Genomic DNA, 57671 nt, shown 5'->3' with positions numbered 1-57671 from the left:
TAACCTGAAACCTTTTTCTTTGTGTAGCAGGAAAACCAATTGCTTTTATATCTTCTGTAAAAAAAGGTGTAACATCTATAACAGTTGCTGTAGAATCTTTACTAAATCCCTTTATTGGAAATGCATACAATATTGGCTCAAAATTTGAATTTACAACGGCTTCATGTACCGGTAAAATTGTGTCAGCAACAACATTATGAGAGACAACACGTAATAGTATTTTTTTACCTTGCTTCTGCCATCTCAATACCTGTGTATTTGTTTTACCTCCTCCAAAACCTATTCCACTTGCAGTTTTGGCAATTCTTGTTACCATAAGCATCTCTCTATTCAACAAAGAATCTGGAATTTCAAATAAATACTCTTCTTCTTTTTTATGAATTTTAAACAAACCTTCATCTGTTTTATATTCTTTTGTAACCACCTTATTATATGGCTGTATAGCTCCTTTTTTAGGTTTTACTACCGAAACTACTTTTGCCTTTTCTTTTTTCTTTTTTTTCCAAAATTGCGCATTTGTTTTGGTAGAAAAACCAAAAACAAAAGCTACTAGAATTAATCTAGTTAAAACTTTTACTATCATAATAAATTATTTGTTTATGTTTTCAAATAGTTATTTAGAAAAATAGGACTCAAACTACTCATTCAAGCCCTATTTAAATTCAAATAAAAATGAAAAATTATTCGTACCCTGGATTTTGATTTTCTAAATTAATCTCTCCATTCCCTATAATTTCTTCTTCAGGAATTGGTAAAATATATTGATTACTAGAAGTTACAGAAGGCTTTAATGTCATAATTTTACCAAACCGAATAGCAGCAGCCCAAACCGAACCGTTTTCATAGGCTAATTCTTTTGCATACTCTTCAAAAATATCTTCCTTTAGTTCTGCCATAGTTGTTGCAGGAGAATTTCCTGTTCCTGCTCTATTTCTAATGATATCTAAAGGTTTTTTACTATTTAATAAAGTTTCTCCACTATTAGCCAAACCTTCTGCTTTTATCAAATACATTTCTGCTAAACGCAAATAATAAGTAGGTCTATATGTACTTGCTTGATTTACTTTTTTAATTACAGAGCCACTATATGTAAAACTTTCTCTTGGGTCTCCTGATATTAACGTTTTAAACCAACCGCTTGAAGCAGCTCTACCAGAATAGTAACGTTTTCTGTTATTCTGATCTACATCAGAATTAGCATCTCTATAGGTCATTAAAATCATTTCAGTTGAATTCAAACCATCTGTAAAAGTAGATTCAAATGTTGTTTCTAAAGTTCTTGTACCTTCATCTATTACTTGACCTGCTAAGATAGCCGCTTCAGAAAATTTACCATTATAAAGTAAAACTCTTGCTTTTAAAGCTTTGGCTGCGGTTTTTGAAGCTCTATAAGAAACAGAAAAATCAGGTGCATCTGTTATAGCATCTTCTAAATCTAAATATATTTGATTGTATGATTCTGCCACAGTACTTCTTGCTTTAGATCTTGTAACAAAGTTAGAGGGCTCTGTTCTAATTACAATTCCATAATTACTACTTTCATCCCAATATTGACCAAAATAACGAAGAATATCAAAAGTTGCCATTGCTCTTAAAAATTTAGCTTCTCCAATGATTTCTACTCTTTTAGATTCAGATATTTCTTCTTCAGATAAATTTTCTGCTTGATCAATAACATTGTTTGATAAGTTTACCACTTCATAAACAATGTTCCAATAATTTCTGATAACTGTATTTTGAAAATCAACACTGTTGTCTCTAATATCATTATTTGCTGCACCAAAACCACTTTGTTTCATTGTACCTACTAATGCACTTGGCATCGTTTCAAATTCGTGATAATAATATGATGTTGTTCTAGAAATAATAGTACTATAAACACCATTTAAAAGAGCTTCTAGATCTGCCTGATTTTTAACGACATTCTCTGGCACTAAATTATTTGGCGGATTATTATCTAAAACATCTGTTAGTTCACATGATGTTGTAACAAACATTATTGCAATTAGTATATAATATATTTTTTTCATGTTGTATGTTTTTTATTAAAATCCTATCCTTACTCCAGTTGTAAAAACTTTAGCTAATGGATAACGGTTATTATCTCTCCCTGAACTAATATCATTATTATATAAGTTTGAAGCTTCTGGATCTGCCCCTGGATAATTGGTAAATGTTAGTAAATTTTGTGCAGAAAACTGTATAGACAAACTTTTAATATATTTTAACCTCTTTAATAAACTTTCTGAAAAAGAATATGATATGTTTATATTTTTTAACCGAATATAAGAAGCATCATATACATAGTGACTAGACAATCTATCATTATCATTAGGGTCTCCATAAACAATTCTTGGAATTGAAGTATTGGTATTTGTAGGCGACCAAGCATTTAAGACAGAAGTCACCTTATTTTCTCCTATATAGGTACTTGAAAAATTAGTATCTCTTGCCAAGTTAAATGCTTGTAAGTCATTTCCAACAGAATATGTAAAGAAAGTTGAAAGCGTAAAGTTTTTGTATTTAAAATTAGAAGAAATAGATCCAAAAAAGTCTGCTTGGGCATTACCTATCACTTCTTGATCTAAATTAGTTATAACACCATCTGGAACTCCATTTGGCCCGGTTAAATCTTTGAATTTCAAATCTCCCAAAGATGTTCTAGATTTTTGATATACCCCTGTAGGAGAAGCCGCATTTAAGGCGTCTATATCTGCTTGGTTTTGAAAAATACCCTCTGATCTATATCCATAAATTAATCCTATTGGACTTCCTTCTCTTAAAATTCCACCTCCTGGAAAACCAGTTAAAAATCCTTCTTCATTTTTAAAATCATCGGCAATCCTTACCAATCTATTTTTATTAGTAGAAACAATTACACTCATGTCCCAACCAAAGTTATCATTTTCAATTATACTACCATTTAACTTTAATTCTAAACCAGAATTTCTGGTATCTCCAATATTTGCAATTGTTCTATTCTCTCCAGAACTTCCAGGAGAATAAGTTGTAAACAAAGCATCAATCGTTTTTTTAGTATAATACCCTAGTTCTCCAGTAAATTTTCCTTTAAAAAGAGAAAAATCCAATCCTAAATCAAATTGATTACTTGTTTCCCATTTTAATTTATCGTTTCCTAGTTGCGTTAAAATAACAGACGATTCTCCTCCATAAAAAGAAGTTTCAAACAATGTTCTCCAAGCATAAGGTCCAAAATCTTGTTGACCAGTCTTTCCTATACTTGCACGTAATTTAAGTTCATCTATAAAATCTACATCTTCTAAAAAAGGTTCTTTAGAAACTCTCCACGCCAAAGCCGCAGAAGGGAAAAAAGCATATCTATTATCTATAGCAAATTTAGAAGAACCATCTACCCTTCCAGTAAGTGTTACATAATATTTGCTTGCAAAATCATAATCTAATCTTCCTATATAAGATTCTAATCCATAATTTGTACTATAAGACAAACCACCAGTAGATACAGTAGCACTACTTACATTAGCTAATACGTCATTAGAGAAGCCAGTCCCAAAAGCCTTTGTGAAATTACTATTCTGTTTTTCAAAAGAAACAACAGCTAAACCTGTAAAATGGTGTACATCATTAAAATTCTTTGTGTATGTTAATTCATTTTGAAAAAGAGTACTATAAATCTGACTTCTACTATCTTGCGCATAACCATCTCCATCGCCACCCGTTCTTCTCCAGCCACCTGTGAAAGTAAATTTAGGATAAAAACTGTATTGATGACCTGCATTATAATTTACAGAAAGAGACGTTTTAAATTTTAAATCTTTAATTATTTCTAATTCAGAAAAAAATGAACCTAAAACAAATAAGGTTGAGTTACTGTTTTTTGCTTTAGAAAGCGCCATAGGATTTTCTGAATTATATTGTGGCGAAAACGTATAATTATCATTTTCATCTAAAACAGGTAAATCTGGTCTAAAATTATAAGTTCTTTGCGTTAATCCACCGTCTACAGATTGTTGATCTGCATAAGAAATCGAAACTCTAGATCCAAATTTCCAAACATCACTAATATCTGTATCTAAATTTAAATTAAAAGAATAACGATCAAAGCCCGAGCCTTTATAAACTCCATCTTGTTTATTAACCCCAAGCGAAGTATTGTATTTTGTTTTTGCTGTACCACCTGAAACGTTAAGATTAAAGTTTGTAGATATTGGACTACTTGGTCCAACTTCATCTTCCCAGTTTGTATCTGCATTACCAAAATAAGAGCCATCCAATACACTTGCTGTATATGCATTATTTGTAGTTCCTTCTAAAACAGCTGTTGTCCATACATCTTTAAATTGAGCCGCATTTAACACATTTAATGTTTGTGCATTTTGAAAACTATTAGTCATACTAAAGTTAAACTCAGGTTTTTTATTATAAGCCCCTCCTTTTGTTGTAATTATAATAACTCCATTTGCTGCTCTAGACCCATAAATAGCTGCAGCAGAAGCATCTTTTAAAATACTTATCGACTCTATGTCTGCAGTATTTATATTTCCAATAGGTGTGCTTATACCTTGCTGATCTAGTGATCTCCCTAAATTTAACCCTTCAGTACCACCTACAGGAATATTGCTTGTTGCTACAACAGGAATTCCGTCAATTACATATAATGGTTGATTTGATCCTAATAAAGAAGTTGTTCCTCTAATTCTAATTCTAGCAGCTGCTCCAGGTTGTCCATTTGAACTTGTTACATTTACACCAGCCACTTGACCCTGTAAAGCATTATCTAAATTAATTGTTGGTGACTGAGAAGATATTTTTTTCATGTCTACACTTCCTACAGATCCAGTTAATTCTTCTTTTTTAACTTTTCCGTAGCCAATAACAACAATTTCATCTAAATCAGTTTCTTCTACTTTTAATTGAACATCTATTTTTGTTCTATTATTAATAACTATTTCTTGTTTCTTAAAACCAATGTAAGTGATTACTAAAGTTGTTGCTGCATCAGTTAACTCAATGTTATATTTTCCATCAAAATCTGTACTCGTAGCAATTCTAGTTCCTTTTATAAGAACAGTTGCTCCATATAAAGGCGTGCCTCCTTCATCTGTAATAGTACCACTAATTATTTTCTTTTGTTTAACAAACTTGTTTAGAATATTAACTAAAGACTTTTGTTTAAAGTCTTCTCTAAGTATTATTTGCTTATTAAATACTTCAAACTTAATATTTGAGGTATTAAAAATAGCTTCTAATATTTTTCTTACACTTATTTTGTCTGCCTTAACATCTATTTTTTTATTTAGGTTAATTGCAGAATTTTTGTAAAAAAAATTAATATCTGTTTTTCGCTCAATTTCGTTTAAAACTTCTTCTATTGTTGTAGACTTTAAATCTAAAGATATTTTTTTACCTTGAGAGTAAGTGTCATTTGCATTCATTTGAAACAAGGCAAAAAAGAGTAGTATTCCCGTAAGTTTCATTTTTAAATCAAATTTAAAAGAGATTGTGTCTAAGACACAATTCGTGCTAATTTTTTTCATATTTTTGTTATGATTAAAAAGTTGGTTTCTAATTTTTTAGTTATTCATTTTCGAGAAATGTTGCAGCATTTCTCGATTTTTTTTGTTTTCTGTCAAATCATCTATTTTTAGTTTTTAGGATTAATAATAATTTGTTTGTTATTTTTTATATAATTAAAGTCTAATACTTTATTTATTGTATTTAAAACATCTTCGATAGATTCTACCTCAAATCTTCCAGTAAAACGCTCATCACTAAAACTTTCCTTATTGTATACAAACTCTACCCCATAATGTCTTTCTAATTTTTTTAGAATTACACTAAATTTTTCATTTCTAAATAAAAGAACATTATCTATCCAAGCAATATGACTGTCAATTTCTACAAAGTCAACCTTAATTTTATGAACTTGTTTAGAATATGAAGCCATTTGATTTGGTTTTAACCTACTCTCTTTGTTGTTGTTTTGTTTATTATAAACACCAACACTCCCTTCAACCAAAACAACATTTACCTTTTCTTCATTTTCATAAGAAGAAATATTAAACTCTGTTCCGTATACTTTTGTACTCAACTCTTTTGTGTTTACAATAAAAGAATCTTCTGTATTTTTTGCTACCTTAAAGTATCCTTCTCCGCTTAAGAAAACCTCTCTTTTTTGTCCTTTGATAAATTCTACTGGGTATTTTAAAGATGAACCTGAATTTAAAAACACATGAGAACCATCAGAAAGAATAACTTGAAACTTTTTACCATAAGGAACAATTAACTCATTATAAACTAGCTTTGTAGTTTTTTTATTTTTATCCTTTACAAAATAAATTAATTGATTTTCTTTTAGAGTTGCTATTTTAGTTGTTTTATTTCTTAAAGTATCTTGCTTGCTTTTAGTCTTAATTTTTTTAATAGAACCATCTGATAATCTAATTTTAACAAACTTTTCTTCTTTTTCTTGTTGCATTGTGTAGTTATACACATAAAAACTGGTGGTTATAATACCTATAAATATTGCTGCATATTTTAGTAGTGTATATAAAGAATTCTTTTTTAAAGGTTTTAAAGTATGTATTCTTTTCTCTTCATTAAGTTTGTCATTCAATTTACACCAAATGAATTCTTCTTTTAACATCATAGAGTCATCTTGATTTTCAGACTCCCAAGCTTTTAAAAATTCTACATCTAGTTCTTTTATTTGTTTTTTATTTAAAAAATCATTTAAAATGGAAATTTCTTCTTGAGAACAATTGCCCTTCAAAAACTTCTCTATTAATCGATTTATTTCCATAAGTTATTTTTAAATTATCTTTCTTATATACTTATACACTTGCCAAAACAAGAAGTACTAGTTTTAATTGTTAAAATTTAAAAAATTTAACATATTTGATAGCAATAAAATAGTAAATGAATATTTTTTATAAATTTAACTACGTAAACAAAAGAATATTATAAACATTCTTTTTTTAGAAAACTCATAGCTGAATTCAAATGAGATGAAACGGTATTTTTAGAAATACCTAGTGAAGTTGCAATTTCATCATAAGTTAATCCTTCGTAACGATACATTTTAAAAATAATTTGCTGCTTTTTAGGAAGTTTACTTACTGTATTATTAATTTTTGTCAATCTTTTTTTTGAAAAATCCTCTACTTGTATAGCATCATTTTCTCTTTCTACTTTAAATTTTAGCAATAATTTTTGTCGATTAACTTTTTCTCTTAAAGAATTCAAAACCAACCCCTTTGTAATTACAAATAATTGATGTTCTATAGATAGTTCTGTAGAAATATTAGCTCTATTTCTCCAAAGTTTGAGAAATACTTCTTGTACGATGTCTTCTACTTCAGCATCATTTCCTGCATACTTTCTAGCTACAGAAAATACTTTTTTAAAATGCAATCGATATGCTTTTTCTAAAGCATATTTATTACCGTTCATAATTTCTATTTGCAGAGACATATTTTAATTAATCTACCACTAAATTATAAAAATTTATTAATTATAATCTAAGTTTTGAATGCTTATTTAAATTTTAAGCTGAAATTAAGCTATTTAAGACGAATAACATTTTTTATAAACAAAAAAAATCTTGAACAAATTGCTCAAGATTTTTTTATTTGTAAAATACTTTAAAAGAGTTATTTATCAATAGATCCTAAAACACGTTTCATAAAAGCGTTTAAGGCTTCTTTTTTTGGAGCTCCTTCTTTTATCATTTTATCTACTTCTATTGCCCCATACATATTAGAAATTAACTCGCCAATTACATCTAACTCTTCATCTTTTAAAGATGGAACTTCTGTTAAGGCTTCTAATGTCTCTATTGTTTCTAACACGTAATCTTGATCGTTTTCTTCGATAAAATTAGTGAGGTGTTTTATTACAGGTAATTTCATAACTAAACAACTTCTTTAACTAGTTCTTGTAAAACTTCAAACTTGTTTGTTTGTGTTTGATTTATAAATTTCCCATCTACAAAAGTGGCAAAAGTTGGCAAATTACTTACATCTGCTAATTTTCTACTTTCTGGAAATTTCTCTGCATCAGCAATTACAAAAACCATTTCTTCATTTTCTGAAGATAATTTTTTAAATTTTGGTTTCATAATTCTACAATTACCACACCAAGTTGCAGCATACTGTACTACTACTTTTTTATTATCAGAAATTATTTCTGCTAAATTATCTTGACTTAATTCTTGTACCATAATATTATTTTTTTTTTATAAATAAGGGAGCTCGTGTATCAATCCCCCAATTTTTACACGAACCCTTTATCCTTAAATTATATTAATGAGAAGCTAAATAAGCTGCTGTTCCTTTTGCATCTGGAGACATTGCATCTTTCCCTTCTTCCCAGTTTGCTGGACAAACTTCTCCATGAGATTGTACATGTGCATAAGCATCAATTAAACGTAAAAATTCATTTACATTTCTACCCACCGGCATGTGGTTAATTCCTTCATGAAAAACAGTTCCTTCTTCATCAATTAAATAAGTAGCTCTATAAGTTACATTATCACCTTCAACTTGTACCGTTTGTGTAGCTTCATCAAAAGTTTCATTAGTGATATCTAAAATCCCTAAAATTGATGATAAATTTCTGTTTGAATCTGCTAAAATTGGATATGTTACACCTTCTATCCCTCCATTATCTTTAGAAGTACTTAACCATGCAAAATGAACTTCGGGAGTATCACAAGAAGCACCCATAACAATGGTATTTCTTTTTTCAAATTCTCCTAAAGCTGCTTGAAAAGCATGCAATTCTGTAGGACAAACAAATGTAAAATCTTTCGGATACCAGAATAACAAAACTTTCTTTTTATTGTTAACTGCCTCTTCTAATACATTTACTTTAAATGTATCACCCATTTCATTCATTGCGTCTACATTTAAATCTGGAAATTTTTTACCAACTGCTGTTGCCATTTTTTATAAATTTTTATATAATTAATATTTATTTTTTTCTTCTTACAAAGATAAGAATACATGCCTCTTTTTTTAAATAAAACTCATGATAAGTTTTTATATTAAAATCAATTTTACTTATAGTTAACACAATTATAAATAACCTTAAACTATCTTAAAATAAAATCTTTATAATATTCGTAAATTGTACAAACAACTCAATACAATAGATTAAAACTATATAAAAATAAAAATTATAGATAAAAATTATTTAAAAACATATTGTAGTTTTGAAAAAAATTAAAGCAAATAAATCATGGAAAACTTCAAACACACTTCAGGAGACGTCTCAAAATGTCCTTTTCATGGAGGAAACACAACTAATGAAACAAATAACGAATGGTGGCCAAATTCTTTAAATTTAGATATCTTACACCAACACGATACAAAAGTAAACCCACTGGGAGAAGATTTTAACTATCATGAAGCGCTTAAAAGCTTAAATATTGAGGCTTTAAAAGAAGATGTTACAAAATTAATGACGGATAGTCAAGATTGGTGGCCAGCAGATTGGGGGCACTATGGAGGATTAATGATTCGTATGGCATGGCACTCTGCAGGTTCTTACAGAACAAGTGATGGACGTGGTGGTGCAGGAACCGGAAATCAACGTTTTGCTCCTTTAAATTCTTGGCCAGACAATGCTAGTTTAGACAAGGCAAGACGTTTACTTTGGCCTATTAAGAAAAAATATGGAGATAAATTAAGTTGGGCAGATTTAATCATTTTAGCGGGTACCATTGCTTATGAGTCTATGGGTTTAAAAACCTATGGTTTTGCCTTTGGTAGAACGGATATTTGGCAACCAGAAAAAGATACCTATTGGGGTAATGAAAAAGAATGGTTGGCTCCAAGTGATGAACGTTATAATGATGTAGAAGACGCTAGCACAATGGAAAACCCATTAGCAGCTGTACAAATGGGATTAATTTATGTAAATCCAGAAGGAGTTAATGGGAAGTCTGACCCCGCAAAAACGGCTTTACATATTAGAGAAACGTTTGCTCGTATGGCAATGGATGATGAAGAAACGGCAGCATTAACTGCAGGTGGTCATACAGTTGGAAAAGCACACGGAAATGGTGATGCAAGTATTTTAGGCCCAGAACCAGAAGCTGCTCCTATTGAAAACCAAGGTTTTGGCTGGTCTAATCCAACCGGAACGGGTGTTGGTAGAGATACGGTAACAAGTGGTATAGAAGGCGCATGGACAACAGAACCTACCAAATGGGATAATGGCTATTTCGACCTTTTATTTGGTTATGAATGGGAATTGACAAAAAGTCCGGCAGGAGCAACACAATGGGCTCCAATCAATATCAAAGAAGAAGACAAACCTGTAGATGTAGAAGATCCTTCTATTCGTTTGAATCCTATGATGACGGATGCCGATATGGCCATGAAAGTAGATCCTATTTATCGTAAAATATGTGAAAAATTCAGTAAAGACCACCAATATTTTTCTGAAACTTTTGCACGTGCTTGGTTTAAATTAACACACCGTGATATGGGACCAAAGGCTAGATATTTCGGTCCAGATGTACCTACTGAAGATTTAGTTTGGCAAGATCCAATTCCTGCAGGAAAGACAGATTATGACGTAAACCTTGTAAAAGAAAAAATTTCGAATACCCATTTAACGATTGCAGAATTAGTATCTACCGCTTGGGATAGTGCAAGAACTTATAGAGGTTCTGATATGCGTGGAGGAGCAAATGGTGCTCGTATTCGTTTAGCTCCACAAAAAGATTGGGTTGGTAATGAGCCCGAGAGATTAAACAAAGTGTTAGCTGTTTTAACTCCTATTGCAACTGAATTTGGAATTAGTATTGCAGACACCATTGTTTTAGCGGGTAATGTTGGATTAGAAAAAGCAATTAAAAATGCTGGTTTTAATACAAGGGTTCCTTTTACTACTGGACGTGGTGATGCAACCGATGAAATGACAGATGCAGCTTCTTTTGATCCTTTAGAGCCAGTTTCAGACGGATATAGAAACTGGTTAAAACAAGAATATATTGTTAGTCCAGAAGAAATGATGTTAGACAAAACTCAACTGTTAGGTTTAACGGCTCCAGAAATGACCATTTTAGTTGGAGGAATGAGAGTTTTAGGTACTAACTACGGAGGAACAAAACATGGAGTTTTTACAGATAATGAAGGTGCTTTAACCAATGATTTCTTTGTAAACTTAACAGATATGGGAAATACTTGGAATTCAGTTGGTGAAGGTTTGTATGAAATTCGTGATCGTAAAACAGATGCTTTTAAATGGTCTGCAACAAGTGTAGACTTGGTATTTGGTTCTAATTCAATTTTACGTTCTTATGCAGAAGTATATGCACAAGATGACAACAAAGAAAAATTTGTACACGCATTTGTAAAAGCTTGGACAAAAGTGATGAATGCTGATCGATTTGATATCAAATAAATAATTTTAAAAAAAGGGTAAACTTTTATTATGAAAGCTTATCCTTTTACAATACCCTACTTATGAATATTTTAAATACTTTTTTTGAAGCAATTCAATCTGTAAATATCAATGTAATAGAAACACTTTTAAAAAGGTTTCCAAAATTGGCAAACGCACAAGATAAAAGAGGTTTCACTCCCTTAGTTTTTGCTACTTATTTTGATAAAATAGAAATTGCAGAAACCTTAATTAATCACAATGCAAATGTAAATCATAGAGATGCTAAAGGAAACACCGCTTTATTAGGTGTCGCTTTTAAAGACAATGTTGATATTGCAAAACTTCTTTTAAAGAATAACGCAAATATCAATGCACAAAATAATCTTGGTTATACTCCTTTAATCTTTGCAACAATATACAATCAACCTAAAATGGTAGGGTTTTTATTAAACCAAAATGCCGATGTATCACTAAAAGATAGAGAAAACAAATCTGCATTAGATTATGCTAAAGAAAAAAGTTTGAAAGAAATTATAAATTTATTAGAAGTCAAAGAAGCTATTTACTTGCAAACAATTTAATATCATTTGCAGAGACTTCTTTTTCTCCCAAAATAATTAAACGTTCTACAACATTTCGTAATTCACGAATGTTTCCTGTCCAATTATATTCTTGCAACAATTTAATTGCTTCAGGTGAAAATACTTTTTTAGGAGTTCCTTGTTCTACTGATATTTTACTCGTAAAAAAATCTACCAATAAAGGAATATCTTCTCTTCTATCATTTAAAGATGGAACTTGAATTAAAATGACTGCTAATCTGTGATATAAATCCTCTCTAAAACGTCCTTCTGATATTTCTTGTTTTAAATCTTTATTTGTTGCCGCTACAACTCTAACATTTACTTTAATATCTTTATCGGAACCCACTCTAGAAATTCTACTTTCTTGTAAAGCTCTTAAAACTTTAGCTTGCGCAGACAAACTCATATCTCCTATTTCATCCAAGAAAATAGTCCCTCCATTTGCTGCTTCAAACTTACCTGCCCTGTCTTTATTAGCACCCGTAAAAGAACCTTTTACATGCCCAAAAAGCTCACTTTCTATTAATTCTGAAGGAATTGCTGCACAGTTCACTTCAATCATTGGAGCTTTTACTCTTTCAGATTTTTCATGTAACCAATGTGCAACCAATTCTTTTCCCGTTCCATTAGCTCCAGTAATTAAAACTCGGGCATCTGTAGCTGCTACTTTTTCTATAATATCTTTAATATGAGAAATTGCTGTACTTTCTCCAACCATTTGGTAATTCTTACTAACCTTTTTCTTTAAGCGCTTGTTTTCTACGATTAACGTTTTTTTATCTAAAGCATTTCTAACGGTATTTAAAAGACGGTTTAAATCTGGTGGTTTAGAAATATAATCGAAAGCACCTAAACGCATTGTATTTACAGCTGTATCTAAATCTCCATGACCAGAAATCATCACAATTGGTATTTCTGGTTTAATTTTTTTTGCCTTTTCCAATACCTCAACACCATCCATTTTAGGCATTTTAATATCACATAACACCAAGTCGTAATCGTTGTTTTTTATCATTTCTATTCCTAACAAGCCATCTTCTGCTTCTTCTACATTATAGCTATTGTTTTCTTCAGAAATAATTTTTGTTAAAACTCTTCTAATAGCAGCTTCGTCTTCAATAATTAATATTTTTGGCATCCTTTTATATTATTTTATAAGGTGAACATCTCTTTGAGGGAAAGGGATTGTAATATTATTCTCTCTAAATTTTTTATCAATTGCAAAACGTAGATCGCTCTTAATAGCTAAATGCTCGAAACTATTATTAATTATAAAAAGTAGTTTAAACATTAAAGCACTATCTCCAAAATCTGTAAACCTTACTATTGGCTCTTGTTTCTTTAAAATCTTTGGATGTGATTTTGCAATGTCAATTAAAATTTCTTTTACCAATTCTACATCAGAACCATAGGCCACACCAACTTCTACTCCTTCTGTTGTCTGAGCCCCGTTTTGTGTCCAGTTAAACAAACTATTGGTTAAAAATTTATGATTTGGTATTATGAGTACTTTATCATCTATAGTTACTGCTCTTGTCGTTCTTAATCTAATCTCTTCTACTTTTCCTACTTTTCCTTCTATTTCAATAATATCATTTACATTTAAAGACTTATCAATTAAGATGAATATACCAGACATTATATCTTGAAATAAGGTTTGTAACCCCAAACCAATACCTACTAATAATGCAGCAGATCCAGCTAATAAAACACTAACATTTATTCCTGATGATTCTAGAGCAATTACCAATACAATTACATATACAAAGTATTGAATAAAAGAATAAACGGCTTTAAATTTATCTTTATCTTTTTCGTCTAATTTTCTATTGACAACCTTCTTTACAATTTTTAAAAATAATCCTGTAAGAAGAAAAACAAAAGCAACAAACAAAATTGTTTTTACATTAATATGTATGCCTGAGGTTAAATTAAAAGAAAAATTTAAAAAACTATTAAGTTTGTCCATTTCATTATTTTGTTTTATCCTTTATATTTTAACCATTTGTACAAGTCTTTATAGGTTGTTTTTTTTCCGTACATTAAAATACCCACTCTATAAATCTTAGCTGCTAACCAGACCATAAACACAAATGTTACTAATAATAACAACATAGAAATTGCTAACTCATACCAAGAAACCCCAAAAGGAACTCTCATTAACATAACTATAGAGCTTGTAAACGGAATGTACGAAAACAATACAGCAATTGATCCATGAGGATCATTAATAACTGTTGCAAAACCAACATAAACACCTAAAATTAACGGCAACATAATTGGTAGCATAAATTGCTGAGTATCTGTTTCATTGTCTACTGCTGCACCTACCGCTGCAAACAAAGAACTGTATAACATATATCCACCTAAAAAATAAAAAATAAACAAGACAAACATTTTTAAAATTGGCAATCTTAATATTTCTTGAATAATGATTTGCATTTTATCTCCACCTACGGCTTGATTGACAACGTCCATTTGTGCATCAGGAACTTTAGCTGTTTGCATTTCAACAACATCCACTCCAAAAACAGAGGATGCCACCGTTATAATGACAAAAAGCAAAACACCCCAAATAAAGAATTGCAGTAAACCTGCAGAAGCATTTCCTATAATTTTACCTAACATTAACTGAAAGGGTTTTACAGAAGAAACGATAACTTCTATAATTCTACTCGTTTTTTCTTCAATAACACTCCTCATTACAGAGGTACCATAAATCATTACAAACATCATTAACAAATAACCCGCAATAGCACCTACTCCAATTTTTAATCCGTTTATTAATTTAGAGGATTCTTCTCCTGAAAAATTAAACATTTTTATCTCAGATTGAATTTTTGAGGCTTTAATTTTCTCTAAATCTATTCCAAAATTATTTAATTTTTCATTACGAAGTTTTACTTCTATTTTGTTTTCTAAACTCCCCATAACAGACATTCCTGGAGAATCTTTAGAATAAAACTCTATTGAGTTTGCAAGTAATTCTAAGCTATCTTTTTTAGGAATGTATAAAACTCCGTAATAATTTCCATCCTCAACCTTTTTCTTAGTTTCCTCTATACCTAAAGCCGTATAATCTTGGTAATGAATTGTTTTTGTATCTTTAAAATCTTCTTTTGAAAACAAACCCGAGTTATCTACATATACGATTTCTTTTACTTTTTCGTCGTTCTTTTTCATTAAAAAGAAAACCAAAGCTCCCATACCTACCATTAATAAAGGGCTTAAAAAAGTCATCATTATAAATGATTTATTTCTAACTTTTGCAATAAACTCTCTATGTATAATTAATTTTAACTTACTCATTTTCTTACTTATTTTTGTTTATTGCTTGTATAAAAATGTCATTTGCACTTGGTACTAATTCAACAAAATGTTGCAATTCTCCTTTACTTGTTAAAAAAGATAATAAATCGTTTGCAGAATTCCCCTCAGTTAACTTAACGTTCATTGTTAAGCCATCAGTCAGTAATTTAAAATCTGCAGGAAGTACCTCAAAACTTTCTCTTAATTTGGCTTCTACTTCTTTAGGATGTTCCGCATTTAAACCAACTTGAAATATATTGGTTCTAAATTGTCTTTTAATATCATCTAATTTACCATCTAAAATTTTGTTAGATTTATCAATTAAAGCTATTTCATCACACATTTCTTCTACAGATTCCATTCTGTGCGTAGAAAAAATTATGGTTGCACCTTCATCTCGTAATTGTAAAATTTCTCGGGCTATTAATTGTGCATTTATAGGATCAAATCCAGAAAAAGGTTCATCAAAAATCAATAATTTAGGATTGTGCATTACCGTAACAATAAACTGTACTTTTTGCGCCATTCCTTTAGAAAGCTCTTCAATTTTCTTCCCCCACCAAGCAGAAATATCAAACTTCTCAAACCAATATTTTAAGCGTTTTTTTGCTTCACTTTTAGACAATCCTTTTAACTGTGCTAAATATAAAGCTTGTTCACCTACTTTCATAGACTTATACAAACCTCGTTCTTCTGGCAAATAACCAATTACTGCGGTATGCTTTGGTGATAATACTTCTCCATCCAAAAAGATAGTCCCACTATCGGGCATCGTAATTTGGTTTATAATTCTAATTAAAGAGGTTTTTCCTGCTCCATTTGGACCTAATAAGCCATAAACACTTCCTTTAGGAATATGAATGGAAACATCATTTAAAGCAGTAAAGTCTCCATAATTCTTTACAACATTATTAATTTCTAATAAATTCTTCATTGGTGGTTGTTAATTTTATTCTGAAAGTTTTCAATAACTACAAACTTACATATTTTCTAAGTATTTGTATTATTTCTTCTCTTTTTGTTACATAAAATATTATGTTAAATTTATTATGCGTGCATAACTTTTTTGAAACTTACTATGCGTGCATAATAAATTTTATTATCTTTGGCATAATGAATAGATATAAATCAATAGATCATGAACTCAGAGCAACGTGGCAAGCTGTAGCAAAAGTGTACAATGAGCAAGCAGCAAAACACGATAGCACAATGGCAACTGCTTTTGTTTTATTAAATATTGATAAACAAAACGGAACACCATCTACAGCTTTAGGTCCTTTAATGGGAATGGAACCTACAAGTCTTTCTAGAATTTTAAAAACAATGGAAGATAAAGGCGCTATTTGCAGAGAGAAAAACCCAGATGACGGTAGAAGTGTCATCATCAAATTAACTGATTATGGCAAAGAAATGCGTAAAATTTCTAGAGGTCATGTAATTCAGTTTAATGATACAATTAGAGAAAATGTTTCTGAAAAAGACTTAGAAGGTTTTTTTAAAGTAACCTCAACAATTAACAAATTGATTGCCGACAAAGATATTTATGAAAATATCAACAAGAAAGCAATATAAATCAAATTAGACTAATGACTAGAAGAATTAAAAAAGTAGCAATTATCGGTTCCGGGATTATGGGAAGTGGAATTGCATGTCATTTTGCTAATATTGGCGTAGAAGTTCTTTTATTGGATATCGTTCCAAGAGAATTAAACGACAAAGAAAAAGCAAAAGGATTAACGTTAGAAGACAAAGTTGTTCGTAACCGTTTAGTAAACGATGCTTTAACAGCTTCATTAAAATCGAAACCTTCTCCTATTTATAGTAAGAAGTTTGCAGAAAGAATTACAACTGGAAATATAGATGATGATTTACACCTTATCAAAGATGTAGATTGGGTGATGGAAGTGGTTGTAGAAAGATTAGATATTAAGAAAAGTGTTTTTGAAAAAGTAGAAAAATACAGAACTCCAGGAACATTAATAACATCTAATACTTCTGGTATACCTATCAAATTCATGAACGAAGGAAGAAGTGAAGATTTCCAAAAGCACTTTGCAGTTACTCACTTTTTTAATCCTCCTAGATATTTAAAACTTTTTGAAGTTGTTCCAGGTCCAAACTGTAAACAAGAAGTTACTGATTTCTTAATGATGTATGGTGATAAATTTTTAGGTAAAACCTCTGTTTTAGCAAAAGACACACCAGCCTTTATTGGAAACAGAATAGGAATTTTTGGCATTATGAGTTTGTTTCACGTTGTAAAAGACATGGGATTAACTATCGAAGAAGTAGACAAATTAACAGGTCCTGTTATTGGTCGACCAAAATCAGCAACCTTTAGAACTATTGATGTTGTTGGTTTAGACACTTTAGTGCACACAGCAAATGGTGTTAAAGACAATTGTCCTGAAGATGAAATGAGAGATCAGTTTGTAATTCCAGATTTTGTGAACCATATGATGGAAAACAAAATGTTAGGAAGCAAAACCAAACAAGGTTTTTACAAAATGACCAAAGATGCTAATGGTAAAAGAAACATCTTATCATTAGACTTAAATACACTTGAATATAGAGAAAAGAAATCTGCAAAATTTGCAACTTTAGAATTAACAAAAACGATTGATAATGTTACAGATCGATTTAAAGTTTTAGTTGCAGGTAAAGACAAAGCTGGAGAATTTTACAGAAAATCATTTGCAGCAATGTTTGCCTATGTTCAAAATAGAATCCCAGAAATTTCTGATGAATTATATAGAATAGACGATGGATTAAGAGCTGGGTTTGGATGGGAACATGGACCTTTTCAAATTTGGGATGCCGTTGGTGTTGCCAAAGGTGTAGAAATCATGAAAGCAGAAGGTTATGAAATTGCTTCTTGGGTAACAGAAATGTTAGCAAAAGGAGAAACTTCTTTCTATTCTGTAAAAGAAGGAGCAACATATTATTATGATATTCCTGCAAGCAAACAACTTAAAAAACCAGGGCAAGATTCGTTTATCATATTAGATAACATTAGAAAATCTAACGAAGTTTGGAAAAATTCTGGCGCTGTAATTGAAGATTTAGGAAACGGAATTTTAAATTTAGAATTCCAATCTAAAATGAATACCATTGGTGGTGATGTTTTAGCAGCAATAAATAAAGCAATTGATTTGGCTGAAAAAAATTACCAAGGATTAATTGTTGGTAACCAAGCAGCAAATTTCTCTGTAGGAGCAAATATCGGAATGATATTTATGATGGCAGCAGAACAAGAATATGATGAATTAAACATGGCTATCAAGTATTTTCAAGATACAATGATGCGCATGCGTTACTCTTCTATCCCAACAATTTCTGCTCCTCATGGAATGGCTTTAGGTGGTGGATGTGAAATTTCTTTACATGCAGACAAGGTTGTTGCAGCAGCAGAAACATATATGGGATTAGTAGAATTTGGAGTAGGTGTTATTCCAGGTGGTGGTGGATCAAAAGAAATGGCATTACGTGCATCTGATACTTTCCGAAAAGGAGATGTTCAACTAAACGTTTTACAAGAGTATTTCTTAACAATTGGTATGGCAAAAGTAGCAACTTCTGCCTATGAAGCATTTGACCTAGGATTATTACAACATGGTAAAGACGTTGTTGTAGTCAACAAAGATCGTCAAATTGCAGAAGCAAAAAAACATGCTGTATTAATGGCAGAAGCAGGTTACACACAACCAGTCACTCGTAAAGATGTATTGGTACTTGGTAAGCAAGCTTTAGGTGCTTTTATGGTAGCTACAGATTCTATGCAAGCAAGTAATTTTATTTCTGCTCACGATCAAAAAATAGCAAATAAATTGGCCTATGTAATGGCTGGTGGAGATTTATCAGAACCAACTAAGGTTTCTGAACAGTATTTATTAGACTTAGAACGTGAAGCATTCTTAAGTTTATGTACAGAGCGCAAAACATTAGAGCGTATTCAACACATGTTAAAAACTGGTAAACCATTAAGAAACTAAGAAAAATGAAAACAGCATATATAGTAAAAGGATATAGAACAGCCATTGGAAAATCCAAAAAAGGGGTGTTCAGATTTAAAAGAGCTGACGAATTAGCTGCTGAAACTATCGAGTATATGATGGAGAAGTTACCTGAATTCGATAAAAAACGTATTGATGATGTAATTGTTGGTAACGCAATGCCAGAAGGTTCACAAGGATTAAATATGGCACGTTTAATTTCTTTAATGGGTTTAAAAATTGAAGAAGTTCCTGGGGTTACCGTAAACCGTTTTTGTTCTTCAGGTCTAGAAACTATTAGCATGGCAGTTGCTAAAATTCAGTCTGGAATGGCAGATTGTATTATTGCTGGTGGAGCAGAAAGTATGAGTTCTGTACCAATGACAGGTTTTAAACCAGAATTAAACTACGATACTGTTGCTGCAGGTCATGCAGATTATTACTGGGGAATGGGTAACACTGCAGAAGAAGTTGCCAAAAAATATAACATTTCTCGTAAAGATCAAGATGAATTTGCATTAAACTCACATTTAAAAGCATTAAAAGCACAAGCTGAAGACCGTTTTCAAGATCAAATTGTTCCTATTGAAGTAGAAGAGACTTATGTTGATGCTAAAGGAAAAAAAGCAACGAGAAAATACACTGTAACCAAAGATGAAGGACCACGTAAAGGTTCTAACATTGCAGGTTTAGAACGTTTACGTCCAGTATTTGCTACCAACGGAAGCGTTACAGCTGGTAACTCATCACAAACAAGTGATGGTGCTGCCTTTGTAATGGTAATGAGTGAAGAGATGGTAAAAGAATTAAATCTAAAACCAATTGCACGTATGGTAAGTTATGCTGCTGCTGGTGTTCCTCCTAGAATTATGGGAATTGGACCCGTTGCTGCTATACCAAAAGCATTAAAACAAGCAGGATTAAAACAAGAAGACATTAGCTTAATTGAATTGAACGAAGCTTTTGCCTCTCAATCTTTAGCGGTAATTCGTGAATTAGGATTAGACGCAGACATTATTAATGTAAATGGAGGTGCAATTGCACTTGGACACCCATTAGGTTGTACTGGAGCAAAACTATCTGTTCAATTATTTGATGAAATGCGCAAGCGTAATATGCAAGGAAAATACGGAATGGTAACCATGTGCGTTGGTACAGGTCAGGGTGCTGCTGGTATTTTCGAATTTCTAAATTAACAAAAAAAAAGATTAAAAAATTTATACAATGGAAGCAACAGAAAAAGAGATCTTAAGAGGAGGCCAGTTTTTAGTAAAAGAAACTGCATGTGAAGACGTATTTACTCCTGAAGATTTTTCAGAAGAACAAGTAATGATGAAAGAAGCCGTTAAAGAATTTAACGAGCGTGAAATCATAGCCAATAGAGATCGATTTGAAGCCAAAGATTACAAACTGACAGAAGAAGTAATGAAAAAAGCCGGAGAACTTGGATTCTTAGGTGTTGCTGTTCCAGAAGAATATGGAGGAATGGGAATGGGCTTTGTTTCTACAATGATTACCTGCGAATATATCTCTAGTGGAAATGGATCTTTGAGTACTGCTTTTGGAGCACATACAGGAATTGGTACAATGCCAATTACTTTATACGGAACAGAAGAACAAAAACAAAAATATGTCCCTAAATTAGCTACCGGAGAATGGATGGGGGCTTACTGTTTAACTGAACCAGGAGCAGGATCTGATGCAAATTCAGGTAAAACCATGGCAGAAATTTCTGCTGATGGAAAATCATATAAAATTAACGGACAAAAAATGTGGATTTCAAATGCAGGTTTCTGTAATTTGATGATTGTTTTTGCTCGTATTGAAAATGATAAAAATATTACTGGATTTATCGTTGAATATGATGCTGCAAATCCTAACGGAATTACGTTAGGTGAAGAAGAGCACAAATTAGGTATTCGTGCAAGTTCTACTCGTCAAGTCTTTTTTAACGATACAGTTGTTCCTGCAGAAAACATGTTATCTGTAAGAGGAGGAGGATTTAAAATAGCTGTAAACGCCTTAAATGTTGGACGTATTAAATTAGCTGCTGCTTGTTTAGACTCTCAAAGAAGAGTTTTAGAAACAGCATTACAATACGCTACAGAACGTAAACAATTTAAAACTCCTATTGCAGATTTTGGTGCTATCAAATCAAAATTAGCAGAAATGGCAACCAATACGTATGCAGGAGAATCTGCAAGTTATAGAGCTGCTAAAAATATTGAAGACAGAATTGCCATGAGATTAGCCGCTGGAAATTCTCATCAAGAAGCAGAATTAAAAGGTGTAGAAGAATATGCAATTGAATGCTCTATCCTAAAAGTTGCTGTTTCAGAAGATGTACAAGCATGTGCAGATGAAGGAATTCAAATTTTTGGAGGGATGGGATTTTCGGAAGAAACTCCTATGGAAGCAGCTTGGAGAGATGCTAGAATTGCTCGTATTTATGAAGGTACCAACGAAATCAATAGAATGTTATCTGTAGGTATGTTAGTAAAAAAAGCAATGAAGGGTCATGTAGATTTACTTGGACCAGCAACTGCTGTTGCAGATGAATTGATGGGAATTCCTTCTTTTGATACTCCAGATTATTCAGAATTATTTGCTGAAGAAAAAGAAATGATTGCTAAAATGAAGAAAATTTTCTTAATGGTAGCAGGGTCTGCAATTCAAAAATACGGAACAGATTTAGAATCTCACCAACAAATATTAATGTCAGCTGCAAATATTTTAAACGAAGTTTATATAGCAGAGTCTACATTATTACGTACAGAGAAAAACGTAAAACGTTTTGGTGAAGAAAAACAAGAAGGACAAATAGCAATGGCAAAACTATACTTATACAATGCTGTTGAAATTATCACCAAAAATGGTAAAGAAGGAATTGTTTCTTTTGCTGAAGGAGATGAACAACGTATGTTGTTAATGGGATTAAAGCGTTTTTCTAAATACGCAAATTATCCTAACGTTGTTGCTTTACGTAATACTATTGCAGAAAAATTAAAAGCAGAAAATAAATACTGCTTCTAAAAATCACTAAAATACTTTTTAAAACTATTCAGGTTTTAAGAATTAGTTGTTTGTTTAAAAGAGATCGTCTATTTTGATGGTCTCTTTTTTTTATTTTAACATTAGAGTCTGATTTATATTATATGAATTCACCTTTAAAATGAGTATTTTTGTTATTCTACTTTTTAAACATAAAAAAGTAAGATGCTTAGTACTAATTGTAACGCTAATAATTATGAAAAATCTTCAAACCCTTTTAACAGAAATTACACAGTTAACAACAAACATAGAAACAAATTATCCAGAACTGTATAGATCTTTAGATGAAAACCCATTAACAATTCCTTCTGTAAATCACCCGCATATGGATGTAAAAATAATGCAAGACTATCTTGGGAGTTTAAAGCAATTATTACTACACCATATAGAAACACATAAAGCAAATCAGTAAAACCTAAAAATCAATATAATGGGAGAAATAGCTACATCTAACTATCAAATCACATTGTTTTATCATTCAAAATCTGTAAGAGCAAAACAAACTTTGGCCTATGCTAAAGCAGAAGGTTTGGCAATTCTAGAAATTGATTTATTAAAAACAAAAATAACAGGAACCCAAATTATTGAACTGGCAGACAGGTTAAAAATAAGTGTTAAAGACTTAGTTAATCAAGAGCATCCTTCCTACACTTCTAATTTTGAACATCATGATTTCTCTACGAATGATTGGATAAAAATGATTCAACACAATCCTGAAATTATGAAACAACCTATTGCCTTAAGAGGTGATATTACCATTTTGATAGAAACTCCTACTGACATTATTAAAATATAGTTCCTAATGAAAAACAAAATCTTTATTTTTCTTTTTGTATTTATTGTACTTATTGGATGTAAATCACAAATAAATCAAGTCAAAATAGAAAATAACAATAGCATTCCTATTAAAGAACACACAATACAATCAATTTTATGGCAACAGAATGCTGCAGAATATAAAGCTCTAACTTATCAAGCATACAATTTGGCAAAACTTCAACTAGAGAATATTCTTACCAAAAATGAGTTTAACAAACCATATGCAATTGTTACAGATATTGATGAGACTTTACTAGACAATAGTCCTTATAGTGGCAAACAGGTAGAATTAGATGAAAATTATTCTACTTTAAGATGGACAGAATGGGTGCAAAAGAAAAAAGCAAATGCCATTCCTGGAGCAGTCGCTTTTTTTAATTACGCAAAAAGTAAAGGAGTAGAAGTCTTCTATGTTTCTAATAGATCTTCAAACCAAACAAAAGAAACCATCGAAAATTTAAAATCAGAAGGTTTTCCATTTGCAGATGAAACTCATGTAATATTAAAAACAAACAGTAGTGAAAAAGAAACCAGAAGAAATCACATTAGAAAAACACATCAGATTGTGCTATTTCTAGGTGATAACTTATCTGATTTTTCTTCAATATTTGAAAACCGCAATACAAAACAAAGAAATAAAAGTGTTGATAGTTTAAAAACATTTTTTGGTAGAAAATTCATTGTTTTACCCAACCCTATTTATGGAGACTGGGAAACAAAAGGAATTTTAGAAGGGAAATATAACTGGTCTAATTTTCAAAAAGACTCTATTCGTCGTAAAAAAATAATTTCTTACTAAAAACTATTGCCCAACAAAAAAAGATTAATCATCAACAGAAGAATATCTATTTAATAAACTTCTTTGAATTGCTTTTTTTGCATCACTTAAAATACTTTCAACTTCTGCAATCGTTTTCTGTTGCACCTCTGCAATTTCTTCTATTTTTAATTTTTGATTTGTATATAAATAGAAAACGATGCGCATGTTAGAAGGTAAATTATGTAAGACCAAATCTATGTGTTCTTTAATTTTTTCTTCGCTTATTTCTTTATCTAATTTTTCTAACAAATCTCTTTCATTATCTTCTACAAATACATGATTTAAACTATAATCATTATGATTATAAGACAGATCATCTAATTCTTCTATCAATAACAAGTCTCCCCCTCCATCAGTACTATATTTCTCTTGCATTGCATCCCATTCTGGCTTAGAATAATCATCTATATTCTTAAAAAACAAATCATCAAATTCTTCTTCAACAATAATATCGTCTAACAATTCATTTGTCTTTTTAAACAACCATAAATAGAAATCATTTTCATTTTTTACTTCTTCAATATTATCATATATCGTTATAAAAAGTTGATCAATAAAATCATCTGCTTTATATTTCTTTTTAGAAAAACATCCTTTTTTAATTGCTGTTTTTAATCTTTGATTTACATATTTTCTTATTTCTGGTAAGATTTTTAAAACTAAGTCATTAAATGAAGTTTGATTTTCATCTTTTTTAAATTCAATCAATCCAGAGAATGATTCGGTTACCAATAATCGAAATTCGCTTTTGCTTTGAAAATGAGAACTACTTTTTTTCATAATAAATACGTTTGATTTTACTGTAAAGTTGCAAAACAAGAAGAGGTCATAAAATGATAAATATCAGTTATCAAATAATAATTTCAATTTTTAAATTTTAGGTTTTTATTCAGAATCAATTATTGCGATTATTTAAAACAATTTACTTCATTATATTTCAGATAATTAGATTACTTTTGCACGCAATTTGAAAACAAGGTAAATGAAGCGTATTAAAGAATATAAAAAACTTTTTAAAGTAGAAGGAGCTATTAATTTAAAAGAGTTAAAAACTACTTACAGAGGTTTGGTAAAAGAATGGCATCCAGATAAGTTTACAGAACAAGAAAAGAAGGATGAAGCAGAAATCGTAAGCACACAAATTATTGATGGATATCATTTTTTAGTAAGTATTGCTCCAGAAACTAAAGAAGCTAATTTAGATGCCTATAAAACAACTATTACAGAATTTCAGGTTGCAGATTGGCACCATAAAAGTATGTTGTTAGAAGTTACTTTTACAGACGGAAATAAATACGAATACTTTGGTGTTAGTAAAATTCTTTTCGGGAAATTTGTAAACGCAAAATCTATGAATAATTTTGGTAAAAGAAATATTTTTAATTCTTTTATCTATAGAAAGTCTATGAAGGCTTCTGTTTTAGCTTAAAAATTAAAACAATAAGTATAAAAAAAAGAGATTGCAATATGCAATCTCTTTTTTTATATACTAATTTAGCCACTATTCTAAAGCCCCTAAATAACGTTCTGCATCTAAAGCAGCCATACAACCAGAACCTGCTGCTGTAACAGCTTGTCTATATTCTTTATCTTGTATATCTCCTGCTGCAAAAACTCCTGGTAAATTGGTTTTACTTGATTTTCCTTTTGTAATTAAATACCCTACTTCATCCATATCTAAAACACCTTTAAATAAATCTGAATTTGGTTTGTGTCCAATAGCGATAAAAACTCCAGTAACCGCAATTTCATGTTTTGCTTGTGTTTGATTATTTATAACCCTAACTCCTTCCACTACATTATCTCCTAAAACCTCATCTAACTCAGAATTAAACAAAACCTCAATGTTTTTAGTTTTATTTACTCTATGTTGCATTGCCTTTGATGCTCTCATGGTATCTTTTCTTACCAACATCGTAACTTTATTACAAATATTAGCCAAATATGTTGCTTCTTCAGCAGCCGTATCTCCTGCTCCTACTACAATTACATCCTGACCTTTATAGAAAAAACCATCACAAGTTGCACAAGCAGAAACACCTCCACCAATTAAACGTTGCTCACTTTCTAAACCTAAATATTTAGCAGTTGCGCCTGTAGATATAATAATTGTTTCTGCCTCAATCACTTTAGATTCATCAACAGTAACTTTATGAATTCCACCTACTTCAGTACTCAAATCCACTTTAGTAACCAAACCAAAACGAACATCGGTCCCAAAACGTTCTGCTTGTTGTTGCAAATCATTCATCATGGCAGTACCATCTGTACCGTTTGGATATCCAGGGTAATTATCAACTTCAGTTGTTGTAGTTAATTGTCCTCCCATTTGCATTCCAGTATACATTACTGGTTTCATATCTGCTCTAGCGGCATAAATTGCTGCTGTATAGCCTGCTGGTCCCGAACCTATAATTAGGCATTTTATTCTTTCTATAGTCTCTGACATTTTATAAATATTTTTACAATTACAAATGTAATTTTTTTTAAGTTTTAAAAAATTTATTGTGAATATCTTTTGACAATTTGACAATAAAAAAAAACAATCTTATATCTGAAAAAAAATACAAAAAAGTAGCAATATTTTAATAAAAGTTATATATTTGCAATCCGAAATTTTCGGGGTGTAGCGTAGCCCGGTCATCGCGCCTCGTTTGGGACGAGGAGGTCGCAGGTTCGAATCCTGCCACCCCGACAAAATTAATAATCAATTAACATCAAAACCTTGGTAATCGTAAGATTATCGAGGTTTTATGATTTTTAAGCAATCATAAGATTTGATATTATTTGATTAAAAAAGTGACCTATTCGGTTACCATTTTATAATAGGTATATAGGTAACCGAATTATTGATTTGACTTTCGTCAGTAAACAAATGTTTAACTAAAGACGAAAGATATGAAAACTTCGACAACGTTTAGTATTCTGTTTTGGCTCAAACTATCAAAAGCTAAAAATGGAAAAGCACCTCTTTATGCACGTATAACGGTAAATGGGAAAAGAGCAGAAATTAGCCTCAAACGAAAAATTAAAATTGAATTTTGGAGCTCTGCCAAAAACAAAGTAAAAGGAACCAACCAAGAGGCTCGAATTATTAACGCATATTTGGACCAGGTATCTTCAGAGCTTCACCAATCCAAAAACGAATTAAAATCCGAAGGTAAGATTACTTCAGCTCAAACCGTTAAGGCTCGTTACCTAAAAGAAGATGAACAAAATTATTCTTTAAATGATATCATAAAATATCATAATGAAGATATGGTAGGGAAACTCAAATGGGGTACTCAAAAAAATTACTTCACAACACAAGGGTACATTGCAGATTTCATTTTTGTAAAATATAAAGTTACAGATATGTATTTAAAGCAATTGGATTATAATTTCATTTTAAAGTTTGAAAAATACTTAAGAAATTTCACACCCACAGATCACCAAAAACCAATGGGTAACAATACTGTAATGAAGCATATTGAACGCTTTAGAAAAATGATTACACTATCTTATAAACTGGAATGGATTGAAAGAGATCCGTTTATAAACTTCAAATCTAAATTTGTAAAAGTAGAAAGAGGCTATTTAACTGAAATGGAATTGAACGAAATTGAAGAAAAAGATTATTCAATTGAAAGACTACAATTAGTAAAGGATCTATTTGTTTTCGCCTGTTACACCGGCTTGAGTTATATTGATGTAATAAACTTAACAGCAAGTGATATTAATTATGGTATAGATGGCGAGTTGTGGTTAATTATGAAAAGAGAGAAAACAAACAATGCCTTACGAATTCCTATACTACCTAAAGCACTTACTTTAATTAATAAGTATAAAGAAAATCCAAAATCATTAGCAAATGCTACTGTATTTCCAAAAATGTCAAACCAAAAATTAAATGCTTATTTAAAAGAAATAGCAGATTTATGCAGAATAGAAAAGAATCTAACATTTCATCTGGCACGACATACATTTGCTACAACAGTAACTTTAAGTAATGGCGTACCTATTGAAACAGTATCTAAACTTTTAGGTCATTCTCGCATTTCAACAACACAAATTTATGCTAAAGTGATTGAACGTAAGGTAAGTGATGATATGAAAACATTAAGAGCAAAATTTGAGAAAGGTGTAAAAACAACCAAAAACCAATCAAGTTTTATTTAAAGCAAAGTTAAAATCTATTCAAATTGAATTAAATTTTATACCTTTGTTTTCAATATGAAACAAGTATTCCATAAAATAATGTCACTTTTAATGGCTTTTGTAGTGTTATTTTCTACAATGTCATTTACTGTAGATATGCACTATTGTGGAGATACTTTAATGGATACAGCTATATTCCATAAAGCAGAAACCTGTGGAATGGAAATGGAAAACCCATTAACTGATGGGTGTTCTATAACAAAAAAGAATTGTTGTAGTGATGAACAATTAGCTGTTGATGGTCAAAATGAATTACAACTTCAAGTTGATAAAATTACTTTTGAGCAGCAGGTATTTATTGCTTCTTTCGTATATACTTACATTAACCTTTTTGAAGGGTTAGATAATAACGTATCTTCTTTCGAAGAATACGAACCACCACTTGTCGTCAAGCAAATCTTCAAGATTGACGAGACTTATTTAATTTGATTTTTAAACATTAGACTGTTTTATCCTATGGCTGTATGTCATAAGGATGATTTTTTGTATTCGGTGTTTTCTTAACACCTATGTCTAACTGTTTAATAATCAAAGACAATGCTAAATAAAAGCATCAAATTTTTAATAGAAAATAAACTCGTAGCAGTATTATTACTTGTTCTCTTTATAGGCTGGGGAACGGTAAATGCACCATTTAATTGGGAAACAGGATTTTTACCAAGTAACCCTGTAGCTGTAGACGCTATTCCCGATATTGGAGAGAACCAACAAATAGTATTTACTAAATGGGATGGTCGTTCACCACAAGATATAGAAGACCAAATAACCTATCCATTAACAACATCTTTACTCGGTATTCCAGGAGTAAAAACCATTCGTAGTTCGTCTATGTTTGGCTTTTCAAGTATCTATATCATTTTTGAAGAAGATATTGAGTTTTACTGGAGTCGTAGTAGAATATTAGAAAAACTCAACTCGTTACCAAGCGGATTATTACCCGAAGGTGTTAATCCTGCTTTGGGTCCAGATGCCACAGGATTAGGGCAAATTTTTTGGTACACATTAGAAGGTCGTGATGAAAACGGAAATGTAACAGGTGGTTGGGATTTACAAGAATTACGAAGTATTCAAGACTACTATGTTAAATATGCACTATCGTCTGCAAGTGGCGTATCAGAAGTGGCATCAATTGGTGGTTATGTACAAGAATACCAAGTAGATGTTAATCCGGAATTAATGCGTCAATACAATATTGGTTTACATCATATTGTAAAAGCAGTAAAAGAAAGTAATAAAGATATTGGTGCACAAACTTTAGAAATTAATCAAGCCGAATATTTAGTTAGAGGTTTAGGTTATGTAAAATCTATTTCCGACATAGAAAATGCAGTAGTTACTTCCGAAGATTACACAGCGATTAAAATTAAAGACATAGGAAAAGTGTCTTTAGGTCCTGCAACTCGAAGAGGATTACTGGACAAGGAAGGTGCAGAAGTTGTTGGTGCTGTCGTAGTAGCGCGATATGGTGCGAATCCAATGGAAGTTATCAATAATGTTAAAGAAAAAATTAACGAATTAAGCGCAGGACTACCTTCAAAAGTATTAGCCGATGGCAGAACTTCACAAGTAACTATTGTTCCTTTTTATGACAGAACAGAACTCATTCAGGAAACTTTAGGGACACTTAATGAAGCCCTAACATTAGAAATACTAATTACTATTTTAGTTATAATCATTATGGTATTTAATCTTCGAGCTTCTGTATTGATTTCTGGCTTACTACCAGTTGCTGTATTAATGGTTTTTATAGCAATGAAACTCTTTGGTGTAGATGCTAATATTGTGGCTTTATCAGGTATCGCTATTGCTATTGGTACAATGGTAGATGTAGGTGTAATACTTTCAGAAAACATCATTAGGCATTTAGATGAAAACAAAGATAAACTGCCTATAAATAATGTGGTTTACAACGCAACAGCAGAAGTATCTGGAGCAATTGTAACAGCAGTTATGACAACCATTATAAGTTTTATTCCTGTATTTACAATGATTGGAGCTGAAGGAAAATTATTCAGACCATTAGCCTTTACTAAAACATTTGCTTTAACAGCTTCAATTATTGTAGCGTTGTTTTTAATTCCACCCTTTGCTGCATTTTTATTTAAAAAGAAAAACATTAAAACCAATTTCAAATATGTTTTAAATGGGGTTTTAATAGCATTAGGAATTATTGCCACAGTCTATGGTTATTGGTTAGGTTTAATCTTGGTAGCTTTTGGAGTTACAACACTATTAAGTGTTCAAAAAATGATAAGCGAAAAACAAGCAAATCTTATTAATATTATCATATCTGTATCTGCTATTGTGTTTTTATTAGCTGAATATTGGAGACCTTTAGGTGTAGATAAAAGCATCTTTTGGAATCTCATTTTTGTAAGTATTATTTGCTTTGGTTTATTAGGTGTTTTCTCATTATTCATAAGGTATTATACACGTATTTTAAAATGGTGTTTGAACAATAAACTAATATTCTTATCCATACCAACAGCTATTGTAATAGCAGGTTTTTTCATAATGAAAAATACAGGCAAAGAATTTATGCCATCTTTAAATGAAGGTTCTTTTTTATTAATGCCAACTTCAATGCCACATTCTGGAGTCGAAGAAAACAAACGTGTTTTACAACAGTTAGATATGGCTGTAGCAAGTATTCCAGAGATAAAAACCGTAGTTGGTAAAGCAGGTCGTACAGAATCAGCTTTAGATCCAGCGCCTTTGTCTATGTATGAAAATATTATTCAGTATAAATCAGAATATATGCTGAATAAAAACGGAGAACGTCAACGTTACAAAGTAAATAATGATGGTTTATTTGAATTAAAAGATGGACGTTTCATCGCTAATCCTAATAATACAGAAAATGTCACTTTGAGCGCTGTAGAAAGGTCGCAATTAATAGAAGATAATAATGGCGAATTTTATCGAAACTGGCGACCAGAAATAAAATCACCAAACGATATTTGGAATGACATTGTAAAAGTTACCAAGTTACCAGGCGTTACTTCTGCACCTAAACTACAACCTATTGAAACACGATTGGTAATGCTGCAAACAGGTATGCGTGCACCAATGGGAATAAAAGTTAAAGGTCAAGATTTAAAACAAATTGAAGCCTTTGGTGTACAGTTAGAAGGAATTTTAAAACAAGCTGATGGTGTAAAAGACGAAGCTGTTTTTGCAGACCGTATTGTAGGAAAACCTTATTTACTTATTGATATTGATAGGGAAAAAATTGCACGTTATGGTATATCTATACAAGATGTACAAGAGGTGCTAAAAGTAGCTGTTGGTGGTATGGTTTTAACCCAAACTGTTGAAGGTAGGGAGCGTTATGGAGTACGTGTTAGATACCCAAGAGAATTAAGAGCTAATCCAACCGATTTAAAGCAAATCTATGTGCCAGTTGAAAAAGGCAGTCCAGTACCATTAAGCGAATTGGCAACCATTAGATATGAACAAGGGCCACAAGTTATTAAGAGTGAGGATACTTTTTTAGTAGGCTATGTATTATTCGATAAAATGGATGGCTTTGCAGAAGTAAATGTTGTTGAAAATGCACAAGCTTTAATTCAGCAAAAAATAGATTCAGGCGAATTGGTAGTACCAAAAGGGGTTAATTATCAATTTACAGGAAGCTATGAAAATCAAATAAGAGCAGAAAAAACTTTATCGGTTGTAGTGCCTTTGGCATTGGCTATTATTTTCTTAATACTCTATTTTCAATTCCGTTCAGTAGGTACATCATTAATGGTATTTACTGGTATTGCAGTTGCTTTTGCAGGTGGTTTTTTAATGATCTGGTTATATGGTCAAGATTGGTTTTTAAACTTCAACTTTTTTGGCGAAAATCTGCGTGATTTATTTCAGATGCATCCAATTAATTTGAGTGTTGCTGTTTGGGTAGGCTTTATTGCACTTTTCGGAATTGCAACCGATGATGGTGTAGTTATGGCAACGTACTTAACTCAAATATTTGAAAGGAATACACCAAAAAACAAAAAGCAAATCAGAGCAGCTGTTGTTGAAGCAGGAGAAAAACGTATTAGACCGTGTTTAATGACTACTGCAACAACCATATTGGCATTATTACCAGTATTAACCTCAACAGGTCGTGGTAGTGATATTATGATTCCTATGGCAATACCAAGTTTTGGAGGTATGCTAATTGCCTTAATCACCTTATTTGTAGTACCAGTTTTATACAGCTGGAAAGCAGAAGCTCAACTAAAAAGAACATCAAAATGAAACATATAAAAACAATCTTTTTTCTTTTTTCTTTTCTCTTTGTTCTCAAAGGAAATGCACAAGAATTACAAACTTTAATCGATGAAGCTTTGGTAAACAATCCAGAGATTCAAAAATTCGAGTTACAGCACAAGAGAGTTTCAGAAAAAGTAAATGAAGTTAATACCATTCCAAATACCGAATTTGGAGTAGGTTATTTTGTAAGTGAGCCAGAAACAAGAACTGGAGCCCAACGCTTTAAAGTTTCTGCAAAACAAATGTTGCCTTGGTTTGGCTCAATAACAGCAAGAGAAAATTATGTAAGTTCTTTAGCTGAAACTAAATATGAAGATATTGTAATTGCCAAACGTAAATTAATGGTTTCGGTATCACAATCGTATTACAAGTTATATACTAATAAAGCAAAACAAAAAGTATTAACTAACAATATCGAACTCTTAAAAACTTACGAAACAATGGCTTTAACTTCTGTCGAAGTTGGCAAAGCTTCAGCAGTAGATGTGTTACGATTACAGATGCGTCAAAATGAATTACAACAATTAAAAGAAGTGTTGCAACAACAATTTTTAGCAGAACAAACAACCTTAAATAAACTTTTAAATAGAGAAAAAGAGGTTTCTATAGTTGTTGTTGATAAATTAAATATGCCTTCTGAAGATTTTGAAATCACTTTTGAAAATTTAGCATTGCATCCTGAATTATTAAAATATGATAAACTCTTTAAATCCATTGAACAATCAGAATTATTAAACCAAAAAGAAAGCAGTCCTATGATTGGTTTTGGATTAGATTATATCAATGTGGCGAAACGTCCAAATATGGACTTTAGCGATAATGGAAAAGATATTGTAATGCCAATGGTGTCTTTATCAATACCAATATTTAATAAAAAATATAAATCGAAAACAAAGCAAAACGAGTTACAACAGCAGGAAATTACTGCACAAAAACAAGAACGCTTAAATACTTTGGAAACGCTTTTAGATAAAGCAATAAAAGAAAGAGTGTCTGCAAGAATAAGTTATAAAACTCAAACCAAAAATTTGAAGCAAGCTAATGATGCAGAGCAAATATTAATCAAAAGTTACGAAACAGGAACAATTGATTTTAATGATGTTTTAGACATTCAAGAACTGCAATTAAAGTTTCAAATGAATCAAATAGAATCGATTAAAACTTATTATTTACAAACCACAATCATCAATTATTTAAGCAACTAAAAACAAGTATAATTTAAAACAATAAAAATGAAATATTTAAAAACAATAGTAGCAATTTTAGTAATCTCTTTAATAAATCTTACAATAATTTCTTGTAAAGATGCAAAAAAGGAGAATACTCAAGACAGCATAGTTCATTCAGAAATGAACCATAACAAAATGGATAAATCCAATAATATGATGGATGATAATTCACAAAATTCAGGTGTTCAAAAAGTGTTAGCAGACTATATGATACTTAAAGATGCTTTAGTAGAAACCGACAAAAACAAAGCTGCTAAAGCTGGCGATAAATTGAACAATAGTTTGAGCAAATTTGAAATAAATGGTTTTACTGTTGAACAGCAAAAAGAACTTAAAGATATTATTACAGATGCCAAAGAACACGCAGAACATATTGGTAGAAGTGAAATAGATCACCAAAGAGAACATTTTAAAACATTGAGTAAGGATATTATGGATATGGTTGCAATTACCGGTACTAAAAATACTTTATATCAACAATTTTGTCCAATGTATGATGGTGGCAGCGCTTGGTTAAGTTTGAACAAGGAAATTAAAAATCCTTATTACGGTAGTAAAATGCTGAAATGTGGTAAAGTGCAAAAAGAGATTAACTAAATGAAAATTGTAAAAATCATAGCATTGGTTTTAGTGGTGTGTTTTGTAGGCATACAGTTTATGCCTACAGAACTAAACCAAAGTAATATCGTACCAAAAACAGATTTTTTATTGGTAAATAATACACCTAAAAATATCAATACATTATTGCAAACGTCCTGTTATGATTGTCACAGTAATAATACAAGCTATCCTTGGTATAATAAAATTCAACCCATTGCTTGGTTTCTCGAAAACCATATTGCCGATGGAAAAGAAGAGCTGAATTTTAATAACTGGGACACGTATTCAACCAGAAGAAAGAATAGCAAATTAAAGTCAATTATTAATCAGATTAAGAACAATGAAATGCCACTTTCATCTTACACCTTAATTCATAAAAACGCAAAATTATCAACATCTGAAAAGACATTGGTTATTGATTATATAAAGAAACTAAAAGGCAATTTAAAATAAAGCCCTGATGTGGGAAGGAAATACTAATTAATTGGTTAATAGCCCTTCCCTTGTCAGGCACAAAAATAAAATAATGAAACACACATATCATATACACGGAATGACTTGCAACGGTTGTCGCAGTCACGTAGAAGAAACACTTTCAAAAGTTGATGATGTTTCAAACGTAAAAGTCAATTTAGAAAAATCAGAAGCTATTATTGAAATGCAATCACATATTTCAATTGAAATATTTCAAAAAGCATTAAAAGAGGATGGTGGTCGATATAGTATTCATAAACAAGGTAAACACCAACCTAATAAAGAAAAAAAGCAGGAACAACCTAAAGGCAAAGGAACAGGTACATTTTATTGTCCTATGCACTGCGAAGAAGACAAAACATATAATAAAGCAGGTGATTGTCCTGTTTGTGGAATGGACTTGGTGGAAGAAAGAAGTTTAACTACAACAAGTAGCCAATTTACGTGTCCAATGCACCCAGAAATAATTAAAGACGAAGCAGGTTCTTGTCCTGTTTGTGGGATGGATTTAGTGCCATTAGAAGCGGATATTTCAGAAGAAGACAAAACCTATAAAAAATTGTTGAAAAAGTTTTGGATAGCTGTAATTTTTACTGTGCCAATATTTTTAATAGCAATGTCAGAAGCATTAGATAATAATCCTTTATATAATGTTTTAGAACAAAAACAATGGAACTGGATTCAGTTTGCATTATCAATCCCTGTAGTGTTTTATGCAACTTGGATGTTCTTTAAACGTGCTTACACATCAATAAAAACAATGAACCTGAATATGTTTACTTTAATTGGTATTGGTTCGGGTATCGCGTGGTTATTTAGTGTATTTGCAATGGTATTTCCAGATGTATTTCCACAAGATTTTAAAACAGCCGATGGTAATGTATTTGTTTATTTTGAAGCTACAACGGTAATTTTAACATTAGTATTATTAGGTCAATTATTAGAAGCAAGAGCACATAGTCAAACAAGTGGCGCAATAAAAGAATTACTAAAATTAGTGCCTTCAACAGCAACATTGGTTACTAATGGAGAAGATAAAGTTATTGCAATCGATAAAATTGAAAAAGACAATTTATTACGAGTTAAGCCTGGAGAAAAAATTCCAGTAGATGGTAGTATTGTAGAAGGTCATAGTAGCATTGATGAATCTATGATTACTGGAGAACCAATTCCTGTAGATAAGAGCATAGACGATAAAGTAAGTTCTGGCACAATTAACGGTACAAAGTCATTTATTATGAAAGCTGAAAAGGTAGGTTCCGAAACCTTACTTTCTCAAATTATTCATATGGTAAATAATGCAAGTCGTTCAAAAGCACCTATTCAAAAATTAGCAGATAGAATATCTAAATACTTTGTTCCAATTGTATTAGTTGTTGCAGTAATAACATTTATAGTTTGGGCTATTTTTGGTCCAGAACCTGCTTATGTTTTTGCCTTTGTAAATGCAATTGCTGTATTAATTATTGCTTGTCCTTGTGCATTAGGTTTGGCAACACCAATGTCTGTTATGGTTGGTGTTGGTAGAGGTGCGCAATCTGGTGTGTTAATTAAAAATGCTGAAGCATTAGAAAAAATGAATAAGGTAGATACGCTTATTGTAGATAAAACAGGTACGATTACTGAAGGAAAACCATCAGTTGAAAAAGTAATCTCAATTAATAATTTAAAAGAAGAAAAACTACTTCATTTCATTGCTTCCTTAAATCAATATAGCGAACATCCTTTAGCAGAAGCTATTGTAAACTATGGTAAATCTAAAAATACTGCAATTACAAAAGTAAACGATTTTCAAGCTGTAGCAGGAAAAGGTGTTATAGGTACTATTGAAAACAAAAAAGTTGCTTTAGGTAATGCAAAGTTATTAGAGCAGTTTGCCATAACTATTTCTAAAAATTTAGAAACTAATGTGGTTGCAGAACAAGAACAAGGTAAAACAGTATCGTATATAGCAGTAGATAATGAAGCTGTTGGATATGTAACTATTTTCGATGCCATTAAAACCACAAGTCAAAATGCTATTAAACAACTACAAGATAATGGTGTTGAGGTAATAATGCTCACTGGTGATAATAAAAACACTGCAAAATCGGTAGCAGAACAATTAAACCTTAAACACTATAAAGCAGAATGTCTTCCAGAAGATAAATTGAATGAAATTGATAAACTTCAACAAAAAGGAAGTGTTGTAGCAATGGCAGGTGATGGTATTAACGATGCGCCAGCTTTAGCACAATCAGATGTTGGTATTGCAATGGGTACAGGTACAGATGTAGCTATTGAAAGCGCTTCAATTACGTTAGTAAAAGGAGATTTACAAGGTATTGTAAAAGCTAAAAAATTAAGTCACGCTGTTGTTAAAAACATAAAGCAGAATCTCTTTTTTGCTTTTATATACAATGTATTGGGTGTGCCCATTGCAGCAGGTGTTTTATACCCAATATTCGGGTTATTACTCTCACCAATGATTGCAGCTTTAGCAATGAGTTTTAGTTCAGTATCAGTAATTGCAAACGCATTAAGATTAAGAAATATTAAAATATAGAAAAATGAAAAAATATATAGTTTACATAGTAATATTAGCAGTTGGCTTATTATTAGGTTGGTTGTTATTCGGTAGTTCATCAAACAAAGAAACTGAACATAATCACGATGAAATAGCAGAAACCAATCAAAAATGGACTTGCTCAATGCACCCACAAATTATGCAACCAGAACCTGGTGATTGCCCTATTTGTGGTATGGATTTAATTCCTGCCGAAGCTGGAGCAGATGGTTTAGCAGCAGACCAATTCAAATTAACAAAAAATGCAATGGCGTTGGCCAACATTCAAACATCAATTGTAGGTAGTAGTAAAGCAGACGATAACGGTATTAAACTATCAGGTAAAATTGTTGCCAATGAAAAAGCAAATGCTGTGCAAGTCAGTTATTTCTCTGGAAGAATTGAACGCTTAAATGTCAGTTTTACTGGAGAAAAAGTAAACAAAGGGCAATTATTAGCAACCATTTATTCACCAGAATTATATGCAGCACAACAAGAATTAATTACAGCAGCTTCATTAAAGGAATCACAACCGGCATTATATAAAGCAGTTCGTAATAAATTAAAATTATGGAAACTTTCTGAAAAGCAAATCAATAAAATAGAACAAACAGGAAAAATAAAAGAAAATTTTCCTGTCTACGCAACTATCTCTGGTACTGTAACAGAAAAATTAGTAGAGCAAGGCGATTATATAAAACAAGGGCAACCTCTATTAAAAATTGCAAACTTAAATTCAGTTTGGGGAAACTTTGATGTGTACGAAAACCAAATAGACTTATTTAAAAAAGGGCAAGAAATAAACGTAACAACAAATACTTATCCTAATAAAAAATTTAAAGGTAAAGTAGATTTTATTGATCCTATTTTAGATAACAGAACTCGTACTGTTAAATTAAGAGTAGTGCTTAATAATAAAGACGAAGTATTTAAACCAGGAATGTTTATTGAAGGGAAAATTAAAGAGGTAACCTCTAATAAAGAAAAATCATTATTCGTGCCTTCATCTGCCATTTTATGGACAGGTGAACGCTCTGTAGTATATATAAAAACCAATCCAGACCAACCAGTTTTTGAAATGCGTCAAATAACTTTAGGTAATCAAATAGGTAGTAATTACAAAGTATTAAAAGGTTTAGAAAATGGTGATGAAATTGTAACCAATGGAACTTTTACAGTTGATGCAGCAGCACAATTACAAGGAAAAAAATCTATGATGAATAAAGATGGTGGAAAAGTAATGACTGGTCACGAAGGGCATTTAGGTATGGATAGTAATTCATCAAAAAATAATACAGACCATACCAATATGAATGAACGGTTGGAAGTATCAAAAGCATTTCAGAAACAATTAAAAAAAGTATTTGAAAGCTATATTAATTTAAAGGATGCGTTTGTTAAAGATAACTCAAGTAAAGCATCAGAAAATGCAAATAGTTTACTTGATAATTTGAATAATGTGGATATGAAATTAGTTAAAGATGAAGCTCATAATCATTGGATGTCATTAGTAAAAGAAATTAAATCTTCAACAATTGCTATTTCTAAAGCAGCAAATATAAAAGAGCAAAGAAATCATTTTAAACATTTGTCTTCGCATTTAATTAAAGCTGTGCAACTATTTGGTATCAATGAAAAGGTATATGTAGAGTTTTGTCCAATGGCAGATAGTAATAAAGGTGCCTATTGGTTAAGCAAAGAAGAAAAAGTAATCAATCCATATTTTGGCGAAGCAATGCTAACCTGTGGAGAAGTAAAACAAGTAATAGAATAATTAAATACAAACTATAACAATTAAATTTTAAAACAATGAAAAAAGTAATTTTAAGTGTAGCCGTAATTGCAGTATTAGGTTTTACAAGTTGTAAAAACGAAACAAAAAAAGAAACAAAAACAACCACTACACAAATGTCAAAGGATATGGCAATGACGGATTTGTCTTTTGGTGTAAGAGGTAATTGTGGTATGTGTAAAAAAACCATTGAAAAAGCAGTAAATGCTGTTGAAGGTGTTGCAAGTGCAAATTGGAATGTAGATAAAAAGAAAATCGATGTCTCTTTTGATGATACCAAAACCAATGCAATGGCAATTCATAAAGCAATAGCAGCTTCTGGTTATGATACTGAAAAAGTAGCAGGAAGCGAAGAAGCTTATAAAAATTTACCAGGTTGTTGTCAATACGACCACGAAATGAAAATGAATCAATAAATAAGTATGATTTTTTAATGTAATTTATAGCAAAAGGAAAATTAAGGTTTTTTCTTTTGCTATAAAATATAACTAACCAAACACCTTTTAATTATTGTAAAGCCTATTATTTGCACAACCATTGCATTAAATAATTTATATATTTGCTACAATGAAATTATTAGCATTCATATTATCAATTTATATTTTCGCACTCAATCTAGCACCTTGTGCTGATTTTGATGTGTCTGATAATGATGTTAAAACTGAAATTTCACAAGCTATGGATAATGACCATCAGCACCAAGATTCAGATTTATGTTCACCTTTTTGTATATGTCAATGTTGTCATATAAACGCTACATATTTTCAGTTTTCTTACATAAAATATGAAATAACATTTATTTCTACCCAAGATTTTTTCTACCACAATGGGATAGAAAAAGATTTTACGACTTCCATTTTACAACCACCTCGGGTATAATTCAGTTTTCATAGGATAGCTATATCCTTTTTTAATGTTTTCGTCTTCGAGTAGCATAGCTACGAGAAGCTCATATTGAGCGAAATCGAATTACGAACACACTTTTATATTTTTTAACTGAATTAATACATTTTAATATGATTAATAAAATCATTGATTTTTCAATCAATAATAAATTCATTATTGGGTTGCTAACGCTTACCATTATTGGAGCAGGTATTTGGAGTATGACCAAAGTACCAATAGATGCTGTTCCGGACATTACCAACAACCAAGTACAAGTAATAACCCAAGCACCAAATTTAGGTACCGAAGACATTGAGCAATTTGTAACTTATCCTGTAGAAGTTGCAATGAGTAACTTACCAGATGTTCAAGAAATTCGTTCCGTTTCCCGTTTTGGTTTATCAGTAGTTACCATAGTTTTTGACGATGACATGGGTACTTACCTTCCTCGTCAATTAGTGGCGGAAAAACTAAATGAGGTCAAAGAACAAATTCCAAGTGGTTTTGGCGAACCTACAATGGGACCAATTTCTTCAGGATTAGGAGAAATTTATCAATACACGCTAAAAGTAAAACAAGAATATAAAGCCAAATATTCGATTACAGATTTACGAACGATGCAAGATTGGATTGTTCAACGTCAAATGGCAATGGTAGAAGGTGTTGTTGAGGTTAACGCAATTGGCGGCAAAATTAAACAGTACGAAGTTGCTGTAGACCCAAACGAACTAAAAGCCATTGGATTAACAATTACCGATATTTTCAATGCACTTCAAGCCAATAATCAAAATACTGGTGGTGCATACATTGAAAAAAATCATCAAGCCAATTTTATTCGTGGTGAAGGTTTAGTACGCAGTTTAGAAGACATTAAAAAGATTACGGTTAAAAACACAAATAGCATCCCAATTACAGTAGGCGACATTGCCACGGTTCAATACGGTTCTGCTATTCGTTATGGTGCATTAACACAAGATGGCGAAGGCGAAGTTGTTGGTGGTTTGGTAATGATGCTTAAAGGTGCAAATTCAAACGATGTTATCGAGAATGTCAAGCAAAGAATGGCGCAAATTGAAAAGTCATTACCAGAAGGTGTTATTATTGAACCTTTATTAGATAGAAGCAAACTAATAAGTGAAACAACATCTACCGTTGCAACCAATTTAATTGAAGGTGCTTTAATAGTTATTTTCGTTCTTATTTTCTTATTAGGAAATTGGAGAGGTGGTTTAATAGTAGCTTCAACAATTCCACTATCCTTATTATTCGCATTTATACTAATGAATGTCTTTGACGTTTGGGCAAATTTAATGAGCTTGGGGGCAATAGATTTCGGAATTATTGTCGATGGCGCTGTAATTATTGTAGAAAGTACCGTTTTCCTGATTGCTTCACAAATCTTAAAAAAGAAGAAGCTAACCTCTAAAGAACGTGATAATGTTGCAGCAAATGCTTCAAAAAAAATGATGAATGCGGCATTTTTCGGTCAACTAATTATCTTAATTGTGTTCCTTCCTATTTTAGCTTTAGAAGGGATTGAAGGCAAAATGTTCAAACCAATGGCATTGACTTTCATTTTTGCAATGATTGGTGCAATGGTACTTTGTTTGACGTATGTTCCTATGATGTCTGCACTTATTTTAAGAGCACCAAAATCAGACAAAAAATCCTATGGCGATAAGTTCGTGCATTGGGTAGAAAGTAAATACCAACCTTTATTAGAAAAAGCCTTAAAAAGAGGAAAACTAATAGTTGGAATCGCAGTTATTTTATTCGGAATTACCGCTTTTATGTTTTCTAGAATGGGTGGTGAATTTATTCCACAACTTGATGAAGGTGATATCGCGTTTCACGCTATTTTAAAACCAGGCAGTTCACTTTCTGAAACCATTGAAACAACCACAAAAATTGAGCAAATTGTAAAAGCTAATTTTTCTGAAGTCGAAAAAGTAGTGAGTCGTATTGGTGTTGCCGAAATACCAACCGACCCAATGCCTATGGATTTAGCAGATGTTATTGTGATTCTGAAACCAAAAAGCGAATGGATAACAGCTAAATCTAAAGATGATTTAATTGAAGAAATGAAAGAAGCGGTTGAAATAATTCCTGGTGTTAACTATGAATTTACTCAACCTATTGAAATGCGTTTTAACGAACTACTCGAAGGTGTTAGAGAAGACATAGCTATAAAACTTTATGGAGAAGATATAAATGTACTGTCTCAAAAAGCAGAAGAAATATCTAAAATAATTGCAGGTACAGAAGGTATTGGTGATATGAAAGCGGAAGCTACCACAGGTTTACCACAAATGACAATCACCTATAACCGAAGTAAATTAGCACAATACGGACTTCAAGTAAATACTTTAAATCAAATTGTACAATCTGCCTTTGCAGGAGGTACAGCAGGTGTTATTTTTGAAGGTGAAAAACGATTTGATTTAGTGGTTAGGTTAAGTTCTCATAATCGTAAAGACATAACTGATGTTCAAAACTTGTTTGTCAACTTGCCTTCTGGTGCACAAATTCCACTTCGTGAAGTTGCAGACGTAAGCTACAAAGCTGGCCCTATGCAAATAAGTAGAGACAATACTAACAGAAGAACTTATGTAGGTATTAATGTAAGAGGTCGTGATGTAAAATCGTTAGTAGCAGAAATCAAATCAAAATTAGATGCAAATCTTCAATTGCCTTCAGGTTATTTTATTAGATATGGTGGTGCTTTCGAAAATTTAGAACGTGCCAGTAATCGCTTGCAAACTGTAGTACCAATAGCATTACTACTTATTTTTGTGTTAATATATTTTGCGCTAAAATCACTACCACAAACTTTAATGATTTACATCGCTATTCCAATGGCAACCATTGGTGGTGTTATAGCCTTATGGCTTCGTGATATGCCTTTTAGTATTTCGGCAGGTGTAGGTTTTATTGTCCTTTTTGGTGTTGCAGTTTTAAATGGTTTAGTAATGATTAGTGGTTTAAATGAATTAAAAGAAGAAGGCGTTACCAATTTAAAAGATAGAATTATTGAAGGTACAAAACGAAGAATAAGACCTATTATGCTTACAGCTTTTACTGATGTATTAGGCTTTTTGCCAATGGCTATCTCTGCATCGGCAGGTGCAGAAGTACAACGTCCTTTAGCAACGGTAGTTATTGGTGGTCTGTTAACTTCTACATTATTAACCTTGTTTGTGCTTCCTATTTTATACCATTGGGTAGAGAACAAGTCTTTTAAATTTAAAGCAAACAAAAAATTTGCAACTGCAACAGCTATTATAGTTTTTATGTTTTTGTTTCCAATAACAGGAAATGCACAACAAGTTAGCGACTCTTTGCCTATTGTTTCATTACAAGAAGCTATAAAAATGTCAAAAGAGAACTATCCTAGTTTAAAACAAAGACAGTTAGAAATTGATAAACAGCAACAATTAAAAGGGACTGCTTTCGATTTTGGCTCAACTCAAATTTTTACAGGTGGTGAGGAAATTAAAGATGGTTCAGGTATTTACACAACTATTGGTGTTGGCCAATCAAATATAGATGTGTTTGGTATTGCACCAAAGCAAAAATTATTAGAACAACGTATTCAATTAGCGCAAAAGGCGTATCAACTTTCAGAATTGGAGTTAGAATTAGAGGTGAAAAAAGCCTGGTCTAATGCCTTTAAAAGTAAACGGAATTATAATCTGTATAAAGAATTGAATGCTATTTACACCAATTTTAAAAAAGCTGTTGAGTTAAATTATGAAGTAGAAGCTATATCAAAATTAGAATATTCAGCAGCTAAAAATCAAGCTTTACAAATTAAAAATAAAACAAAGCAAGCTTATAGCGAATACCTCATTGCTTTACAGCAATTAAATTTATGGTTAGTTTCTGAAAAAATCTATACAGTTCCAAACGAGTTTAAAACCCTTAACAACATAGATTTAACAGCCTTTAGTGCAGAAGCTCATCCTTTGTATGGTGTTTCTCAACTTAAAATAGCAGAAGCAGAAGCAAATTACAAAGCTGCTAAAGCCGAGAATTTACCAAAGTTTAACCTTCAAGGTGGTTTACAAAAAGTAAACGGTAGTTCAGGCTATTATACTTATCAAGCCGGTATTTCTATACCATTTCTTTCTGGTACAACAAGAAAACAAATTAGAACTGCAAAATTCAATAAAGAAATTGCAGAAGTAAATATGTTATTTAAACAAAAGGAAGTGCAATCTAAATTTAATCAAGCAAAAGAAAATTACCAAAAATGGAAAACGTCTTGGCTATTTTATAAAGATGAAGTATTACCACTTATTAAAGAACAGAAAACTGGCGCTTTATTTGCTTATAAAGAAGGCGAAATTGATTATTCTGCCTTTACGCAACTTATAAATCAAGCCATTCAATCAGAGTTAGAAGCTCAAACAGCATTGGTAAACTATTTACAAAGCATTTTTGAATTACAATATTTTAAATAATAACACTATGAAAAACAGATCATATAATATCCTAATAATAGTAATGTTGACCTTTTTAATAACTGCCTGTGGCAATAAAGAAAAACACAACGAAGAAGATGGGCATTCTCATAATAAAGAAACCAAAATTGAAACTAATGAAGGGCATAGCGAAAACGAAGAAGTGATGCTATCAGCACAACAATTTGAAGCCTTAAAAATGAAAATTGACACCATTGCGTTGCGAAATATGAGTGGTTATGTTGAAGCCAATGGAACGTTAGAAGTACCACCACAAAATGAAGCAGCAATAACTTCCGTAATTGGAGCTAATGTAGTTTCCATTAAAGTAATTGAAGGAGATAAAGTAAACAAAGGTCAGGTTGTTGCTTATTTATCACATCCTAATATCATTCAAATGCAAACCAATTATCTCAATGCGTATAGCAATAGCAATTTTTTAAAGAAAAATTATGAACGTCAACAAAAATTATATAATGCTGGCGTAGGCTCTGGTGCAAATTTTCAAAAAGCAGAAGCAGAATACGAAGCGTCAAAGGCTATGGTTAATGGAATGGCAGCTCAACTACAATTACTAAATATCAGTACAACATCGGTTCGTAATGGCACAATAGCTCAACAAGTAGCATTGCGTAGCCCAATTGAAGGGTTTGTTCAAAAGGTAGAAGTAAAAACTGGTCAGTATGTTGAACCTCAATCAGAACTCTTTGAAATAGTAAATACACATCACGTCCACGCAGATTTAATGGTCTTCGAAAAAGATGTTTATAAAGTAAAAAAAGGTCAAAAAGTAACCTTTAATGTTCAATCTACTCAAAATGAAGAATTAATTGCAGAAATCTATTCGGTAAGCAAAACATTCGAAGATAACCCTAAAGCAGTACACGTTCACGCAGAAATTGAAAATAAAAAAGGTAATTTAATTCCAGGAATGTATATCCAAGGTAAAATTCAAGTTGAAAATACAAAAACAAGAGCATTACCAGAAAGTGCCATTATAAAAGAAGGCGATACCTATTTTGTGTTTTCTGTAGAAAAGGAAAATGAAGATTGGAGTTTCAAACCAGTCGAAGTCATTTTAGGAGCTAAAGATGGTAATTGGATAGCTGTAGAGTTTACTAAAGAAATCGAAACGAGTACAAAATTCGCTTATAATAATGCCTACTACCTTATTGCAGAAATGAAAAAAGGTGAAGCAGAACACGAACATTAAATTATGCAAACTATAGAACAATTATTAGAGTCAAAAGAGATACGTGTTACAGCAATGCGATTACTTATATATAAGTTTCTTGCACAAAAACAAATAGCAGTTACATTAAGCGATATTGAAAATGCTTTTGAAAAAGCAGATAGAACCACCTTATACAGAACAGTTAAAACATTTGAAGAAAAAGCAATTGTTCATCAAATAGACGACGGTACAGGTATTACTAAATATGCCCTTTGTGAGCAAGGATGCAGTTGTGAAATTGAAACCGATTTACATTTACACTTTCATTGTAATAATTGTAACGAAACTATATGTTTAACAGAACATAAAATACCTCAAATAAAAGTGCCTGATGGTTTTGTTTCTGAAAACGTCAACTTGGTTGTAAAAGGTATTTGTGATAAATGTAGTAGCTAACAATGCACTTCCATTGCAGTCAATTTTAAAGCATCTTTGAATTAAATTTAAGTATCAATGAAAAAAAAGAAACTCAATTTAAGAGATATAAAACCTAATTCTGAAAAAGAACACAGTCACGATGATGGTCATAATCACAGTAAAGGTTCCAATAATTTTAAAGCATATAGTGCAGCGATAGTAAGTTTTGTAATGCTAATCATTGGTATTACTTTAGATTATTTTGATATTAATTTTTTTAGAGATTGGATTCGCATTGTTTGGTATATCATAGCATATATACCTGTTGGATTTCCTGTTGTAAAAGAAGGATGGAAAAGTATTAAAAAAGGTGATGTCTTTACAGAATTTTTTTTAATGTCAATCGCAACCATTGGTGCGTTTATTATTGGTGAATATCCTGAAGGTGTTGCAGTAATGCTATTTTATGCAGTAGGCGAATTATTTCAAAGCACAGCAGTTAATAGAGCAAAATCAAACATTAAAGCATTGCTTGATGTTAGACCAAAGGAAGCGTTAGTTTATCGAAATAAAGATTATGTTTCTGTAAATCCTGAAGCCGTAAATATTGGCGAAAAGATACAAGTACGTGTTGGCGAAAAAGTACCTTTAGATGGTGTTTTTTTGTCTGAAAAAGGATCATTTAACACAGCAGCTTTAACTGGTGAAAGTAAACCAGATACCATTGCCAAAGGTGAAAAAGTATTTGCAGGAAGTATCAATCTCAATGGTGTTATAGAAATTGAAACCACCAAAGAATTTAAAGACAGTTCCATTGCTCGTATTCTCGATATGGTTCAAAATGCAACAGCTCGTAAATCTAAAACCGAATTATTCATAAGGAAGTTTGCACGTATTTACACACCAATTGTTGTGTTTTTAGCCATAGGCGTTACATTATTACCTTATTTTATTGTCGATGGTTATGTCTTTAGAGATTGGTTGTATAGAGCTTTAATTTTCTTGGTAATATCTTGTCCTTGTGCTTTAGTTATTTCAATTCCATTGGGTTATTTCGGTGGTTTAGGAGCAGCTTCAAAAAACGGTATTCTATTTAAAGGTGCTTCTTTTCTTGATGCTATGACCAAAATTAATACGTTGGTTATGGATAAAACGGGTACAGTTACCAAAGGTGTTTTTAAAATCAAAAAAGTAAAAGCAATCAGTTGGGAAGAAACTGAATTTATGAAATACTTAATGGCGATGGAAGAGCAATCTACGCATCCAATTGCTAAAGCCATTTTAGAATACAAAGCAAATGGAGCAGATTTTAATGCTACCAAAGTTTCAGAAATAGCAGGAAAAGGTTTAAAAGGAATTGTAAACGGAAAAACTGTTTTAGTTGGAAACAAAGCATTAATGACTGCCAATAATATTGAAGTTGCAAAAGAAATCGACACTATTGTAGAATCTATTGTTTTAGTTTCAATTGGTAATAAGTTTGCTGGTTATGTTGTCATTGCAGACGAATTGAAAGAAGATGCCAAAGAAACCATAACCAATTTGCACAAAGTCGGTATTTCTAAAATAATGATGCTTTCCGGGGATAAAGATTCCATTACTCAAAAAGTAGCTTCTCAATTAAACATTGAAAAAGCAAAAGGTGGTTTATTACCCGAAGATAAATTGAATGAAGTTGAAACTTTAAAACAAAATTCCAAAAATAAAATAGCCTTTATTGGCGATGGTATTAATGACGCACCAGTTTTAGCAGCAAGTGATGTAGGTATTGCAATGGGAGGTTTAGGAAGTGATGTTGCCATTGAAACTGCTGATGTCATTATCCAAACAGACCAACCTTCAAAAGTAGTTAAAGCAATAAAAATTAGTCGTTCTACTCGAAAAATTGTTTGGCAGAATATCATTTTAGCTTTTGGTGTTAAAATAGTTGTTTTAATATTAGGTGCAGGTGGTTTAGCAACAATGTGGGAAGCTGTATTTGCTGATGTAGGTGTTGCGTTATTAGCAATTTTGAATGCTGTAAGATTACAACGAATGCAATGGCGTTAAATAATTAAAGTCATTGTATTTATTTTAATTTTTTTAAAGTAAAGTATTTTTAAACAAACCAGATTTATTGTCCTCATAACTACTGTAAGTTGAAAAAAATTGAAAGAATAGTAAAAAAATTAGATTCTAATTTAGATTTTTTAGAAAAAGAAATTGAAGGCGTTTTAGAGAAGTCTGAAGAGGGTATTAAGGTAACTCAAAGAGCTCTTGAACAAATAAGAGAACTTTTGTTAAAACGAAAATCAGCATCAACTTCTGATGAAATCTATTTTTTCAAAAATATTAAGCCTCAAGTTTTTAGTAAATTAATTTATTATGTGAAATTATTTAGTATTGAAAGTAAAAGACCAAGAAGTAGTAACAAATCTCAAGTAAAGTATTTTAACAAACATATAGATAGGTTGCAAAATTATTTTAATGATAATTTAGAGTTTTATCATTATTATAGACGAGGTGCTACTTTTTTGGATAACGAATATTTTATAAGAGGAAAAGCTAATATTCGTTTATTTCCAGATTCTCTTTCTTTTTTCGCAGATGATAAATTTTCTACAAGCCACGATTCTACTGTAGCCACAATTCTTGCTTATGATATGCTAATAATTTATTTAAAAACTGAAATTGATAAACTTGAAAATAACAATGGTATGGAAGCAAATTATAACGCTTTTCAAAAGCAATCAAAATTATTTTGGACAGGTAATAAAACAGATTTAATAGAACTCATTTATGCACTTCATAGTTCTGGAGTAATAAATAGTGGAACAGCAGATATTAAAGAGGTAGCCTTAATTTGCGAACAAATGTTTAACGTTAGTTTGGGCGATTATTACAGAACTTTTTTAGAAATCCGTTCACGCAAAATAAATCAAACAAAATTCATTGATAAACTAAAAGAGTCTTTAGTAGATAAAATGCTAGAATCTGATGAATAAACACCCAACTTGGGTGTTTTAAAGAGCAAATAATTATCATAGTATTTGCTCTTTTTTATTGCCTATGTTTTACAAGTAAAACATTAAAACAAATCAATGTAACTCATTAAATATGAGCGTATAAAAACACCCAAGTTGGGTGTAACTTGTGAAAAACACTCAATAATTCACTTCATATTTGCTAAACGAAAGTCAAATCACAGATTCACGAATACCTATTTGAAAAAAACATTCTAACTCGTGAATTAAATCAATTTAATAGCTGCCATTGATAACGAAAGTTTGTTGTGGTAGCTGTTTTTAACTTAAATCGTTTACTATGGCAGCAACAATTATTACAACCGAAGATCTTCACGAATTCAAATTAGAATTATTAGAAGGTATTAAAACAATCATCAATAACAAAACAGGTTTAGCCACTAAAAAATGGTTAAAATCACCAGAAGTTCGCGACCTGTTAAGTATTTCACCAGGTACATTACAAAACTTACGAATTAACGGAACGTTACCATACACTAAAGTTGGTGGTGTTATTTATTACGATTATGATGATATTCAAAAAGTAATGCAAGACAATAGAATACACAACAAGTTTTAATGCCACTTTAAGTGCAGCTAAAACACCTATTCTATGCAAAAAGTTAATTATATAAAACACCTAAAAGGTGTATTTATTCAATTCTCTAAAGACAACCGTTTAAATCCAACACATATAAGTTTATATATAGCATTATTCCAAATCTGGAATAACAATCGGTTTTTAGACGAATTTTATATCAATCGAGAAGAAGTAATGAGCTTTTCAAAGATAGGCTCTAAATCAACATATCATAAATGTATTAAAGAGCTAAATCATTGGAAATATATTATTTACTATCCATCACACAATCCATTTAAGGGAAGTAAAATTAAGATGTTCAATTTTGAGACAAGTTATAAACAAGTTATGGACTCATACAATCCTATAAACGGACAAGCACTGGTATCTAATAATAAACATATACAAACTAATAAAAACATTAATAAACTTGACCAGCCAAAAAATGAAAATGATGTTATTACTTTTTTTAAAAATGAAAAATGGCCAATAATTGAAGCTCAAAAATTTTTTAATCATTATCAAGGTATTGGTTGGAAAGTAGGTGGAAAAACAAAAATTGTCAATTGGCAAGCTACTGCTAAAAATTGGATGCTAAAAGCTGAAGAAATAAAAACAAAAATAAATCAAAAAGCAGTTAGCCAAAATCAAGACAACCTAAAGACAAGTAAAAACAAAAACTACAATGAGCCTTTATAACGCTTTGCGTCATACGGCGCTTATTTCAGTAACTCACTATCTAAAACTATGAATAAGATACAACCACATATTATAAAAGAAGGAGGTGTTCAATACCAATTAGGAGAATTTAATAACAATAATATTTCATACGATTTCAAAAAAATATTAATTTATCTTGATGCAAAAGGAAAGCTGCTCTTTGGTAAAAACTTTAAAATCTATGAAGAAGATGAGGTTATTTTATATAAACTATGTGTCTATTTTATAAGTGATTTTGAGGCTTGCAAAAAATTAGAAATAGATCCAAACAAAGGGATATTATTATCGGGACCTGTAGGCTGTGGTAAAACAAGTTTAATGAAATTATTAAGGTTTATGGTACCACATCAAAAACCGTATGAACTAATTCCTGCTAGAAATATCACATTCGCATTTAATAATATTGGTTACAAAACTATTGAAGAATATGGTAATAGTAGTTTTTATTGTTTTGATGATTTAGGTGTTGAATCAACTGGTCGTCATTTTGGTAAAGATTGTAATGTAATGGGAGAAATTCTTTTATCTCGTTACGATTTATTCCTAAAAAGAAAAATAAGAACACACGCTACAACCAACCTAAATGCACAAGAATTAGAAGAAAGATATGGTAATCGTGTACGTTCTCGAATGCGACAAATGTTTAACTTAATAAGTTTCGATTCAAGCAGTAAAGACAAACGAGGTTAAAATTTTAATAGCTTTTAAATATTGAAAACAATAATAAGTAAATAGACGTGTTTTAAATCTATAACAGAAAAAGTCGTTAATTATACGACTTCTTAATGAAATTTGTAAATTTGTTGAATAATGGACAAAACTAGCGACATAACCCAAATAAGAAGTTTAGCTCAAATATTTTCTGCCTCTAATTTTAAAAAAATAGTAAGAGAAGATAATTATTTTGATACATTTTACCGTATAAACAGATATGCTAAAATTAATGAGAATACTACTAATCTTGAGGTGCTAAATCAAATTTACAAATCATTATTAAAGGTTTATAAAAATGAATATGTCTATAAAAACGTACTAATTAACAAGCTTTTAATTAAAAAATATAGTCTTAAAAATACCATTGCTTTAAATGAATTTAAAGTAGGTAATTCTATTGCAGATTTTGTGCTTTTAAATGGTGAAGCTCGTATTTATGAAATAAAAACAGAGCTTGATGGTTTAGAGAAATTAGATAAACAAATATCAGATTATGAAAAATTTGCTGATAAAATTTACATTGTAACAAGCTCTAAACACATTCCTAATTTATTGACAAAATATTACAATTCTAATATTGGTATTATTGAATTAACTAATAGAAATGCACTTAAAACTTTAAAAGAAGCAAAAGTAAATCAATCAGTTTTTAACCACGAAACATTATTTAAAACATTAAGAAAAGACGAATATTTAAGTATAATTAAATCATATTTTAATGCTGTGCCAAATGTGCCTAATACACAAATATTCAGAGAATGTCTTAAGTTGTCAAAAAATATTGATATTTTAGAATTTCAAAAATTAGTAATTCAAAAATTAAAATTTAGAAATATTTCTAACCCAGAAAGTTTTAAAGAAAGACAAATTCCAGAATCATTAAAACATATATGTTATTCTTTAAACTTTTCTGATAATGAATACCAACAGTTAGATAATTTTTTATCCCAAAAAAGCAAAGTATGTATTTCCCATATGTTAGAGGTAAACAATTTGAATTAATCGCATTAAGAGATTTATGCTCTATATTTTCAGATGATATATTAAAAACTTCACCAGTAATAGAACCAGTTAAAAGTACATCAACTTTTAAATCAACATTAAAAGAATTAGCTTCTAAAAATGTTAATTTTAATATTATTATAAACCCTAGAGTTGGCGATTTAAAAGGAAAACATCAAGAAATTATTGATGTAGTTTCAGAAAGTTTACAAGGCTATGAGAACTTCCAATTAGCTGTTATTTTGGATGATAAGTCCGAAAGAAATATCCAAACATTTATTGATTTTATAGGTGCTCTGAATTTTAATTTTAATGGTGTTACCTTAATTCACAATTCTGAAGTTTCCGGTAATAATATAGAATTACTTACTACAAATCTTAATATCGTTTATAACTTAATTTACTTCTCTAAAACAAGTAGAAGATATTATAGAGAGTTTGCTCAAAACACGCGAGTATCACTAGATGATTATTTTAAGGAAATGCCTAAAAATGCTGATTATCTTGATTTAGAAAGCAGCTTTTCTGAAGAATACAAATATTATCAAGAAGATGGTTTTGTTGGTTTTGGCGATTTTCTTACTATAGGTGATAATTATTCCGATTCAGGATTTTTACCTAGAGCTGTAGCAATACATTTATCTTATATAGATGGTAATGATAGAATAAGAGTAAAACATTTTGTGTCTGACTCTAATGGTGATGTATCAGATATTGGTGGTAAATTTTCTGAAGCCATACATAAGTTAGTTACTTGGTGCAACCAACAAGACATACAAACAAATGCAGTAAATACTTTTCGAGATTTGCACCAAAGAGGTCATTTCCCTGGTCTTGGCACTTTAAAAAAGTTGTCAATTATGAATCACATCGAATTAGTAATTAAAAACATTTAGTTATGAATTGTTGTGTAAACTGTTTTACTAGTGATTATATCATTAGTATAATAAATGCTGATGATAGAGTTGGTAACTGTAATTTTTGTAAATCAACAAATGTATCTATTTATACACCTAGAGAGTTAATTCCTTTTTTTAGAAATTTCTTGTCCTTATACGCTGTTGATGCTAGCTCTAACCAAGATATAGCTCAATCTTTAAAAAAAGATTTTAACCTTACAACAGATATAGTTGAAGATTCCAAAGAACTATTTAAAGCAATTTTTATAGATGAAATGGAAGATATTACCGAATTATTTAATAGTAACGTATCTTCTGAAATTAAGATAGAATTACTCTCTGAAACAAATCAAATTCACGGTATTTGGGAAGATTTTAAAGAAGAAATAAAATATACAAATCGTTACCACATTCAAAATACAATAGATTTAAAAAAACTAGCCAATTTTTTTGAGCACGAAAGTTTTTATAAAGAAATTAAAAAAGGAAGAATATTTTACCGTTGTCGTATTTCAGACAAGAAAGGTTTTGCGCCAGATAAAATGGGTAATCCACCAAAAGAAGTTACTACTGGAGGTAGAGCAAACCCTAAAGGTATTTCTTATTTATATGTTGCAGATACACTTAAAACATCTTTATATGAAACAAGAGCTTCACTCTTTGATTATGTAACTGTTGGCGAATTTCAGTTAAAAGAAGATTTAAAAATTTTAAATTTAAGGAATCCAAAAGATGATCCAATTCCTTGGTCAGAAAATGAAGCAATTGAAGATTTTTTAATTTATGTTCCTTTTATTCAAACATTACAAAAAGAAATTTCATTACCAATTCGTAAGTTAGATAAACAATTAGATTATATTCCTACTCAATATATTTCAGAGTTCATTAAATCATTAGGTTTTGATGGTGTAGAATATCAAAGTTCCTTATATTCTGAAGGATATAATTTGGCAATTTTTAATCCTGAAAAATTAAATTGTAAAACAACACAAGTTTATGAAATTGAAGGTATTGATTTGCATCATAAAGCAGCTATATAATTTCCCCACAAACTAAAACCTAGTTTTTTCGTTCCTCAAAATCCTCTGTCTTTTAGTTTGTTCCCCTCGCCATTCCTTTATAGCGTTTAAATTGCCTCACTTATGCAGCACATTACAGCTTGTTTCATTCGTGCCTCATTACACAACTGCAAAGAGCTGCACAATGCCAAAAGCTAATAATTTAAACGCTATCCCAAGCTATATTTACATAACGTGCAGTTATACTGCTCTTCCGTGAAAAACTCCAGGCACTATAACGCCATTATGTAAAATAGCCACACATCCGACGCGCATCCAGTAATTAATAATAACAAGTAGATAATTTAATAACATTCCGTCTTTTTTACATTGTTTTTATAAGTGCCTACTGGTAAATTTAAGTGAATATTTTTAAAATCATTAAAATTTCAGTTTATAAAAGAAATTGTAAAGCACCTATAAAATCAAAAAAAAGCCAATAAGAGTATAACTTTTTATTTGAAAAAATCAGGATAGTTGGTTTCACTAAAAGTAAATGCTATTAACAATCAAATAAACTTATATATTTCAATAATCTAACTCATAAGTAATATTTTCAAAACATTCACTTTTAACAAAACCAATCAAAAAAACAGTACAATCAAATAAAAAGCAATACACTTATTCTCGCTGCTGCCGGCGCACTAGGTATTTTAACTTTATTATAATTCCTTACCTCATTCAACTGCACAAAACCATCGTTAAGTCCAAGTTTTCCTTATCTCAAGTATTTGCTTGTTTCATTTCGTTAACAAACATTAGATGCCTCTTTTCCCCACCACCCATTCAACGGTGTAGGTTACAGCAATTATTAATGTTTGCCAAGTGTCTGTGGTAGGATGCATTTCATTCGTTCAATCCCTTATCAGGGAATCACTCTTTACATTTACCCACCTCAACACAGCGCATAAAAAAAGCACATTATTATCATAATGCACTTTATTTATTTTTTCCAACCCTAACATCAATAATTACTTCCACCTACGTCACTTTACCCCGAAAAGAGATAACATTTATTATTGAAAAAAGGAAAGAGAAAACAAAGATAAGCACTAGCGTGCTTGGTGTTCTCTGCTTTCTCTTTCCTTTTTTTTAGGCTTTTTTCGTTTCTCTTTTAAAATTAATGTTATTGGGTTTGTAGTTCCAAAACTATTTTTTGAGTTTAATTTTAAGCTTTTCGTATAAAAATTTCAAAAAAATTGAAACAAAAAAACTAACTGTTGCGCCAACAATAGCTAAAATACTGGTAGTGATAAAATCTTCAACACCAATATTTACAACTGAAGAAAAGAAAATACCACCCAAAAAACTAGCTTTTGTATTATGGTCCATCGTTAGTTGCATTAGCTTTAATTTCAGATTTACCTTCATCTTTAACAACTGCTTGACTTACAGCTGTGGCAACTGTTCCGGCAACTGTCATATAAGTTGCAATTGTTACAACAATAGCTGGCATTGTGATTGGAGCTGCAATAATGGCACCACCAGCTGTTGCCAAAGCAATACCAATATTTCTTAAAATTTTGAAAAACTTCGGAGTTGGTTTTTTATAACGTTCTACAATGTTCATAATTTTGTGATTTAATAGTTAATAAAATAGATTCTTTACGGTCTTTTGCTTGATGTACCAAAGACAATAGTTTTTGCATCATTGGTCTTGATTGAGTTCCCATACCTATATTACTTAAATAGGTTACTGGTGCAATACATCCTTCTAATTCTTTTAAAGCATTATTAGCTGGATGAAATAAAATCAATCGTCTGTTTTTTACACCTTTAACTAAAAGATGATTTTGAAAACGTTTAGAATACCTTGTAACGATTTCATAAGAGCCTTCCGGAATACACGATAAATTACGCTTGTTGTTTTTCCAGGGAAGCTCTATTGTGTGACATAAAAAGGTATCAGAACAAAAGAGAGTACCATTAGTACCCTCTTTGTAATACGCTCTATAGAGTATTAAATCCATAATTATGGAGTATCTATAGTAACAACAGATAAGGCATTGTAAGCACCGTTTTTTAACTCATACATTTGCCCATTTACTTCTTGATAAAATTCAATACCAAGCACCTGAACAACATCTACAGTAGAGTTTGCAGTTAATGACGCTGTTAAAGCAATTGCAGCTGTATCAGCAGGCGTGTAAGGCAGAATTGCTGTTTCGTCATTTTCAAAAACTGAAGCTTCATTTTCAAAATCCAATTCAGCAGCACCCATAACCACTTTAAAATGTGTTGTTCCAGTTGGAGCTGCAATTCTTAAAGTTGGAGAAAAAGGAGCAATATCTAAAGTAGCGTCCCCAGAAACACGGTCAAACGCATTTACAAAAGGTGTAAACAAAGTAGTACCCAGTTTACCATTCAGATTGAATTCAAAACCTAATAATAGGTTTAAATCCCCTTCTGTTAAGGTTCTTAAACCTCTATCATTGGTCGTGTCTGTCTTAATGATAGCTAAAAGGTCTTTTGTTAATCGAGAAACTACACGTTTATCTTTTGCATTTTGCAAAAGAATACGAATAGCATTTCGCAATACTTTTCCACCTTTTCCTGCACGTCCAAATTCCGACCCATTTTCACGCGTTCTCTGAAACGCAGGATCATTTGCAATACGACTGGCATCAACACCACCCTTTTCGCGTGCTAGATGTCCATCACTTGTTTTGTAAAAAGAAATACCACCGATAGTTCCTTTTAATTTAATAATTCCTGTTTGTCTTGCCATAATATTTCATTTTTTGATTAATAAAACAAAACAACTAACTTGTATTCAGGTATTAAAAAATCAAGTTCCGTTAAATGCTATATAAACCGATTTTACCAAATAAACCACAGATGGCTTTATATTTGTATGAAAAAGCATAGATAAGCCCTAGATAAAGCCTTATGAATCGCAAACGAATATGTATATATGCAAAAGATATCCAACTTATAACAGGTAGGAGTGAGCGATATGGGCGTAAATTACTTCAAACTATCCGAGAATTACAAGATAAAGAACCTCATCAATTTGTTACTATACGTGAATTTTCGGAGTATTCAGGTATAGAAATAGAAGTTATCAACCAGTATATTAATTAGTTACAATCTACTTTTATTTTTCATAAAATTTGTGTAAATTTATGTTGTATTGTTAAGTTGAGGTTGCTATATTTGCATCGCTCAAGTGTAAACTAATACAAAGCGAAAGTTCTTATCAATAAAGTTACCCATTCGGTTACCACGTAATTTGAAAATTACATAACTTATTGATTATTAAACATAAACGGGAAGCAGTTATAATCCTGCCACCCCGACAAAAAGCCAATAACAAATTGTTATTGGCTTTTTTAATTCATGACAATTCAATATTTTGTTTAATAAATTTTTTAATTAATTAAACATTTACTATATTTGAGAAATTCGGCAAGATAATTGTTATGATAAATTATAATAATAAAATGAATTTATGGAACTAATAGAAAAAGCATTAGAATTTGAACATAGGAAAATGAAATTCCCTACAACAAGTGATCGTATTTTAGCAGCAAGAGAGGCAAAAGATTTAATCTTAAGCCTTAATGAAGTGTATAAAGAAAACAAAGAGGAAGAAATAATGGACATTATGAAACGCCTAACAGCTATTAAACAGAGAATTGAAAGACGTTTAAAAGGAAAACCTTTAACTGCATAAAAAAGCTATATTTCCCCTTGTATTTCTAACTTT

The 57671-nt window shown here is 31.0% G+C and carries 49 protein-coding genes and 1 tRNA gene (1 of these 50 only partly in view); 33 read left to right on the top strand and 17 right to left on the bottom strand.

The features are described from left to right. The 8 genes from MC378_RS00500 to MC378_RS00465 all read right to left on the bottom strand — a co-directional run. A protein-coding gene (locus MC378_RS00500; RefSeq protein ID WP_242176753.1) for a zinc-dependent metalloprotease crosses the window boundary here: on the bottom strand, positions 1-583 show its start. 1907 nt of this gene lie to the left of the window's left edge; 583 of the gene's 2490 nt are visible here — the first part of the coding sequence; its start codon is at positions 581-583; its stop codon lies off the left edge, out of view. A gap of 97 nt (positions 584-680) precedes the next feature. Next, a complete protein-coding gene (locus tag MC378_RS00495) occupies positions 681-2030 on the bottom strand; it encodes a RagB/SusD family nutrient uptake outer membrane protein (RefSeq protein ID WP_242176752.1) in 1350 nt (449 codons plus the stop codon). Positions 2031-2045: 15 nt separating this feature from the next. Next, positions 2046-5516 (bottom strand): SusC/RagA family TonB-linked outer membrane protein, encoded by a 3471-nt coding sequence (locus MC378_RS00490; RefSeq protein WP_242176751.1) that lies wholly within the window; start codon positions 5514-5516, stop codon positions 2046-2048. Between the two features lie 107 nt (positions 5517-5623). Then, a complete protein-coding gene (locus tag MC378_RS00485) occupies positions 5624-6781 on the bottom strand; it encodes a FecR family protein (RefSeq protein ID WP_242176750.1) in 1158 nt (385 codons plus the stop codon). A 158-nt stretch (positions 6782-6939) separates the two neighbouring features. Continuing rightward, on the bottom strand, positions 6940-7452 hold the full coding sequence (locus MC378_RS00480) for an RNA polymerase sigma factor (protein WP_242176749.1): 513 nt from the start codon (positions 7450-7452) through the stop codon (positions 6940-6942). A gap of 179 nt (positions 7453-7631) precedes the next feature. Next, the gene (locus MC378_RS00475) at positions 7632-7889 is read right to left on the bottom strand and encodes a DUF6952 family protein (RefSeq protein ID WP_242176748.1); all 258 of its coding nucleotides are present in this window, start codon (positions 7887-7889) and stop codon (positions 7632-7634) included. A gap of 2 nt (positions 7890-7891) precedes the next feature. Further along, the gene (locus MC378_RS00470; RefSeq protein WP_242176747.1) at positions 7892-8200 is read right to left on the bottom strand and encodes a thioredoxin family protein; all 309 of its coding nucleotides are present in this window, start codon (positions 8198-8200) and stop codon (positions 7892-7894) included. Between the two features lie 82 nt (positions 8201-8282). Next, the gene (locus MC378_RS00465; RefSeq protein WP_242176746.1) at positions 8283-8924 is read right to left on the bottom strand and encodes a peroxiredoxin; all 642 of its coding nucleotides are present in this window, start codon (positions 8922-8924) and stop codon (positions 8283-8285) included. A 295-nt stretch (positions 8925-9219) separates the two neighbouring features. Here MC378_RS00465 and katG point away from each other — a divergent pair, with 295 nt between their 5' ends. Further along, entirely contained in the window at positions 9220-11394 is a 2175-nt protein-coding gene (katG, locus tag MC378_RS00460) for a catalase/peroxidase HPI (RefSeq protein WP_242176745.1), read from the top strand. Between the two features lie 62 nt (positions 11395-11456). Next, positions 11457-11957 (top strand): ankyrin repeat domain-containing protein, encoded by a 501-nt coding sequence (locus MC378_RS00455; protein ID WP_242176744.1) that lies wholly within the window; start codon positions 11457-11459, stop codon positions 11955-11957. Here MC378_RS00455 and MC378_RS00450 read toward each other — a convergent pair. The 4 genes from MC378_RS00450 to MC378_RS00435 are packed head-to-tail and all read right to left on the bottom strand — an operon-like array spanning position 11935 to position 16203. Continuing rightward, positions 11935-13098, bottom strand: coding sequence for a sigma-54-dependent transcriptional regulator (locus MC378_RS00450; protein WP_242176742.1), 1164 nt, complete (start codon positions 13096-13098; stop codon positions 11935-11937). The two genes, MC378_RS00455 and MC378_RS00450, sit on opposite strands and share 23 nt — an antisense overlap. Before the next feature lie 9 nt (positions 13099-13107). Then, positions 13108-13929: a mechanosensitive ion channel family protein gene (locus MC378_RS00445; protein ID WP_242176740.1), complete on the bottom strand. Its 822-nt coding sequence runs from the start codon at positions 13927-13929 to the stop codon at positions 13108-13110. 14 nt (positions 13930-13943) lie between these two features. Next, on the bottom strand, positions 13944-15269 hold the full coding sequence (locus tag MC378_RS00440; RefSeq protein WP_242176738.1) for an ABC transporter permease: 1326 nt from the start codon (positions 15267-15269) through the stop codon (positions 13944-13946). 4 nt (positions 15270-15273) lie between these two features. Continuing rightward, positions 15274-16203, bottom strand: a complete 930-nt coding sequence (locus MC378_RS00435) for an ABC transporter ATP-binding protein (RefSeq protein ID WP_242176736.1) — start codon at positions 16201-16203, stop codon at positions 15274-15276. Positions 16204-16382: 179 nt separating this feature from the next. Here MC378_RS00435 and MC378_RS00430 point away from each other — a divergent pair, with 179 nt between their 5' ends. The 7 genes from MC378_RS00430 to MC378_RS00400 all read left to right on the top strand — a co-directional run bounded on the left by MC378_RS00430 (position 16383) and on the right by MC378_RS00400 (position 23930). Further along, complete coding sequence (locus tag MC378_RS00430; RefSeq protein WP_242176734.1) at positions 16383-16841, top strand: MarR family winged helix-turn-helix transcriptional regulator; 459 nt, start codon at positions 16383-16385, stop codon at positions 16839-16841. 14 nt (positions 16842-16855) lie between these two features. Further along, the gene (locus MC378_RS00425; RefSeq protein ID WP_242176732.1) at positions 16856-19261 is read left to right on the top strand and encodes a 3-hydroxyacyl-CoA dehydrogenase/enoyl-CoA hydratase family protein; all 2406 of its coding nucleotides are present in this window, start codon (positions 16856-16858) and stop codon (positions 19259-19261) included. A gap of 5 nt (positions 19262-19266) precedes the next feature. Next, positions 19267-20457 carry an acetyl-CoA C-acyltransferase gene (locus tag MC378_RS00420; protein ID WP_242176730.1) on the top strand — a complete coding sequence of 397 codons (1191 nt, stop codon included), beginning with the start codon at positions 19267-19269 and terminating at the stop codon, positions 20455-20457. Positions 20458-20485: 28 nt separating this feature from the next. Further along, positions 20486-22294 (top strand): acyl-CoA dehydrogenase family protein, encoded by a 1809-nt coding sequence (locus MC378_RS00415; protein ID WP_242176728.1) that lies wholly within the window; start codon positions 20486-20488, stop codon positions 22292-22294. A gap of 214 nt (positions 22295-22508) precedes the next feature. Next, complete coding sequence (locus tag MC378_RS00410; protein ID WP_242176727.1) at positions 22509-22724, top strand: hypothetical protein; 216 nt, start codon at positions 22509-22511, stop codon at positions 22722-22724. An 18-nt stretch (positions 22725-22742) separates the two neighbouring features. Continuing rightward, the gene (locus MC378_RS00405; RefSeq protein WP_242176726.1) at positions 22743-23108 is read left to right on the top strand and encodes an arsenate reductase family protein; all 366 of its coding nucleotides are present in this window, start codon (positions 22743-22745) and stop codon (positions 23106-23108) included. Positions 23109-23114: 6 nt separating this feature from the next. After that, the gene (locus MC378_RS00400) at positions 23115-23930 is read left to right on the top strand and encodes a 5'-nucleotidase, lipoprotein e(P4) family (protein ID WP_242176725.1); all 816 of its coding nucleotides are present in this window, start codon (positions 23115-23117) and stop codon (positions 23928-23930) included. Between the two features lie 24 nt (positions 23931-23954). On the opposite strand, the gene MC378_RS00395 is transcribed toward MC378_RS00400, so the two are convergent. Next, complete coding sequence (locus tag MC378_RS00395) at positions 23955-24731, bottom strand: RNA polymerase sigma factor (protein ID WP_242176724.1); 777 nt, start codon at positions 24729-24731, stop codon at positions 23955-23957. 202 nt (positions 24732-24933) lie between these two features. On the opposite strand from MC378_RS00395, the gene MC378_RS00390 reads away from it, so the two are divergent. Then, a complete protein-coding gene (locus MC378_RS00390) occupies positions 24934-25380 on the top strand; it encodes a KTSC domain-containing protein (protein WP_242176723.1) in 447 nt (148 codons plus the stop codon). Positions 25381-25452: 72 nt separating this feature from the next. Here the strand turns inward: MC378_RS00390 and trxB are convergent, their stop codons facing one another. Beyond that, positions 25453-26400, bottom strand: a complete 948-nt coding sequence (gene trxB, locus MC378_RS00385) for a thioredoxin-disulfide reductase (protein ID WP_242176722.1) — start codon at positions 26398-26400, stop codon at positions 25453-25455. 171 nt (positions 26401-26571) lie between these two features. On the opposite strand from trxB, the gene MC378_RS00380 reads away from it, so the two are divergent. From MC378_RS00380 to MC378_RS00275, 22 genes are all read left to right on the top strand, one after another. Continuing rightward, a tRNA-Pro gene (locus MC378_RS00380) sits at positions 26572-26646 on the top strand. A 203-nt stretch (positions 26647-26849) separates the two neighbouring features. Beyond that, positions 26850-28109 carry a site-specific integrase gene (locus MC378_RS00375; protein ID WP_068704605.1) on the top strand — a complete coding sequence of 420 codons (1260 nt, stop codon included), beginning with the start codon at positions 26850-26852 and terminating at the stop codon, positions 28107-28109. Positions 28110-28163: 54 nt separating this feature from the next. Next, positions 28164-28577, top strand: a complete 414-nt coding sequence (locus MC378_RS00370) for an HYC_CC_PP family protein (protein ID WP_068704607.1) — start codon at positions 28164-28166, stop codon at positions 28575-28577. Between the two features lie 108 nt (positions 28578-28685). Further along, a complete protein-coding gene (locus tag MC378_RS00365) occupies positions 28686-32393 on the top strand; it encodes an efflux RND transporter permease subunit (protein WP_068704609.1) in 3708 nt (1235 codons plus the stop codon). Continuing rightward, positions 32390-33613, top strand: a complete 1224-nt coding sequence (locus MC378_RS00360) for a TolC family protein (protein WP_068704610.1) — start codon at positions 32390-32392, stop codon at positions 33611-33613. Before MC378_RS00365 ends, MC378_RS00360 begins: the two co-directional genes overlap by 4 nt. Positions 33614-33640: 27 nt before the next feature. Next, on the top strand, positions 33641-34234 hold the full coding sequence (locus tag MC378_RS00355) for a DUF3347 domain-containing protein (protein ID WP_242176719.1): 594 nt from the start codon (positions 33641-33643) through the stop codon (positions 34232-34234). Then, complete coding sequence (locus MC378_RS00350; protein ID WP_068704614.1) at positions 34235-34690, top strand: heme-binding domain-containing protein; 456 nt, start codon at positions 34235-34237, stop codon at positions 34688-34690. Positions 34691-34763: 73 nt separating this feature from the next. Further along, positions 34764-37256 carry a heavy metal translocating P-type ATPase gene (locus MC378_RS00345; RefSeq protein WP_242176717.1) on the top strand — a complete coding sequence of 831 codons (2493 nt, stop codon included), beginning with the start codon at positions 34764-34766 and terminating at the stop codon, positions 37254-37256. A 4-nt stretch (positions 37257-37260) separates the two neighbouring features. After that, positions 37261-39030, top strand: coding sequence for an efflux RND transporter periplasmic adaptor subunit (locus tag MC378_RS00340; RefSeq protein WP_215968331.1), 1770 nt, complete (start codon positions 37261-37263; stop codon positions 39028-39030). Between the two features lie 35 nt (positions 39031-39065). Beyond that, on the top strand, positions 39066-39464 hold the full coding sequence (locus MC378_RS00335; protein ID WP_215968332.1) for a heavy-metal-associated domain-containing protein: 399 nt from the start codon (positions 39066-39068) through the stop codon (positions 39462-39464). A gap of 151 nt (positions 39465-39615) precedes the next feature. After that, positions 39616-39927, top strand: coding sequence for a DUF6660 family protein (locus tag MC378_RS00330; protein ID WP_068704622.1), 312 nt, complete (start codon positions 39616-39618; stop codon positions 39925-39927). A gap of 137 nt (positions 39928-40064) precedes the next feature. Then, positions 40065-44396, top strand: a complete 4332-nt coding sequence (locus MC378_RS00325) for a CusA/CzcA family heavy metal efflux RND transporter (RefSeq protein WP_242176715.1) — start codon at positions 40065-40067, stop codon at positions 44394-44396. A 7-nt stretch (positions 44397-44403) separates the two neighbouring features. Then, positions 44404-45609 (top strand): efflux RND transporter periplasmic adaptor subunit, encoded by a 1206-nt coding sequence (locus MC378_RS00320; protein ID WP_215968334.1) that lies wholly within the window; start codon positions 44404-44406, stop codon positions 45607-45609. A 3-nt stretch (positions 45610-45612) separates the two neighbouring features. Continuing rightward, positions 45613-46026: a Fur family transcriptional regulator gene (locus MC378_RS00315; protein ID WP_215968335.1), complete on the top strand. Its 414-nt coding sequence runs from the start codon at positions 45613-45615 to the stop codon at positions 46024-46026. Positions 46027-46083: 57 nt separating this feature from the next. Further along, on the top strand, positions 46084-48036 hold the full coding sequence (locus tag MC378_RS00310) for a heavy metal translocating P-type ATPase (protein WP_215968336.1): 1953 nt from the start codon (positions 46084-46086) through the stop codon (positions 48034-48036). Positions 48037-48125: 89 nt separating this feature from the next. Then, a complete protein-coding gene (locus MC378_RS00305; protein ID WP_215968337.1) occupies positions 48126-48971 on the top strand; it encodes an RteC domain-containing protein in 846 nt (281 codons plus the stop codon). A gap of 319 nt (positions 48972-49290) precedes the next feature. Beyond that, entirely contained in the window at positions 49291-49569 is a 279-nt protein-coding gene (locus MC378_RS00300; RefSeq protein ID WP_068704635.1) for a helix-turn-helix domain-containing protein, read from the top strand. A 33-nt stretch (positions 49570-49602) separates the two neighbouring features. Continuing rightward, a complete protein-coding gene (locus MC378_RS00295) occupies positions 49603-50268 on the top strand; it encodes a hypothetical protein (RefSeq protein WP_068704637.1) in 666 nt (221 codons plus the stop codon). Positions 50269-50316: 48 nt separating this feature from the next. After that, the gene (locus MC378_RS00290) at positions 50317-50979 is read left to right on the top strand and encodes a P-loop NTPase family protein (protein ID WP_068704639.1); all 663 of its coding nucleotides are present in this window, start codon (positions 50317-50319) and stop codon (positions 50977-50979) included. 120 nt (positions 50980-51099) lie between these two features. Next, positions 51100-52005, top strand: coding sequence for a sce7726 family protein (locus MC378_RS00285; protein ID WP_242176713.1), 906 nt, complete (start codon positions 51100-51102; stop codon positions 52003-52005). Further along, on the top strand, positions 51966-52901 hold the full coding sequence (locus tag MC378_RS00280; RefSeq protein WP_068704643.1) for a sce7725 family protein: 936 nt from the start codon (positions 51966-51968) through the stop codon (positions 52899-52901). Before MC378_RS00285 ends, MC378_RS00280 begins: the two co-directional genes overlap by 40 nt. A 2-nt stretch (positions 52902-52903) precedes the next feature. After that, positions 52904-53944 (top strand): RES family NAD+ phosphorylase, encoded by a 1041-nt coding sequence (locus tag MC378_RS00275; RefSeq protein ID WP_242176711.1) that lies wholly within the window; start codon positions 52904-52906, stop codon positions 53942-53944. A gap of 1339 nt (positions 53945-55283) precedes the next feature. Here MC378_RS00275 and MC378_RS00270 read toward each other — a convergent pair. Genes MC378_RS00270 through MC378_RS00260 form a run of 3 tightly spaced genes read right to left on the bottom strand, consistent with a single transcriptional unit; the run spans position 55284 to position 56690 of the window. Continuing rightward, positions 55284-55532 carry a hypothetical protein gene (locus MC378_RS00270; protein WP_218773187.1) on the bottom strand — a complete coding sequence of 83 codons (249 nt, stop codon included), beginning with the start codon at positions 55530-55532 and terminating at the stop codon, positions 55284-55286. After that, entirely contained in the window at positions 55510-55932 is a 423-nt protein-coding gene (locus MC378_RS00265) for a DUF5675 family protein (RefSeq protein WP_218773188.1), read from the bottom strand. Before MC378_RS00265 ends, MC378_RS00270 begins: the two co-directional genes overlap by 23 nt. Positions 55933-55934: 2 nt before the next feature. After that, complete coding sequence (locus MC378_RS00260) at positions 55935-56690, bottom strand: hypothetical protein (RefSeq protein WP_242176710.1); 756 nt, start codon at positions 56688-56690, stop codon at positions 55935-55937. Positions 56691-57413: 723 nt separating this feature from the next. On the opposite strand from MC378_RS00260, the gene MC378_RS00250 reads away from it, so the two are divergent. Further along, positions 57414-57638 carry a hypothetical protein gene (locus MC378_RS00250; protein WP_242176708.1) on the top strand — a complete coding sequence of 75 codons (225 nt, stop codon included), beginning with the start codon at positions 57414-57416 and terminating at the stop codon, positions 57636-57638. Positions 57639-57671: the final 33 nt, after the last annotated feature.

The organism is Polaribacter marinus, from assembly GCF_022662535.1.
Taxonomy (GTDB): domain Bacteria; phylum Bacteroidota; class Bacteroidia; order Flavobacteriales; family Flavobacteriaceae; genus Polaribacter; species Polaribacter marinus.
The sequence above is the reverse complement of the archived record's forward strand: the minus strand, read 5'-3'. Positions and strand labels throughout refer to the sequence as shown.

Coding starts and splice junctions, on each gene's coding strand:
- MC378_RS00425 (WP_242176732.1), top strand. CDS start 16,856: ATGACTAGAAGAATTAAAAAAGTAGCAATTATCGGTTCCGGGATTATG.
- MC378_RS00310 (WP_215968336.1), top strand. CDS start 46,084: ATGAAAAAAAAGAAACTCAATTTAAGAGATATAAAACCTAATTCTGAA.
- MC378_RS00470 (WP_242176747.1), bottom strand. CDS start 8,200: ATGGTACAAGAATTAAGTCAAGATAATTTAGCAGAAATAATTTCTGAT.
- MC378_RS00360 (WP_068704610.1), top strand. CDS start 32,390: ATGAAACATATAAAAACAATCTTTTTTCTTTTTTCTTTTCTCTTTGTT.
- MC378_RS00415 (WP_242176728.1), top strand. CDS start 20,486: ATGGAAGCAACAGAAAAAGAGATCTTAAGAGGAGGCCAGTTTTTAGTA.
- MC378_RS00335 (WP_215968332.1), top strand. CDS start 39,066: ATGAAAAAAGTAATTTTAAGTGTAGCCGTAATTGCAGTATTAGGTTTT.
- MC378_RS00430 (WP_242176734.1), top strand. CDS start 16,383: ATGAATAGATATAAATCAATAGATCATGAACTCAGAGCAACGTGGCAA.
- MC378_RS00445 (WP_242176740.1), bottom strand. CDS start 13,929: ATGGACAAACTTAATAGTTTTTTAAATTTTTCTTTTAATTTAACCTCA.
- MC378_RS00250 (WP_242176708.1), top strand. CDS start 57,414: ATGGAACTAATAGAAAAAGCATTAGAATTTGAACATAGGAAAATGAAA.
- MC378_RS00340 (WP_215968331.1), top strand. CDS start 37,261: ATGAAAAAATATATAGTTTACATAGTAATATTAGCAGTTGGCTTATTA.
- MC378_RS00390 (WP_242176723.1), top strand. CDS start 24,934: ATGAAGCGTATTAAAGAATATAAAAAACTTTTTAAAGTAGAAGGAGCT.
- MC378_RS00410 (WP_242176727.1), top strand. CDS start 22,509: ATGAAAAATCTTCAAACCCTTTTAACAGAAATTACACAGTTAACAACA.
- MC378_RS00490 (WP_242176751.1), bottom strand. CDS start 5,516: ATGAAAAAAATTAGCACGAATTGTGTCTTAGACACAATCTCTTTTAAA.
- MC378_RS00275 (WP_242176711.1), top strand. CDS start 52,904: ATGAATTGTTGTGTAAACTGTTTTACTAGTGATTATATCATTAGTATA.
- MC378_RS00400 (WP_242176725.1), top strand. CDS start 23,115: ATGAAAAACAAAATCTTTATTTTTCTTTTTGTATTTATTGTACTTATT.
- MC378_RS00485 (WP_242176750.1), bottom strand. CDS start 6,781: ATGGAAATAAATCGATTAATAGAGAAGTTTTTGAAGGGCAATTGTTCT.
- MC378_RS00475 (WP_242176748.1), bottom strand. CDS start 7,889: ATGAAATTACCTGTAATAAAACACCTCACTAATTTTATCGAAGAAAAC.
- MC378_RS00325 (WP_242176715.1), top strand. CDS start 40,065: ATGATTAATAAAATCATTGATTTTTCAATCAATAATAAATTCATTATT.
- MC378_RS00375 (WP_068704605.1), top strand. CDS start 26,850: ATGAAAACTTCGACAACGTTTAGTATTCTGTTTTGGCTCAAACTATCA.
- MC378_RS00290 (WP_068704639.1), top strand. CDS start 50,317: ATGAATAAGATACAACCACATATTATAAAAGAAGGAGGTGTTCAATAC.
- MC378_RS00270 (WP_218773187.1), bottom strand. CDS start 55,532: ATGAACATTGTAGAACGTTATAAAAAACCAACTCCGAAGTTTTTCAAA.
- MC378_RS00280 (WP_068704643.1), top strand. CDS start 51,966: ATGTATTTCCCATATGTTAGAGGTAAACAATTTGAATTAATCGCATTA.
- MC378_RS00440 (WP_242176738.1), bottom strand. CDS start 15,269: ATGAGTAAGTTAAAATTAATTATACATAGAGAGTTTATTGCAAAAGTT.
- MC378_RS00495 (WP_242176752.1), bottom strand. CDS start 2,030: ATGAAAAAAATATATTATATACTAATTGCAATAATGTTTGTTACAACA.
- MC378_RS00395 (WP_242176724.1), bottom strand. CDS start 24,731: ATGAAAAAAAGTAGTTCTCATTTTCAAAGCAAAAGCGAATTTCGATTA.
- MC378_RS00465 (WP_242176746.1), bottom strand. CDS start 8,924: ATGGCAACAGCAGTTGGTAAAAAATTTCCAGATTTAAATGTAGACGCA.
- MC378_RS00365 (WP_068704609.1), top strand. CDS start 28,686: ATGCTAAATAAAAGCATCAAATTTTTAATAGAAAATAAACTCGTAGCA.
- MC378_RS00370 (WP_068704607.1), top strand. CDS start 28,164: ATGAAACAAGTATTCCATAAAATAATGTCACTTTTAATGGCTTTTGTA.
- MC378_RS00330 (WP_068704622.1), top strand. CDS start 39,616: ATGAAATTATTAGCATTCATATTATCAATTTATATTTTCGCACTCAAT.
- trxB (WP_242176722.1), bottom strand. CDS start 26,400: ATGTCAGAGACTATAGAAAGAATAAAATGCCTAATTATAGGTTCGGGA.
- MC378_RS00295 (WP_068704637.1), top strand. CDS start 49,603: ATGCAAAAAGTTAATTATATAAAACACCTAAAAGGTGTATTTATTCAA.
- MC378_RS00315 (WP_215968335.1), top strand. CDS start 45,613: ATGCAAACTATAGAACAATTATTAGAGTCAAAAGAGATACGTGTTACA.
- MC378_RS00285 (WP_242176713.1), top strand. CDS start 51,100: ATGGACAAAACTAGCGACATAACCCAAATAAGAAGTTTAGCTCAAATA.
- MC378_RS00265 (WP_218773188.1), bottom strand. CDS start 55,932: ATGGATTTAATACTCTATAGAGCGTATTACAAAGAGGGTACTAATGGT.
- MC378_RS00435 (WP_242176736.1), bottom strand. CDS start 16,203: ATGAAGAATTTATTAGAAATTAATAATGTTGTAAAGAATTATGGAGAC.
- katG (WP_242176745.1), top strand. CDS start 9,220: ATGGAAAACTTCAAACACACTTCAGGAGACGTCTCAAAATGTCCTTTT.
- MC378_RS00260 (WP_242176710.1), bottom strand. CDS start 56,690: ATGGCAAGACAAACAGGAATTATTAAATTAAAAGGAACTATCGGTGGT.
- MC378_RS00405 (WP_242176726.1), top strand. CDS start 22,743: ATGGGAGAAATAGCTACATCTAACTATCAAATCACATTGTTTTATCAT.
- MC378_RS00345 (WP_242176717.1), top strand. CDS start 34,764: ATGAAACACACATATCATATACACGGAATGACTTGCAACGGTTGTCGC.
- MC378_RS00320 (WP_215968334.1), top strand. CDS start 44,404: ATGAAAAACAGATCATATAATATCCTAATAATAGTAATGTTGACCTTT.
- MC378_RS00355 (WP_242176719.1), top strand. CDS start 33,641: ATGAAATATTTAAAAACAATAGTAGCAATTTTAGTAATCTCTTTAATA.
- MC378_RS00455 (WP_242176744.1), top strand. CDS start 11,457: ATGAATATTTTAAATACTTTTTTTGAAGCAATTCAATCTGTAAATATC.
- MC378_RS00300 (WP_068704635.1), top strand. CDS start 49,291: ATGGCAGCAACAATTATTACAACCGAAGATCTTCACGAATTCAAATTA.
- MC378_RS00420 (WP_242176730.1), top strand. CDS start 19,267: ATGAAAACAGCATATATAGTAAAAGGATATAGAACAGCCATTGGAAAA.
- MC378_RS00450 (WP_242176742.1), bottom strand. CDS start 13,098: ATGCCAAAAATATTAATTATTGAAGACGAAGCTGCTATTAGAAGAGTT.
- MC378_RS00350 (WP_068704614.1), top strand. CDS start 34,235: ATGAAAATTGTAAAAATCATAGCATTGGTTTTAGTGGTGTGTTTTGTA.
- MC378_RS00480 (WP_242176749.1), bottom strand. CDS start 7,452: ATGTCTCTGCAAATAGAAATTATGAACGGTAATAAATATGCTTTAGAA.